Source organism: Heliomarina baculiformis (assembly GCF_019966545.1).
Taxonomy (GTDB): Bacteria; Pseudomonadota; Alphaproteobacteria; order Rhodobacterales; family Rhodobacteraceae; genus Heliomarina; species Heliomarina baculiformis.
This window is the reverse complement of sequence record NZ_JAIMIC010000010.1, coordinates 1-56,912: the sequence shown is the minus strand read 5'-3', so window position 1 is coordinate 56,912 and position 56,912 is coordinate 1. Positions and strand designations below refer to the sequence as shown.

The following is a 56,912-nucleotide window of genomic DNA, read 5'->3' as shown; positions in this document are numbered from 1 at the left end:
AGTGCCGTTCGACGGGAAACTCCTTTGTGATGCCGTTGCCGCCGTGTATCTGCACGGCCTTGCCGGCGATTTCGACAGCCATTTCCGTCGCATACCATTTCGCCATCGAGGTCTGGGTGTCGCAACGCACGCCCAGATCCAGAAGTTGCAGCCCGCGCTGGCACAACAGGCGCGCGGCATCCAAGTGTGTGGCCATATCGGCCAGATAGCCTTGAATCAACTGGTGCCCGCCGATCGGCTTGCCATGCTGTTCGCGATCCTGTGCATATTTGACGGCACATTCCAGTGCGGCCTGGGCAATGCCAATGCTGGTCAGGCCGACAAACACGCGTGCGCTTTCAAACAGCTTCAAAGTCTGGAACAGGCCCCCGCCTGCATTGCCGAGAACATGTTCGGCGGTGGTTTCGGCCCGGTCGAAAAACAATTCGCAGGTCGAAGCACCGACAAGCCCCAGCTTGCGCAATTCGCGGCTTTCGTATCCGCCGGTGTCACGGTCGACGATGACCATGGAAATACCGTCGTCCAGATTGCAGACAACGATGGCGAAATCCGACTGGGCCCCATTGGAAATCCAGAGCTTCTGGCCGGTGACTAAAATCTTGTCGCCCTCGCGGTCTGCGCGGGTTTTGACCTCGCGCACGTTCGAGCCGACCTCTGGTTCGGAAATACAGGTGGCACAGATCCGTTCGCTGCGCAGGAGCGGCTTCAGATAGGCCTCTTTCTGCGCCGGATTTCCCAGAAGGTTGACCGCAAACACGGCGTGGCCTTGGATCAGGACCGCAATTGCCAGATCTGCCCATATCCGGGCCAGTTCCTCGTAAAGGATGCCATAGGTCATGCGGTCGATTCCGGCACCGCCGTCTTTCTCGGGGATCAGGCCGCTGATCAGCCCGAATTCCTCGACCTTGGCGAACAGGGACTTCAGCGTTTTCGCATCGGGCGGGTGTCCGAGGTCTTCGTATTTCTCGGCCAGCGGAGCGAACTCTGCCTCGGCCATCTTGCGGAAGTTCTCCAGCAACATGCGTTGCTCGTCTGTATAGATTGCCTGAGCGGCGGCGATCACGTTTTCCATAATTCTTTTCCTTGTTTCAGCAGCCGAGAATGGTGACACAGGCGGCAGCTTCTTCTACCCCGTGCAAGCCCCCACCGTTTTCGGCGATGGCGTTCTGCGCCCCTTCGACTTGACGCGCGCCGGCTTCGCCGCGCAGTTGCGTGACCAGTTCAAAGACCTGCCCGATACCGGTGGCCCCGACCGGGTGGCCCTTGGATTCCAATCCGCCCGAGGGGTTCACCGGAATGCGTCCGCCGATCTTTGTGTCGCCGCGCAAGCTGGCCGGGCCGCCCTCACCGAATTCGACAAACCCGAGGTTCTCGATCTGGATCACTTCACCGACGGCCGTGGCGTCATGCACTTCGGCCACCGACATATCCTCGGGGCCGAGCCCGGCCTGTTCATATGCCTGAAGCGCGGCCAGCCGGGTCAGGTGGTTCTTGTAATCTTCCGGCGGACGGTCGGTGCCCGAGCGCAAGATCGCGGCCTTGACCTTGATCGCGCGAGCGGGATCGAGCCCCAGCCGTTTGAGGCCCTCGTCCGTACAAAGCACCGCCGCCGCGGCACCGTCCGAGATCGGGGCGCACATCGGCAGCGTTAGCGGATAGGTGATGGGCGGGGCGGCCAGAACCTGATCGACACTCATTACATCGCGGTACTGCGCCAGCGGGTTATGTGCGGAATGTGCGTGGTTCTTGGCGGCGACGGCGGCGAACTGTTCCTGCGTGGTGCCAAAGGTTTTCATGTGCAACCGCGCGAAGCCTGCGTAGACATCCATGAACACGCTGTAGGGCTTGGGCGATTTCGATCCTTCGGGTTCCTCGACTCCGGCACCCAGATCGGCCAGCCGTTGCGCGACCTCGTCGCCGTTGCTGACGTCCCAGCCGCTGTCGAAGGCCGAAAACATCAACGCGCGGTCGTCGGAATACATCTTTTCGGCGCCTACGGCGAGGCAGCAATCGCCATTGCCCGCCTTGAGAAAATCCACCGCCAGTTTGAACCCGGTCGAGGCGCTGGCACAGGCGTTTTCGACATTCACCACCGGAATACCCTGAATGCCCATCTCGCGTAGCGCGATCTCGCCCCGTATCATGTGCTGGCCTTCCATGTGGCCCTGCACCGCGTTCGAGAAGAACGCGCCGTCGATGCGATCAGCCGTAACTCCGGCGTCTGAAAGGGCGGCGGCGACGGCCTCGCCGGTCATGGCCTTGATGGTTCTGTCCCGGAATTTTCCGAACGGCGTCATCCCGACGCCAACGACGTAAATGTCCTGCATCGTTTGTCCTCCTGATCTAGTATCCGCGAAACTGCGGTTTTCGTTTTTCATTGAACGCCGACAGGCCCTCGTGCATGTCCCAGGACCGCATGTGCGCGCGCAGATTCAGCATCTCTTCGGCCAGGGCGGCGGTTTCATCCACGTCCATTGATCGGTTGGCGACCCTCTTCATGCGGCGCAAGACCGCCGGGCTTTTGTCTGCCAGTCTGTTGGTAAAGGTCTGCACCGCGTCGCGCAGGTCTTCGTCCGCGACGACCTTGTTGACCAGCCCCCAGTCCATCATGTCCCGCGCCGAAACGTTCTCGCCCGAGAACAGCAGGTATTTCGCGCGGTTCAGGCCAATCCTGCGCGGCAGGATCGCCGCACCGCCTGCTCCGGGAAAGACCCCGAAATTGGAGTGTGCGTCGCCCAACTGGGCGCTTTCGGCGGCAAAGACCAGATCGCAGGCCATCACCATTTCCAGACCGCCCGCCATGGCCAGCCCGTTCACGGCGGCGATCACGGGTTTAGGGCCATGTCGCATCAGTCCAAACGTGTGATCGACAAGATCAAGCAGATCTGGCTCGCCCGGTGCATGTTTGGCGCCAGCAACTTCTTTCAGATCGGCACCGGCGCAGAACGCTCGCCCCGAACCGGTCAGGACAATTGTGCGAACCGCATCGTCGGCCAGAGCGGCCTCCAGCGCGGCCGCGATCTCTCGCAACATCTGCGTTGACATCGCGTTGAGCTGTTCGGTGCGCTGAAAGGTAATCCATTCAGTTTTTGCTACCCGCTCAACAAATAGCGTCTGCCTTGCTTCAATCATTACAAGCTCCTGATTAATAGAGGAATTTTGGTTTTTCGCCTTGCCTTTTGCGGCCATCTGCGCTGCACTGGCGCGGACCCGCACGCGGACAAAACAAGAGCTGGAGACTGATATGAGCAATGCACCCCTGACCGGTCTGAGGATTCTCAGCCTTGCCGAACAATTTCCCGGTCCCTATGCGACAATGCTGTTGTCCGACATGGGGGCCGAGGTGATCATGATCGAACGTCCGGGCATCGGTGATCCGGCCCGGCAGTTTCCGCCGTTGTTCCGGGCTCTGAACCGGGGCAAGCGCAGCGTCGCGCTGGATCTGAAATCGGCCGAGGGGCTGGCACGGTTTCGCGAACTGGCCAAGGTTTCGGATGTTATCGTCGAAGGGTTCCGCCCTGGAAAGCTCGCAGCCTTGGGCGCCGGGTTCGAGGACTTGCGTGGCGTCAACCCGCGGCTGGTCTACGTGTCGATTTCGGGTTACGGGCAGGACGGCCCCTATCGTGACCGTGCCGGCCACGACCTGAGCTACGAAGGCGTTGGCGGCCTGCTGGCCGATCAGGCCGATGCGGGGCAACCGGGCCCTGTTCCGGCGATCCCCCTCGCGGATGTGGGCGCGGCGTTGTTCGCGGCGATCGCAATCCTGTCGGCGGTCGTATCGTGCCAGCGGACGGGACAGGGGCGTTTCGTGGACGTGTCCATGTCGGACGCTGTGGTTTCGATGTTGACGGCATTCCTTGTTCCGGCGGCCAACGGCACACCGCTGGGCGAGTTCATCGCCGAACCGGGCTACGGCGTGTTCACCTGCAAGGACGGCAAGCTCATGACCTTGTCCATCGCGCATGAGGACTGGTTCTGGCAACCGTTCTGCGATGTGATCGACAGAGCGGATCTTGCGCCGTTGACAGGCCGCGACCGTGTCGCCCGCAAGGACACGCTCCGCGAAGAGATCGCGGCGGTTCTGGTCGGCAAGACGCGCGCCGAATGGGGCGATCTTCTGGACAAGGCGGGCGTGCCTTGGGGTCCGGTCAATTCCTTGGTCGAAACGCTGGACGACCCCCATGTGCGTGCGCGACAGTTGCTGCGCACGATCGCGCATGACAGCGGCAGGACCGAGACGTTCGTTATCCAGCCTCTGAAGTTCGATGGTTTCGAGACCGCAGCCCCTGACCTGCCACCAGAGCTTGGCGCAGACAATGACAGCGTTCTTTCGGACAGCGCCAGCTAGAGGCGGCTTCCGTCCGATGTCGGCTTTAGCAGGCAAAGGAATACCCGCCATTCACCGGATAGGTCTGTCCGGTGATCCAGCTGGCGGCATCCGAGCAGAGAAACAGGATCATTCCGGCGGGATCTTCCGGCTCACCCAGACGGCGGATCACATATTGCGACAATGCCCGCTTCTCGGTCTCTGCATCCGGGATCAGGTCGGCAACAGCCGGCGTTCTCGTTCCCCCCAGGGCGACGCAATTCGCGGTGATCCCGAACCGGCCACCCGCCTTGGCGATGGCCCGCATGAAGCCTGCCGCACCGGCCTTGGCTCCGGAATAAACCGCCAGATGCGGCTCGCCGACGCGACCGGCGTCGGAAATGACGGTCACGATGCGCCCATAGTCACCTTTGACCATCAAGGGCATGGCGTGTCGGGTGCAGTTCAGAACCCCATCGAAATTGGTCGCCATCCAGCGGCGCCATTCGGTGGGATCCGACTCCCAAAACGGGACAAGATCGTCAAGACGCGATGTCGGCCCGGCGTTGCCTGCATTGTTCACCAGAATATCCACGCCGCCGAAGGCGTTCTGAGCCTCGGCAAACGCCGCGCCGACCGCGTCGAAATCCGACACATCGAACGCGAGCGGCAGCGCCTTTGCACCGGCTGCCTCCACTTCCGCGGCAACGCTTTCGGCCCGTTCGGCGTGAAAATCGTTGACGACGACGGCACCGGCCCCGTGTTCAGCCAGATAAAGCGCGACTTGCCGGCCCACGCCCTGACCCGCTCCGGTTACAAATGCGGTACGCCCCTTGATGGATAGCAGTTCACTCATTGTCGTTCCTTTCCTATCCCAGCCATCTTTTGCGGCGGCGATAATGTTTGATGTCGCGATAACTTTTGCGCTCGCCCGAGGCGGTGACACCGAGATAAAATTCCTTGATGTCCTCATTGTCAGCGAGCTTGTCTGCCGGGCCATCCATCACGATACGGCCATTTTCCATCACATAGGCGTAGTCGGCGATCGACAGTGCAGCAGCGCTGTTCTGTTCGACCAGGAAAAAGGTCGTGCCTTCTGATTTGAGTTGCTTGAGCACCTCGAAGACATCCCGGATCATCATCGGGGCCAGACCCAGGGACGGCTCGTCAATCGCGATGATCTTGGGCTTGGCCATCATGGCCCGGCCAATCAGCAGCAGTTGTTGTTCCCCACCGGACATGAAACCGGACGTGCGGTTGCGCAGGTCCGCAAGCCGCGGCATCAGAGTATAGACATGATCCAGACGGTTTTTTAGCTCGGCGGAGTTGGGCACCATGTGTCCGCCGACGATCAGGTTTTGCTCTGACGTCAGATGCCGCAACACGCGCCGGCCTTCCATCACGTGGATCAGGCCATTCTTCACGACTTCCGAGGCTTCCATGTTCTGAACGGGGGTTCCGTCCAGAACGATGGACCCTGCCGAAACGGTTCCATCCTCGGATTTGAGCGTTCCCGAGATGGCCTTGAGTGTCGTGCTTTTGCCCGCCCCATTGCCACCGAGCAGAGCAATACATTGACCTTCACTGACTGTCATAGACACGCCTTTAAGCGCCAGGATGACGTCGGAATAGGTCACTTCTACATTGTTGAGTTCCAGCATGGTCATATTGCCCGGGCTAAAGATCAGGACGGGCGCCGCGACTGCGGCGCCCGGATTATTTCACCACTTCTGAACGTCAGGAACGTCTACGCCGATCGCTTCGATGGTGATCTTGCCATCTTTGACAGTACCCACATTCACCTTGAGACCTTCCAAAGGGAAAGGCGCTTCGGGAGTGAACGTGAGGGATGGAAGAAAGCCGTGGGTTTCTTCGGTGGTGATCGGCCCGGCAAAAAGCGCCTCGCGTACCATCTCTCCGGTCAGGCCCTCGGCACCGTTCGCCTCGATCGCGTGATCGATCACGGTCGCGACAAAGAGGCCCTGAGACACGCCCATTGCGGTCACGACGTTCCAGGGCGCCTTGAGCCCATGATCCGCAACCAGTGTTTCATAGAACTGCCGCGCGGGAGTGTCCTCATCGGCTGCGATCGCCATGCCGTAGGCTTCAAAGTCGCCCTCCAGTTGATCAAGCCCGCCAAGCGCGCCGCCCGAGGCCGGAAGCCCGTTATGCGAACTCATCATGATCGGGATGTTCGAACCGTTGGCCTGCAGTCCACGTTTCGCCGCAACCACGATAGAAGTGTTCGTCTGGATGATCAGCGCCTCGGCCCCGGCTCGCACGACGCGGCGCATTTGCCCCGTCAGGTCGGTCGGTTGCACTTCGGTATAGATGACCTCGACGAGATTGATCTCTTCAGGATTCTCTTCGGCATAGAGTTCGAGGCCCTTTGCCATATCGACATAGGCAGGCGAGGCCTCAGAGGCGAGGATCGCGACCTTAAGCGGACCGTCTCCGCCTCGCTGTTCACGCATCCAGTTCAGAAAGCCGGCACTCTCGTGCGAATAGGTCGGACGCGGGTTGAAAATCCAGGAATCCGGTTTCCAGGCAAAACCGTAGCTGGCCGTGGCCATGAACATCGGAATCTTGTCTTCCGGCAGGCGTTCGGAAAGTGCGGCAACGTCAGGCCCGCCAAGGCCGACGACCGCAATCGGATCCAGTTCCGATTTGATCCCGGGCCAGAGGCTTGCCACCTGTGCCGCGTCATAGCGGGTTTCGTAGTTCTTGTAGTTCAGCTTGACGCCGAGTTCCTTGCCTCGGGTTTCATTCCACCAGGTAAACACAGCCTCGCGTCCGCCCGCCAGAACGGGCATGATGTCAGCATAGGGGCCGGAAAAGTCCGACAGCAGGGCGAGATTATAGGTTGTCTCTGCCTGCGCTTTCAAAGGCATAGATGCCGCAACAGCAATGGCACACGCCGCCAGCAAGCCGCGAAGACCTCGTTTCGTTTGGTAAGTCATATTCTTCCTCCCAGGTTAAGAGCCGCTCTATTTTTTCAGTAGGGAAACGGCCAGATACGATAAGATGATTTCATTATGTTCCAGCGGTGCATCAGCCCCTTGGGTTCGAGGATCATGAACAATGCGATCACGCCGCCAAGAACGACATTCATGCCGGCGAACACGATGTCACCGCCAAGAAATGATACAGATTCGGCGATATTGGGGCCGACAGTCGCGATGATTTCCTGGATGATGCGGATAATGAAGACACCGACCAGGGCTCCGACGATTGATCCCATCCCGCCGACGATGATCATCGCGACAAAGAAGATCGAGTGAAACAAGGTGAACTGGTCCACCCCCACGAAGCGGATCAGATAGGCCCACAGCGCCCCGCCGACACCAGCATAGAAAGCGCCGATCAGGAAGGCATTCGCCTTGGTGGCCGCGACATTGATCCCCATGATACCTGCGGCCACGTCATCATCCCTGACTGCCACGAAGGCACGGCCAAAGCGTGATCGCACGATCCCGAACGCACCCGCGACCATGATCGCGGTGACCGCAAAATTCATGTAGAACTGCGCAGTTTCGCCAACGAAGCGCAGCCCGAAAAGTTCTGCGGGCGGCACGGTGATGCCGTTTGATCCACCCATCCAGGTTGACGGCAGGTTTAATACGGCAAAGTGGAACAGGAACTGTGCCGCAATCGTGGTCAGAGCCAGATAAAACCCCTTGATCCGCGCCGCGGTCAAACCAAAGAGAAAGCCGAATAGCGCAGCCGAGAGGCCGGCCAGAGGAATCGTCAACAAGAATGTAAGGCCGGTCTTCGAGGCCAGTATCGAGGCCGTATAGGCCCCGACCCCCATGAAAGCCGCCTGACCCAGGTTGATCTGGCCCGCATAGCCGGTGCAGATCTGAAGCCCTACGGCAATGACGGCGCTGATCATCATCATGTTCAGGATAGCGATGATACGCCCGCTTACCAGATAAGGCGCTAACAACAGTAAAGCCATGAACAAGACGAGGGCAAGCACCTGCCAGCGCGTTCGGATAATACGTCTATCACTGCGATAGCTTGTCGGGAAAATACCGGAGGGATCCATGGATTACACCCGCTCGATTGTGCGCCAGCCGAACAGGCCGGTCGGCCGGATCAGCAGAATGGCAAGCATGATGATGTATGGCACGACACTGCCGAGCGAGCCACCGATCAACGGATCAAGGTAGTTGGTGGTCAGGCTCTGGGCGATTCCGATGATTATTCCTGCCAGAATAAGCCCGCCGATGGACTCAAGCCCGGCAAACAGCGCCACCGGCAGGGCCGCGAACCCGATATCCGAGGCCAGGAAGGTCAGCGATTTGCCGCTGAGAAAGATCATTGCACCGATCGTGGACAGGATTGCCCCAAGCACCCAGGCAAAGGCAATCGAGCCCTTCACTGAAATCCCCATCGAAGATGCCACGACGTGATCTTCTGCCACTGCGGTCATCCGCAGGCCCGACCGGGTCCGGTTGAAGAACCACGACAGCCCGACGGCGGCGACAATGGTGATGATCCCGCCCATAAGGAGGTTCATCGGGATCAACATATCACCGAGGAACAACGGTTTCAGCGGGAAAATGATCGGGAAGGGCCGCACGGCGGGACCGAACACAAGCAGCACCAGCCCGCGCAACAGGATCAGCAGGCCGACAGTGACCATGACCATCGAAAAAACCGATTCACCGATCAGCTTTGTCAGAAAAATCCGTTCGATTGCGTAGCCGACCAAGCCAGCCAGAACCAGCGAAAGCGGTATCGACAACCAAAGGCTAAGCCCCGCTTGCATCGTCGTGAACCAGACGATGAACCCGCCGATGATCACAAGTTCGCCCTGCGCGAAGTTGAATACCTTGCTGGCGCGGTAAATCACGACAAAGCCCATGGCCACCAGCGAATACAGTAGGCCGATCAAAGCCCCGGTTATGATGTCATTGATGAAATAAACCATTTTCGCCGACCTCCTTTAGGTTTTGGACTGCCGCTTGGCAGCCTTCGATGCGTTTTCGACATCTGATACGCGAACCGTGGCCTTGAGAACGCCTTGACGGCCATCCTGATAGGTCACGGCGATTTCAAGATCGGTCTTGTCATCGCCGCCATAGATCGCTTCGACAAGCTTTGCATATCGTTCCTCCAGAAAGGCCCGCCGGAGTTTCCGGCTGCGGGTCAACTCGCCTTCATCCGGGTCGAGCTCTTTAGGGAAATTCGCAAACCGCGCGATGCGCGAGCCTTGGGGTAGAAGGCCATTGATGCGCGCCACTTCGCCTTTGATAAGCTCCAGAATTTCGGGTTTCTGCGACAGATCGGTGTATGTCGAGAAGCTGATCTTGTTCTCTTCCGCCCAACGACCCAGAACTTCCATATCGATATTGATAAGCGCGCTGACGAAGTCACGGCTTTCGTCGCCCAGGGTCATGAGATCCTTGATGAAGGGGCTGTAGCGCAACCGCGTTTCGATGAACTGCGGCGGATAGCTGTGCCCGTTTGCCAGGCGGCGCATGTCCTTGACACGATCAAAGAACAAAAGCTCGCCGTCGTCGGTCATGGACACCGCGTCACCGGTCTTGTACCAACCGTCTTCGGTCAGCTCCTCTGCGGTCTTTTCGGGCTTGCCGTGATAGCCGCCGAAGCCCGATCCGCCCCGCACCTGAAGCTCGCTTTCGTCCGAGACTCTGTAGTCCAGCGGTTCGCCGTAGTTCGTGTTGCTTTGCATCCAGCTGCCGCTGGTTTCCAGCTGATAGCTTTCGCCGACATGCGCAGTCAGAAGGCCGATTTCGGTCGCGCCATAGACGTTGCGCAGTTTGACGCCCATTGCGTGGAACATGCGAAAGACGTCAGGTGCCATCAGGGCGCCGCCGCTCATTGCGTTTTTGGCCTTACCAAGGCCAAGATTGTCGCGCAGGTGATGCAGCACCAGCGCCTCGGCAAAGGGAAGCTGCAGGCGTGCGGCAAGGCTGGGGCTGCGCCCTTCCAGCAGCTCGACATAAACGTTGCGACCGACTTTCATACCCCAATTGTACATCGCATTGCGGAACTTGCCCGCACCCAACATCCGGGCCTGGACGATAGAAGCGAGGTTCTCCCACTGGCGCGGGCTGAACACCAGCGCGTCAACCGCCAGTTCGCGAATGTTGGTCAGCACGTCTTCGGGGCCTTCGGGGAAATTTACGACCATGGGCGCGATCAAACCGATCGACAGACCGAAAATCTGTTCCGTGACCCAGGCGGGGGAAATGTAGGTCAGGTATTCCGTGCCTGGCGCGATTTCGATTGCCCCCATCACCCGCGAGCAGTTGTCGAACAGGTAGCGATGGCTGATGACAACGCCCTTGGGTTTTCCTGTGGTCCCGGAGGTATAGGACAGCAAGACGGTATCGTCCGCCCGCCCGCGTTTGACGTGTTCTTCAAATCTGGCAGGCTCCTTGGCGTGGATCTGACATCCTGCCACGCTCACACTTTCAAAGGAATGCAACAGAGGATGATCATAGCCCCAGAGGCCGGAATCATCCCAGTAAACGATCGCCAGGGCCCCTGAATACTTGCCCGCGATCTCGATGCATTTATCGACCTGCTCCTGATCCTGCGCCAGAAAAATCCGCGTTTGCGAATCTTCGGCCAGATACAGAATCTCTTCGGCGTTCTGATCCGGATAGACGGACAGGACTTTGCCGCCCAATGACTGGACGGCGTATTCAGCCCAGAAATGTTCGGGTTCGTTTTCGCCGATCATCATGACGGATTCGCCCGCCGACAGGCCCAGGTTCTCCAACCCAAGCGCCAGGGCGCGGACCCTGTCAAGCACATCGGCCCAGGTGAATTCACGCCAGATGCCAAGGCGCTTGTGGCGTTCGGCGAGGTCGTTCGGCGAGGAGGTTGCACGCGCGAGCAACACCTGTGGCAAGGTTTCGCTATGTGTCACTGCCGGATCTGAATAGACCATTGCTGTTCTTTGTTTGACCATCCCGCTACCCTAGATATGCCTTGATCACAGCCGGGTCCTTCTGGATTTCTTCCGGGGTGCCTTCGGCGATCACCCGCCCGAAATCCAACACCACAATCCGGTCGGCAAGGTCCATAACCACGCCCATGTCGTGCTCGACCAGAACCACTGGGATCTTGCGCGCTTCGCGCACATCGAGAATGAAGCGCGCGAGGTCTTCTTTCTCTTCCGAGTTCATGCCTGCCATCGGTTCATCCATCAGCAGGATCGACGGTTCCTGCGCCAATGCACGGCCCAGATCGACACGCTTTCGCAGTCCGTACCCCAACGTGCCCACGGGCCGATTGCGGATTGCCTCGATCTCCAGAAAGTCGATGATCTCTTCGGCGGCTTCGCGATGTTCCGATTCCTCGCGCATCACGGGACCGAATTGGAAAAAAGCCTGGATCACATTCGATTTCATCAGCATGTGACGGCCGATCATGATGTTTTCCACCACGGTCTGCCCGGCAAAAAGATGGGTGCCCTGAAACGTCCGCGCCAAACCGCGCCGGGCGATCTGGTCAACACGCAGGCCGGTTACGTCCTGACCAGACAATTCGACACGGCCTTTCTGTGGACGGTAGAAGCCCGCAGTAACGTTCAGAAGTGATGTTTTTCCGGCACCGTTCGGGCCGATGATCGCAAGCAATTCATCGTCGTTTACAGAGATGCTCACATCGTCGAGCGCCGTCACACCGCCAAATTTCAAAGTTGCACCACGCACCGCAAGCGGCGATGAGACGATCCCGCCATTCGTAGTCATGATGCAGCCCGTGCCTTTTCCCGACACGTCATGGAGTCGCGCACAGCCTGACCGTACGGTTGTCCGTTGAGAACGAGTTTTCCTCGCATCGTTTCTCCACCCACCTCTTTATTCAAAGGTTTGCCTGGTCTATCTACCAAATCTCCCCACACAATCTAACATATGTTAGAAAACTATATCAACACCGGAATCCATTTCCCCTACAGAACTATTCAGATCTCGGAATACTTGGCAGAAAAACTGCGTAGACCGTTTTGATCCTGACACCAGACTGTCCCGGAGGTTTCGGTCCCTTCATTGTGCAATTGCAATTCGCAGGGCAGGGTCAGCGGTGCGAGTCCGCGGAAAGAAAACCGGTGGGGGGACGTATTCAACGCATCCGCCGCCAGGTTCAGAAGCAGCGTTGCCTGTAAAGGGCCATGCACAACGAGCCCGGGATAGGCTTCGGTTTCGGTCGTGTAGATGTGGTCATAGTGAATGCGATGGGCGTTGAACGTCAGCGCGGAATAGCGAAACAGCAGCACCGGATCCGGTGTAAGGCTCGATCTGAGCGTGGCGGGGTCGGCCGCTGCGAGTGCCCTCTTCACCGGGCGCGGCGCGGCGATCTCACGAAAGACAATCGACTGCTGTTCCCGGATACAAAGCCGGTTGCCGCTGAAATACTCGTGTTCGACGGTCACAAAGACCAACGCTCCGCTGCGGCCCTGCTTGGCCGATATATCCCCGATCACTGAGCGGCGGGTGAAGGTTTCACCGATCGTCAGCGGCGCAACATGCGTAACATCGCCACCAGCCCACATGCGGGCCGGTAGGGGAACAGGCGGAAGAAACCCGCCCCTTGCGGCATGGCCATCTTCTGACAGAGAGGTCTTCGGCGCGGTATCAAGCGTCAAGCACCAGTGGATGCCCAGCGGCACATCGCCCGCTCCCTCCCAAAGATGTGGGCCAAACGTGGCACGGAATTTGTTGATCAGCCCCTGCGTCAGAACATCTTTCCTGGTTTCGGTGCGTCCCAGCCAGGGCGCCAGCGCGTCTAGGTCGATCTCTCTCATGGTCGCGGCCTCAGAAGGATCGCGGCATACCCAGGATATGCTCACCGACATAGGACAGGATCAGGTTGGTCGAGATCGGAGCGACCTGATACAGTCGGGCCTCGCGGAACTTGCGCTCGACATCGTATTCCCGCGCGAAACCGAAGCCGCCATGGGTCTGGATGCAGGCATTGGCCGCTTCCCAGCTGGCTTCCGAAGCCAGCAGCTTGGCCATATTCGCCTGCGCCCCACAATCCAGCCCGGCATCGAAACGTCTGCAGGCCTCAAAGCGCATCAGATTGGCGGCCTCGATGTTCACATAGGACCTGGCAATGGGGAATTGCACGCCCTGGTTCTGGCCGATGGGACGGTCGAAGACCACGCGGTCGCCGGCATAGGCGCGGGCCTTGTCAACGAACCAGTATCCATCACCGATACATTCCGCTGCAATCAGGGTCCGTTCGGCGTTCAGCCCGTCAAGAATATGGTAAAACCCGCGCCCTTCGGTCCCGATCAGGTTTTCAGCGGGGATTTCCAGGTTGTCGAAAAACACTTCATTGGTTTCGTGGCCGGGCATATTGGCGATGGGGCGGACCTCCATGCCGTTGCCGATTGCCTCTTTCAGATCGACCATAAAGATCGACAGGCCCTGCGACTTTTTCTTGACCTCGTTCAGAGGCGTGGTGCGTGCCAGAAGGATCATCAGGTCAGAATGCTGGATGCGGCTGATCCAGACCTTCTGGCCATTGATCTCATACTGGTCACCCTTCTTGACCGCGGTGGTCTTCAGTTTGGTGGTGTCAGTTCCGGTTGTCGGTTCGGTCACGGCCATGGATTGTAGGCGCAACTCGCCGCTGGCAATACTGGGCAGGTATTTCTGCTTTTGCTCATCCGAACCGTGCCGCAGCAGCGTGCCCATATTATACATCTGCCCGTGGCAATGACCCGCGTTGCCACCGCAGCGGTTCACCTCTTCCATGATGATCGAGGCTTCCGTCAACCCCAGTCCCGAGCCACCGTATTCCTCGGGGATCATCGCCGCGAGCCAGCCCTCGCGGGTCAGCGCATCGACGAATTCCTCGGGGTAGGTTTCGTTTTCGCCGAACTTGCGATGATATTCTGGCGGAAACTGCGCGCAAAGTGCGCGCAAGGCGTCGCGCAGATCGGTGTGAGTGTCTGGGGCTGACGTCTGCATTGGCTACTTCGCTCCTGGTCCCGACGTTTCAAGAATTTCCTGTTCGGCGCGCTGCCACAGCTCATAGGAAATCGGGTTTTCGCTCTCTTCGAGGATATGACCGACCAGACCGATGGCACGCGCCATGACGCCAAAGCCGCGCACGATCTTCCAGGGGAAGCCGAATTCACAGCAGATTGCACCGATCGCCCCGGTGGCGTTGATCGGCAGCATCTTGCCCGATTTTTCTTCGGCGACGGCCTGAATTTTCTGGATCAACGCGATGTATTCACCGGATTTTCCGTTTTCGGCGGCGATCTGGAACAGGCGCGGCGTGCGCGGATCGACAGGCTTGTGCACCGGATGGCCAAGCCCCGGCACGATGGCCTTGCGGGCGCGGAATTTTTCAACTGTTTCGACGGCAAGCGCATCCAGATCGACGCCGGTGCCGAGTTTTTCCTGCGGCAGCGCCTCGTAAAGCAATTTCGAGGCACCCTCCATCGAACCGACAAAGACGGTGCCAAGCCCACACAGCCCGGCCGCAACGGCCGCCTGAAGCGATTCCGGCGCACCCATGTAAGTCATCCGCGCCGCCAGAGCCGAAGGCGTGATGCCATGTTCGACAAGGGTAATGACGATGGCGTTGAACACCCGGCTTTCCTCGGGCGTGGCTTTCCGTCCCGTCAACTGCAGGAACGCCAGATCGCCGAGGTTCATGTGCCCGAGGATCTCGTTCGGCAGGTCGAGGCCACGCACGCTGATCTTGTCAGAGGTGCTCCAGGCAATATCGGAGCTTATTTTTTCTTTGCGTTTTCCCATTAGACCGGATCCCACGAAAAGACATCCGCCGAAACCTCGAGCGGCGTGAACTGTGATTTGAGCGCGGGAATGGCGCGCTCGGCGATTTCATCGGCGGTCCAGCCATCACCGGAATGGACCGACCGCACGGGGCGGGGCTGGTTGAACAGGAAGATCTCGTTTTTGCGAACCGCAAAGATTTGACCGGACACGTCAGCCGCGCGGTCGCTCATCAGAAAACAGGCCATTGGCGCGACCTTGGCCGGTGTCATTTCCTTGATCTTCTCGACACGCGCCACCTGTTCCGGGGTGTCTGTCTTGATAGACGAGATCATCCGGCTCCAGGCGAAGGGCGCGATGCAGTTCGAACGCACGTTCCAGCGCTTGAGATCCAGCGCGACCGATTTCGAAAAGGCAGCGATGCCCAGCTTGGCGGCGGAGTAATTCGCTTGGGCAAAGTTGCCGATCAGCCCCGAGGTCGAAGTCATGTGCACCAGCGCGCCGCCCTCCTGTTCTCGGAAATAGTCGGCAGCCGCGCGGCTGGTATTGAAGGCGCCGTACAGGTGGACCTTCACCACCGCGTCGAAATCCTCGTATGTCATCTTGTGGAAGAACCCGTCACGCAGGATGCCGGCGTTGTTCACCACCGCGTCGATACGGCCGAATTCCTTGACACCGGTCTCGATCATGGCGCGCGCGGCGTCGGGATCGGTGACGTTGCCGCCATCAGCGATCGCGTTGCCCCCTGCGGCCTTGATTTCTTCGACGACCTTCTGCGCTGCGGTTTCTGTCTGGCCTTTGCCTTTCAGAGATGCGCCCAGATCATTGACCACAACGGCAGCGCCTTCGGAGGCTGCCATCAAGGCGATATCACGCCCGATCCCACCGCCGGCCCCGGTGACCAGAACCACCTTTCCATCAAGTGCCTTTGTCATCTTCATTCTCCCTCAGCTTGCCTTGCGATACTTGTCCAGGCCGCCGGTATGCATGACCCGGCCCATGAGCGGTACGCCGATGATCTCTTCCGCCTTACCCGCCGCCGCAATCAGCTTGTCCAGATCAATGCCGGTTTCGATGCCGAGCTCGTGACACAGGAACACCGCATCCTCGGTGCAGACATTGCCTGCGGCGCGGGCGTGGCCGTGGCCCGCGAAAGGACAGCCGCCAAGACCGGCGACCGAGCTTTCGAACATGTCCACGCCCATCGACAGGGCGGCATGCAGATTGGCGATCCCAAGCCCCCGCGTGTCGTGGATGTGCATGCCGATGCGCGCCTCGGGCGACATTTCGCGCAGTGCGCCGACCATTCGTTTGACCGCCTCGGGATTCCCCCAGCCCATGGTGTCGGCGATCACAAGGATTGGCACAGGGATGTCCTCTTCTTCGCAAAGCTGAAGAATGAAGCGGAAATCGTCCAGAATGCGTTCTTGCGGGATGGGGCCTTCGAGGTTGCAGCCAAAGGCCGTCATCACATAGGCGGCGTCGACCGTATATCCCTCTTCCGTGTAAAGACGAACCCAGTCGCGTTGTTTTTCCCGCATGTCTGCGGACGAACAATTGTTGTTCGATTGGGCAAATGCCTCGGATGGATAGAACAGCAGACGCGGGTCGATATCGACCTCATGCGCCGTCAGGGCCTTGCGAAACCCTTTGTCGTTCAGCCACAGCGACGTGTAATTCACGCCCGGCTTGCGCTTGATACGCTGGAACAACTCCCCGGTGTCTGCCATCTGCGGCACATATTTCGGGCTGACAAAGCTACCGACCTGAATGCGCTTCAGACCGGTTTCGCTGAGCATGTCGATCAGTTCGATCCGTTCTTCGATCGGATAGATCTTTTTTTCGATCTGAAATCCCTCACGCGGGCCTTCTTCACGAAATTCGACAAATTTGGGAAAGTCGTTCATTTCATCACTCCTCGGATGGTAGAATCTCGGCGATGACCCGGCCGCGATCGACCATGTCCCCATTCGAGACGGATATGTTGCTGGCGATCCCCGCTGCGGTGGCGCGGATCGAGATTTCAAGTTTCATGGATTCCATGACCGCGAGCACATCGCCTTCGGCCACGGTCTGCCCGTCTGCAACCTTGACCTCGACAATCATGCCGGTCAGCGGCGAGGCCACAGACCGATCTGCCGCCGCATCGCCGCCCGCAAAGTCAAGCGGGGCTGCTGGACGGAAAACAAGGCGGCCTTCGGGCGTGTCCATTTCGATCACGCCAGCGTGGCGGCGCGCGGCGAGCACAAAGATGGACTCACCTTCCGCGACGCGCCAGCTACCGGGCGAAATTTCACGCACGGCGAGGATGATCCTGGTGCCGTCTTCTGCGATCACGGCGTATCGGTCCCCGGATTTTACAGGGCCGACGCGCAGTTCTTCGGATGCACCGGTCGTGTCGGTCAATGTTACGCGCTGTCCCGCTTCAAGCGGGTCACCGCCCAGGCCAAGCCGCCAGCCAGTGAACGTGGAAAGATTGGTCCAAGGGTCCGCGCATGGGTCACGCCGGTCGGACGCCACGAAGAGAACGGCAGCGGCCGCTTTCCACAACTCGGGGCGCGCAAGGGCGGGGGGGGACGTCAGTGCGTCAAGCCTGCCGTCGATCCAGCGCGTATGAACCTGCATCTGTTCGAATTCGGGATTGCGCGCCAGTGCTTTCAAAAAGGCGCGGTTGGTTTGCACACCCTCAACTGCGACGTGATCCAAGGCTGTCGCCAGCCGCGCCAAGGCGGTTTCCCGGTCCGGCGCATGCACAATCAGTTTGGCGATCATCGGATCATAGAAGGGCGTCACTGCGTCGCCTTCTTCGACACCGCTGTCGATGCGCAAACCTTCCGGCAGGCTGAGCGTGGTCAAGGTGCCGGTTGAGGGGGCGAACTGCATCGCCGGGTCTTCGGCGTAAAGCCGCGCCTCGACCGCGTGGCCATTGATCTTGAGGTCATCTTGCATCAGGCCAAGGCCCGCGCCTTCTGCAATGCGCAGGTGAAGCGCAACAAGGTCCAGCCCGGTGATCGCCTCGGTGACGGGGTGCTCCACCTGAATGCGGGGGTTCACCTCGAGAAAGAAATACTCGTCCCCTGCAACCAGAAACTCCACCGTGCCGAGGCCGCGATAGTCAAGCGTTTCACCCAGGCGCACCGCGTCATGCGCGATGTCGTCCAGAAGCGTGCGCGGCAGTCCCCAAGCCGGAGCTTCTTCGATGACCTTCTGGTGACGGCGCTGAAGCGTGCAATCACGTTCGAACAGGTGCACCACGTGCCCCTTGCCATCACCCGCGATCTGCACTTCGACATGGCGCGCTTCTGGCAGGAAACGTTCCAGCAACAGCCCTTCGGAGCCAAAGGTGGATTTCGCCTCGCGAAGGGCGCCTTCGATGTCTTCCACAAGCGTGGCCTCATCGGTGACAAGCCGCTGGCCGCGCCCGCCACCGCCGCCGACGGCCTTGAGCAGAACGGGCAGGCCCATTGCGCGGACTTCATCGGCGATCTCTTGGGGATCGGACCGCGCGCCTTCAGCGCCCGAAATAACCGGAACGCTGGCGGTCACGGCGGCCTCCTTGGCGCTGGCCTTGTCGCCGAAACGGTCAAGCGTGTCCGGCGTTGGCCCCATGAAGATCATGCCGGCGGCCTCGACCGCACGGGCAAAATCGGAGTTCTCGGCCAGAAAGCCATAACCGGGGTGGATCGCATCCGCGCCGACCGATTTCGCGGCGGCAACCACCGCGTCGATCTTCAGATAGCTCTCGGACGCCGGTCCGGCGCCGATGCAGACTGATTGCCCGATCTCGCGGACGTGCAGGGCATTGGCGTCGGCTTCGGAATGCACGCCAACAGGGGTGATACCGCTGCCCCGCGCGGTACGCGCGATCCGGCAGGCAATTTCGCCGCGATTGGCGATCAGAAGCGTCTTGATTTTCATGATACGCTCCTCACATCCTGAACACGCCGAAATTGGTTTCGGCCTTGGGTCTGCGCGAGGTCACATCCAGCATGAGCGCCATGACATCGCGGGTTTCACAAGGCTCGATCACGCTGTCGATCCAGAGGTTAGAGGCAAAATTGTAAGCACCTTGAAAATCCTCGTATTCCTTGCGGATGGGCGCCTTGAAGGCTTCCTCCTCTTCGGGGGTCCAGCTTTTGCCTTCGCGTTCGTTGATCTGTGCGCGGACCTGCGCGAGCACGCTGGCGGCCTGTTCCGGCCCCATGATTGCGGACCGTCCTGTTGGCCAGGCGAACATTGCGTCCGGCTGGAATGGGCGGCCCAGCATTGCCAGGTATCCCGCCCCGTAAGAGCCGCCGGTGATGATGGTAAACTTTGGCACCCGGGCCGAAGACATGGCCGTGATCATCTTGGCACCCGCCTTGGCGATGCCCATCTGTTCGACCTCGCGGCCAACCATGAAGCCGTTCACATCCGCCAGAAACAGCAGCGGAATATCGCGCTGGACGCAGAGGTTGATGAAATGCGTCGCCTTCAACGCGGCCTCGACGAACAGCACGCCGGTATTGGCGAGAATGCCCACTTCGTGGCCGTGGATGCGGCCCCAGCCGGTCATGATCGTGTCGCCGTAAAGCGGCTTGAACTCGTGGAAATCGCTGTCATCCACAAGCCGTGCGACAATCTCGCGGTTGTCGGTTGGCACCTTGGGGTCGCGGCTGACGATGCCGTAGATTTCCTCGACCGGATAGGCGGGCGCGCGCGGCGTCTTGGGCGTCTTGCGGGGCAGGGGTTTTTCGCCCAGATGGCTGACGATCTCGCGGGTGATGGCCAGCGCGTGGGCGTCATCCTCGGCAAGATGGTCGGTCACACCCGACACGGACGAGTGCATCTTGCCGCCGCCCAGTTCTTCGGCATCCACCTTTTCGCCGGTGGCAGCAAAGGTCAGTTCCGGCCCGCCAAGATACATGAAGCCCTGGCCACGCACGATCACCACCTCATCGCAGAGCGCCGGGATATAGGCACCGCCAGCGGTGCAAGGCCCCATGACGACAGCGATCTGCGGCACCCCGTCACCGGACATGCCGATCTGCTGGTGAAAGATCGATCCGAACTGCCCCTCATCGGGGAAAATGTTTTCCTGATCCGGCAGGAAGGCACCGCCGGAATCCACCAGCGTGATAACCGGAAGACGGTTCTTCCAGGCAATCTTCTGGGCGCGCACGTGCTTGCGCGAGGTCATGCCGAAATAGGTGCCGCCCTTAACGGTAGCGTCATTGGCGATGATCATGCACTGGCGGCCCTCGATCACACCGATGCCGGTGATGATGCCGCCACCCGGTGGCACGCCATCATATTTGTTCAGCCCGGCAAGCTCCCCGACTTCCAGAAAGGGGGTGCCCGGGTCGATCAGCCGCTCGATCCGTTCCCGCGGCAGGATCTTGCCCTTCTTCACGTGTCGGTCCCGTGCCTTTTCGGGACCGCCAATGCGTTGCAGAAGCCGAAGGGTATGCAGCTCGCCGACTTTGTCGCGATACTGTGTATCGTTTTGCCGGAAGTCATCGGACCCGGTATCGAGTAGGGATTTCATTTTTGTCATGGCAGCTCGGGGTATTCTCTCAGAACAAAGGCAACCTTGGCGGCGCCGGGTTTTTCAAAAGTGTCAGCCGCCACCAGATGGACGTCGGCCTTGAAGACGAGCGCGTCGCGCAGCCGCTGTTCGATTTTCTTCTTGAGGGCGTCGTCATCCGCAGCGTCGCGACCGGGACCGCGCTCGACGATCACCGTCAGCGCGCCCTGCGTGGTATGGCCTTTGAAATCGGCCACGATGCGCATGACGCCGTTGGTGTCCGGCACCATTTCGGTGATGACGCTGTTGATGGCCGACGGGAAAACATTGGCACCGCGCACGATCAGCATGTCGTCGGTCCGGCCTGTGCACCGGATCTTGGGGCCGGTCCGCCCGCAGGAGCATTCGGTGTCGATGACCTCAATATAATCACCTGACCGGAACCGCACCACCGGGCTAGCCTGACGGCCGAGCGCGGTATAGATCATCTCGCCTTCGGCGCCTTTTTCCCAAGGGATGATTTCTCCGCTTTCGGGATCCAGCAGCTCGGTGATGATATAGTCCATGTTGACCATATGCATCCCCGACTGGGCGTCGCATTCGGCCCAGTAGGTCACACCCAGATCGGTGCCGCCCAGCATTTCAGTGCATTTTGCACCCCAGGCCGCTTCGATCTTGGCGCGAATTGCCGGGATGCCACCACCGGGCTCTCCGCCGACGATCACCTGTTCCACGCCCAGCTCACTGGCCTTGCATCCCAGCACCTCTGGCGCTTTTTCAGCCAGGTGCAGAACGAAATTCGGTGCGCCGACGATGCAGCGCGGACGCGTGTCGGCGCAAGCGCGCAGCAGCCGTTCCGCACCGCCATCCGCGCCCACCGGCACATCGATCGTGCCCATGTATTGCAATCCCTGCATCACGGGGATGCCGCCGACAAAGCCCTTGGCCAGCGAAAACGCGTGCAGCACCATGTCGCCGGGACGCACGCCATTGGCAAAGAAGCATCGCGCTGTCATCTCGTGCCACATTTCGGTATCCGCTTCGGTCAGCGCCACATAGGACGGACTGCCGGTTGTCCCCGATGAGGCTTGCATCTGAATGATGTCCGCCATCGGCGCGGCGCGGTGTTTGCCGAACGGCGGCTCGGCGGACAGGCTTTCGCGGATCTCGGTCTTGTAGGTATAGGGCAGCTTCTGTAGGTCTTCGATGGTGCGAATATCGTCGAACTCCACGCCGGCCTCGGCGAACTTCTCCTGATAGAAGGTGGAGTTCGTCTTGAGATAGGCCATCTGCGCACGCAGTCGCTCTTCCTGAATGCGGCGCACCTCTTCGAGCGCCGTGCCCTCGATTTCGTGCCAGAAACGATCGTTTACCTTGTCGGCGGCATCCTCCCGCCGGAAGCGCATTCCAAATTGCATGTCGTCCTCCCTGTCGGCCAGCGCGATCAATAAGACCGCGGCAGACCCATGACCTTTTCGCCGATGAAGCTGAGGCACAGTTCGCGATTCACGGGTGCCGTGCGCAGCAGGCGTACAAGCGGATACATCTCGTATAGTCCCGTATCCTCGGTAAAGCCCGATCCGCCATGCGCCTGCAGCGCGGCATCCACGGCCTCGATCCCGGCTTCGGCGGCGGCATACTTGGCCATATTCGACGAGGCCCCCGCGGGCAGCTTGTTGTCGAATTCCCAGGCCGCGCGTCGGGTCATCAGGCTGGCCATCTCGACCGCTGTGTGCGCCTTGGCCATCGGGTGCTGCACGCCCTGATGCGCGCCGATGGGCTGATCGAAGACATTGCGCTCGGAGGCATAGGCCACCCCCTTGTTCAGCGCGAAGCGGCCGATGCCGCAGCACAAAGCGGCCAGGATGATGCGTTCGGGGTTGAGACTGTCGAACAGAATCGAGAACCCTTCGTCAACCTCGCCGACAACGTCCTCGGGGCCCAGATCGACCTCGTCAAAGAACAGGGTCCACTGTTCTTCGGGCAGGGGGATCGAGATCTTCACCCGCTGCTTGTCGACACCCTTTTTCTTCAGGTCCACCGCAAAGAGCGTGAAGCCGTCGGTCTTGCGGCTGACTTCGGTGTGGGGCTTGGTGCGTGCTACCACCAGACAATAGTCCGATACCTCGGCGCCGGTGATAAAGGTCTTTTCGCCCGACAGGCTGAACCGGTTGCCCCGGCGCTTGGCCAGCGTGGTGGCCTTCATCGTGTTGGATCCGGCCCCCGGTTCGGTGATCGCGAAACAGAACTGGATATCACCACGGCAGGCGGCCGGCAGCAGTTCCTTCTTGTGGAATTCGCTCCCGTGGCTGGCGATGTGGGCCAGCGACATGGTCGGCCCGACCACCATCATCAGAAGCGGAATGCCGTGATTGGCGGTGCCTTCCATGAACAGGGCCATTTCGGTCATGCCAAGGCCGGCGCCGCCGTATTCCTCGGGCACCATGATGCCCAGAAAGCCGTCATCAGCAATCTGTTTGAACATCTCCTGCGGGAATTCATGCTTGCGGGCGTGGTCCAGCCAATATGCATTGTCGTATTTCTGCGCCAACTGGCCGCCGTATTCGTAAATCTGGCGCTGTTCGTCGTTCAAAGTGAATTCCATGTTTCGTCCTCAAGCCTTGAATTCAGGGGTGCGCCGGTTCTCGAACGCGTCGAGCCCTTCGGTGACGTCATCACCGGGCAACGCGCGTACGGCGGCATCCAGCTCAAGCCGCATCTGCTGGTCGATGCCCAGGTCCGCGCCTTCCCGCGCAAGTCGCTTCATCTCGGCGATACCCGGACGCGAGCGGGTGGCGATTTTCTGACAGTATTCCAACGCGGTCTGATGCAACTCCGCATCCGGCACGATATAGTTGACCAGACCGGCATCTTTGGCCTCTCCTGCCGCAAGCCAGCGGGCTGAGAACATCAGGTCGAGCGCCCGGCGCTGCCCCATCAACCGCGTTAGCCGTTGTGAGCCGCCCCAACCGGGAATCAGTCCGAATTGCGCATGCTGATCGCCGAACTGAGCGGTTTCGGCGGCGAAACACACATCGCATGCCAACATCAGTTCGATCCCGCCGGCCAGACACAACCCCTGCACTGCCACCACGACAGGGAGGGAGGAGGTTTCGAGCGCACGCAGGTTGTCCATGCCAAAGGCGATGAAGTGATCCAGCGCGGCGGGATCGTTCAATTTACCTTTCACTTCCACCAGATCGGCGCCTGTGCAAAAGTGCTTGCCCCGCGCCCGGATGAGGATCGCCCGGATATCCGGGTTCGCCTCGAATTCCGAACGCGCGGCAGATATGCGCTCATGCACGTCAAGTGATAGGCAATTGAATTTCTCGGGGCGGGCCAGCTCGATGATGCCGGTGTTGCCCTCGGTCGTGACGATGATGGGATCGTTCATTTCTGTGCTCCCGTCGCCTTCTTGTCATACTGCAGCGCCATCCGTCCGACCTTCTCGCGGGCAATCACCAGCTTCTGGATTTGCGCTGTGCCGTCACCGATCTGCAGGCCGAGCACATCGTTGTAGCGCTGGTGGTGAGGCAGGTCGGTCGTATAGCCGTAATGCCCGTGCAGGATCAGGCACTGGTGCAGGATCTCGCAGGCGGTTTTGGGCAGGTACCACTTGCACATCGCCGCCTCGGACGTATGCGGCAGGCCGCGGTCACGCAGGTCCAGCGTGTAATAGCAAAGCTGGCGCATCATGGTCAGTTGGGTCTCAGCTTCGGCCAGCGGGAAACTGACGCCCTGATACTGCACGATCGGGGCCCCGAAGGCTTCGCGTTCCTGAACGTAGGCCCAGGTTTCATTCACAGACGCTTGCGCGGCACCCAGGCACTCCAGCCCGATCAGTGCGCGCGAATAATCAAACCCGGCCATGATCGTTCCGAAGGCGCGATCCTGTTCGGCCATCATGTTTTCGGCCGGCACGAAGACGTCGTCAAAGAACACCGACCCACGCCCGACGGGCTTGGTGCCGATGTCGTCAAAATGCGTGCGCTTGATGCCGTCCTGGTTCAGATCGACAAAAAAGGCGCTGACCCCGCGTGAGCCACCGTTAGGATCGCCGGTGCGGGCAAAGACGACCGCCGCATCGGCCTGACTGGCAAAACTCATGGATGTCTTTTCACCGTTCAGCCGCCAACCGTTTCCGGATTTCTCGGCCTTGAGGATCAGGTTCGCCGCGTCCGATCCGCCGCGCGGCTCTGTCAGACCCAGACCAATGACGGCATCACCCGAAACAACCTTGGGCACCCATTCCGACGCGATGTCGCGGGAGGCGTGTTTGGCCACCATTCCGCCCATGAGAGAGCCCAGAAGCTGCACGTAACTTGCATTGAAATCGGCATAGGCGATCTCTTCGACGATCATCCCTGACGTGACAGAGCTTTCACCCAGTCCGCCGAATTCTTCGGGCAGATCGGCCCCAATCAGGCCCAGTGCGCCCATCTCCCTGATTAGCGCACGATCGAAGGTATGGCCGCTTGCGCGCTCCTGATATGTGGGCGCAAGCTTTTCAGTTGCGAAGCGGTTCGCGGTTTCGCGAAACGCTTTTTGTTCGTCTGTAGGCTGGAATTGCATCGGTGCTCCTCCCCATGAGCGAAAATCTTCTTTCCAAAAATCTAACAAATGTTAGAATACAGATCAAGTATAGTTTTGAGGAGGATGCCCACAATGGAAAATATGCCAACGGAGAGCTTCGGGACCATGCTCTCGCCGATCCGCGCAGGCCAGCATACATTGCGAAACCGTGTCATCATGGGGTCGATGCACACGCGGTTGGAAACCGAGCCTGACGGCATAGCCAAACAGATCGCTTTTTACTCTGAGCGGGCGCGGGGGGAGGCGGCGATTCTGGTGACCGGCGGGTTTTCCCCCAATGCCGAGGGCATATTCGATCCCGAAGGTCCGCGAATCGACGACCCGGAAGAGGCGCGCAGCCTGCGCCCGATCTGCGAGGCGGTGCAGGCCGAAGGCAGCCTGATCTGCGCGCAACTCCTCCACGCCGGGCGCTATGCAAAAATCGAAGGTTGTGTGGCCCCTTCGCCGATCCGTGCTCCGATCAACCGTTTCGTTCCGCGTCAAATGACCGAAGCCGATATTCTCCGTACCATCGAGGATTTTGCTGCGGCCGCCGCCAATGCGCAGGCTGCGGGCTTCGATGGCGTCGAAATCATGGGGTCCGAGGGATACCTGATTAACGAATTTACCGTGACCCATACCAACAAACGTGAAGACGACTGGGGCGGAAGCGCCGAGAACCGACACCGTTTTCCGGTCGAGATTGTGCGCGCGGTGCGTGAACGCTGCGGGCCGGAGTTCCTTGTCATCTATCGGATTTCGGCGGCCGATCTGGTCGAAGGCGGCGCGCCAGCCGATGAAATTGCCGCACTGGCCTGCAAGATCGAGACCGCAGGCGCGGATATTCTGAACACCGGCATCGGTTGGCACGAGGCCCGCGTGCCGACGATTGCCTATCCGGTGCCGCGCGGTGCTTGGCGCAAGGCAGCGGCCAACGTGAAAGCGGCGGTATCGATTCCGGTGGTCGCCTCGAACCGAATCAACACACCCGAGCTTGCCGAAGACATCCTTGCCTCTGGCGATGCAGACATGATCTCGATGGCGCGCCCGTTTCTGGCCGATTCGCATTTCGTGAAAAAGGCGCGCGAGGGCCGCGCTGACGAAATCAACACCTGCATCGCCTGCAACCAGGCCTGTCTGGATTTCATCTTTTCGGACCGGCCTGTCGGATGCCTGGTTAATCCAAGGGCTGGGCGTGAAACGGAATTCCGGGACACGCTAACCGACGCGCCAAAGAAAGTGGCTGTCGTCGGCGGTGGCGCGGCAGGCCTGGCCACGGCGGCCGAGGCCGCGCGGCTGGGCCACGATGTCACGCTGTTCGAAGCGCAAGGCAAGCTGGGCGGTCAGCTGAATCTGGCCCGCGCGGCGCCGGGCAAGGACGAATTCGACGAAACCCTGCGGTATTATGCCGGTCTGCTGAAGAAGCACGGGGTCAAACAGCGGCTGGGGCAGCGGGCAGACATGAGCGATCTTGACGGCTTCGACCATGTGGTCATCGCCACGGGGGTCACGCCCCGCGTTCCCGACCTGCCGGGTATCGACCATCCCAGTGTCGCGACTTATGCGGAAATCCTGTCCGGTGACCGCGAGGCGGGCGACCGTGTCGTGGTGATGGGGGCAGGGGGCATTGGCCATGATGTGGCCGAGTTCCTGGTGACCGAACCCGCCGAGGCCGCCAACACAGACGCCTTTTGCGAAACATGGGGCGTGGACCCCGAGTTTGCCACCCCGGGCGCCCTGGCTGGCGATCCATTGGCACCGAAACCGTCGCGACGCAAAGTCGTTATGCTTCAGCGCAAGGCAGCAAAACCCGGCGCGGGGCTTGGAGTTTCAACAGGGTGGATCCTGCGCAACGCGCTGCGCAAACACGGGGTCGAGGCGATGGGCGGGGTGACCTATGACCGCATCGACGACGCGGGGCTGCATATCCTCACGGACGAAAGCCCAATGATCATCTCGGCCGATACGATTGTGCTATGCACCGGCCAGGAGCCGGAACGCGCCCTGGCAGAAGAGCTTGCCGCGCGCGGCGTCACGGTTACGATGATCGGCGGGGCAAAGGAGGCCGCCGAACTTGATGCTCTGCGCGCCATTGATGAAGGGGTGCGTCTGGCGCAAAGTCTCTGAACCGAAACCCTGGCAAGTGAGGATACCATGCTGACCGACGTCGTCCGTGCAGGGCGCGCTGATCTGTATTCGATCTTTCGAACCCGCGCACAGGACTGCGCGGGTGATCTGGCCATCGAGGACGGCAGCAAGAGACTGACCTACGGCGAATTGCTGGGGCGGGTCGATCGTCTGGCGGCTGTCTTTCTGGCACGAGGCGTGGCGCCCGGCGACAGGATCGCGATCCTGTCGCACAACCGCTCAGAATACCTGGAGGTCGAACTGGCAGCGGCAGGAATCGGCGCGATTGTCGCTTGCCTGAACTGGCGGCTCGCCCGCGATGAACTGCGGCACTGCATCGATCTGGTCGCGCCGGTGCTCGCGGTTGTCGAACCGGATCTTTCAGAAGCGTATCGGGCCGTCGCGGCGACACCCTGTCTGACCGTCGGGCCAGACCTGGAAACGGCCATTGCCGGGGTCCAGCCGGACCCGCGCATCGGAACCATAGTCGACGATCCAGAGGCCGGTCTGACGATTCTTTATACCTCGGGGACTACGGGCCTGCCCAAGGGGGCGCTCATCAGCCACCGCGCGCATATCGCCCGATCCATGGCATTTGCGGCACAACTGGCGCTGGATCCCGGTGACGGGTTCATCGCCTGGGCACCGATGTTCCACATGGCCTCCACCGATCATGCGCTGGCAACGATCTTGCGGGGCGGGACCGTGGTGATGGTGGACGGATTGCAGCCTGCAGTGATCAACGAAGCGTTGTCGCGCTACCGGATCGGCTGGTTCGTGATGATGCCCGGTGCGCTGGACGCCTTTATCGCAGAACGACGCGCCAACCCTTTGCCCGTGAAGGGGATCAAGGTTTGCGGCGCCATGGCCGATCTGGTGCCGCCGCATCAGATCGCGGAACTGACAGCCCTTCTGGACACGCCCTATCTGAATTCTTTCGGCGCAACTGAAACCGGCCTGCCGCCGGGGACCGCCGATCTGATTGCGCCGGGTGTTACCCCGGACCGGCTTTCCAAGCGCATCAGCGCATTTTGCGAGGTTCGGCTGGTCGATCCCGACGACCACGTAGTGCCGGATGGGACGCCGGGCGAAATGGCTGTGCGGGGTCCGACAATGTTTTCAGGGTACTGGAACGCCGACGACGCCAACGCCCGCGACTTTCGCAACGGCTTTTTCCACATGGGTGACTTGTTCCGGCGCAATGCGGACCGCACCATCGATTTTGTGGACCGGGCCAAATACTTGATTAAGACCGGCGGCGAGAACGTCTATCCTGCGGAGATCGAGCGTGTCCTTCTATCTCATCCCGGTGTGGTTGATGCCGCGGTAGTACGGGCATTCGACGTGAAATGGGGCGAAAGTCCGGTGGCCTTTGTCGCCTGCAGCAAGGACGGGCCGGATGCCGAAGCGCTGATGAATTTGTGCCGTGACAACCTTACAGGCTACAAACGGCCGCGCGAGTTTCTTTTTATCGCGTTCGAGGATTTTCCCAGATCGACCAGCGGAAAGGTCCAGCGGCATGTCCTAGAAGCCCGGCTCGCGGATTGATTTGCGCCCCAGCCCGGTCGTCAGCCCATCACGCCGGTTCGTCCCACAAGCGCCATAAGCGTTCCGGTCATCGTTGCGACCAGCTTCTCATCCTCGCCCTTCACGGCATAGGCACGCGCTTCGCAGATGGTCAGAGTCCTTCCCGGCTTCACCACGTCAGCGACGAAGCGAAACTGTTCGCCGTCCGCCGGGTTGAGCAGATTGATCTTGAATTCGGCTGTCAAAACGGCCGCGTATCCGCAGGCGCTGTCGAGCGCGGTCGAAACGATTCCGGCATGTAAAAAACCATGCTGCTGGGTCAGCGTATCCTGATGTGCCATTTCCAGAACAATGCGGCCGGGCGACAACTCGGCAATGCTGATCCCCAAAGTATGCATCACGTGCTGGCGGTTGAAACTGTCATGCACGCTTGCGTCATAGTCGGCGTTTTTCGGTTCGAATCGCGTCATGGCGGGTCTTCCTCTTCGATTTCATTCATTGATGACCACTCTTAGACGGTCTTTGAGGCGCGCATCTTGTAGCGAAAGGCCAAATCGAATCGTTGCGGACTGAGCGCGCAACGCGCCGGGCGGTTTGCCGGCAAAGGTCCGGCAAGCGGCGGACAAATGAGATTGATCGTAATATCCGGCGTCCAGCGCCAGATCGCTCAGCGGCAGGGTCTGTGACGCAAGCTGCCCGAGAGCCTGACGAAAGCGTCGCGAGGCCGCAAGCCTCCGCCGCGACACGCCGGTTTCCGCCCGCACCTTTCGACGTTCGGTCCGGTCGCTGTACGCTCCGGGTGGCGCGGCAAAGCGCAGGCCTTTCGCGAGGCCGTCAAGCACCGCGACAAGCGCAGGCAGGTCATCCTCCTCGGTCTGTACGCGGCCCAGTTCCAAGGCCAGCATGTCCAGCACTTTGCAGTCCGTCAATCGCTGCGGTCGTGACGACAGTCGCAGCCCGGCCACGACACCCTGGAATGGCCTTGGGCGGGGCGTGAAACAAGGGCGCGGTTCTGCCAGCGAAACGCGTGCCCCGTCGCTGTCGTCGCAGGTTATCGAAAGGGTAAAGAGGTCAGTTGCGAACCGCCCGCTTCCACGACGGCTAAGCACACCGGCATCGCGGAACATGAAAAGGTGATCGATCTGTGTGACCGCTTCCAGAGGCGGCACCAGCTCGAGATAGAGCGGCGGCGCCGCTAGGTCACTGCACGAATGCATCCCGGTTCTCGGCGACGAAACCAGCAAATCGACGGGCCGGGCGGCCCAACACGTCGCTGACCGTTGTCTCGATGCCGGCAAGGTAGCCCTTGGGCGCGAGGGAGGCCAGTTCGACCATGGCTCCGGCGACCTCATCCTGCATCCCACCGGCCACCATGCCCGCTTTCGCATCCTCGGCCGACAGGGGGGCACAGGTGACAGTCCGGCCTGCCACCTCGGACAGGAGGGCGGCAATATCTTCTGCGGCAAGGGCTTCGGGCCCGGTCAAACCAAGAGCCTTGCCTTCGTACCCCGGAGCGGTCAGCGCCTCGGCGGCGACATCCGCGATGTCGCGGGCGTCGATCCAGGCCACGGGGCCGCCCAGATCATCGTAGTACACCGCGTCCTTCGCAATGTTGCCGGCCTGCCACAGCAGGTTCTGCATGAAATAGGTCGGCTGAACGAAGGTCCAGTCAAGGCCGCTTTGCTTCAAGAGTTCCTGGGTTTCGGAATGCCATTTGCCGAAGGTCAGCCCCGCCTTGGGCGAGGCGCCAAGCCCGGTCGCCACGACAACATGGCGCACGCCCGCCGCCTTGGCTGCCTTGATCACGTTCGCCTTCCACTGGCGCATGTCCAGATGGGCAGGCGTGACCAGGTATATCTTTTCTGCCCCGTCACAGGCCCGCGCCAGCACGGCGGGATCGGTGAAATCCGCGGCGACCGCATCGCATCCCTTGGCCTTGAGCGCGTCGAGCTTGGAGGGGTCGCTGGTGACAGTGCGCACGGTTGCGCCCTTTGCCAAAAGCGTATCGACAAGAGGCGCGCCGGTGGTGCCCGTGGCTCCGAAAACAGTGATCATGGCTTTTCCTTTTGCAGGTCTGCGATGGGTTGAATGGTTTCCGGGTTGCTGATCGACGACAGATCGCCCGGATCTTCACCGAGAAAGGCGGCGCGCACTATCCGGCGCATGGTTTTCATGCTACGCGTCTTGGGCAGCGCCTCGACGAAGTGGATCTCGCGCGGGCGGAAGGGTTTCGAGACGATCTCTCCGACCCGATCCTTGAGCCGGTCCACGAGGTCCGCGTCCGGCGACACATCCGGTGCCGCCACACAGACGCAGACGACGGCCACACCCTTGATGTCGTCAGGTGCCGCGATGGCGGCGGCATCCACCACCTCTCCGCTCTCAGTCAGGGCCGCCTCGATCTCGGGCGGGCCGATCCGTTTACCGGCGAGGTTCAGCGTGTCGTCCGACCGGCCCAGGATAAACCATGTCCCGTCCGGATCGCAGCGCACCCAGTCACCGTGCCGCCAGAGGCCGGGGTAGGTGGACCAATAGGTCTCAAGATAGCGATCCCGGTCGCCCCAAATGGCCGGGGTCAGCCCCAGAGGCGGCTGGGTAACGACCAGTTCGCCCACTTCGCCCGGCGCGGCTTCGCTGCCGTCCTCGCGCAGCACCTTGGCCCCGACACCCAATGCCTGGGCGGAAAATCCGCCGGGCTTGATTTCATGCAGCACGGTCGAGGTCAGGATCGCGCCGAACAACTCGGTCCCGCCCGAAATGTTCAGCGGCACCGCGCGGCGGCAGCAGATGTGGTCCAGTTGCCAGAGCCAGGCGTCGTCGGTCCAGGGTTCACCGGTCGAGGCGACGATGCGCACAGGCGACAAGTCGTAGTTAGACAGAGGACCGGCCTCCTGCGTCATGAACTGCCGTACCAGGGTCGGAGCCACGCCGAGATGCGTGACCTCCATCTCGGACGCAAGACGCAAAAGTCTGAACGGATCGCCGGGCATCGAAGGTGCGCCCTCCGCGAGCACCAGCGTTGAACCCGATAGCAGCACCGACAAAAGGGTGAGCGGTCCCATGACCCATCCCATGTCGGTCATCCACAGGTGCCGGTCATCCTGTTTCATGTCTAGGCAAAGCAGGAAATCGGCCGTGGCCTTGGCCTGCACCCCCAAATGGGTATGCACGACGCCTTTTGGCCGCCCGGTGGTGCCCGATGTATAGGCGATAAGGAAGGGATCTTCGACCTTGACCGGAACGGCGGTAAACTCCGGACTGGCGGGGCCCACGGTTTCGGTCCAGTCGAGATCGCGGGCCGGATCGGCCGCCGCGCCGCCGAACCGTCGCAGGCTGACCACGGTGTGCACCGAAGGCACCTCGGTCAGGGCTTCGGCAAGCGCCGCCTCCATCCAGACCGGCTTGCCTCGCCGGGGTGTGGCATCCGCTGTCAGCACCGCCACGGCACCGGAATCGTTTAGGCGCGAGATGATGGCATGGGGCGCAAAGCCGGAAAACAGCGGTACCGCGACCGCGCCCAGTCGGGCAATACCCAAAAGCGCGGCCTCGATTTCGGGGATCATCGGCATATAGATGCCCACCGCCTGACCCGGCCGCACCCCGCGGACGGCAAGGGCAGAGGCGACGCGGGAGGCTTCGGCAGCAAGTTCGGAATAGGTCCAGCGGCGGCGACTTCCGTCTTCACCGACCCAGTCGATCGCGACCTTTTCGCCTCGGCCATCGGCAATTCGGGCATCAAGACAGGTTTCCGTAAGATTCAAAGTGCCTCCGACGGCCCATTTGATCGATTCAGGCCCGTCGGAAATATCCCGCAGCACCGTGTGCGGCTTGCTGAACCGAATACCAGCATGGTCAATGATCCGACTCCAGAACCGGTCCGGCTCCTCATTGGCGCGGCGGGCGAGATCCTTGTAGCTGTCGATACCGCAGTCCTTCAGAAAAGCGGTCAGCGTGCTCGAACGTTGAATGTCAGAGTCTGGCCGAAACATTCTTCACCTTTCTACAATGAAAAAGGGCCGCACATAAGGCGCGGCCAGTAGGGGAGGTATCTCTTGGCAGCAGCGCCCTGTGACAAGGGCTGCGACCAACGACTAGCCGTGCATCGACAAGCCGCCTGAAACCGAAATTACTTGGCCTGTGATGAACCCTGCGTCGTCGGATGAAAGAAAACAGATGATGCCGGGATAGTCGGAAGGTTGCCCCAGGCGCTTCATCGGGATCGCCCGCTTGAGACCCTCGGCAATCTTTTCGCCAGCTTCACCTTGCGCGAATTCGGCGAACAAAGGTGTGTCCGTGGGGCCGGGCGCGACAGCGTTCAACTGAACCCCCTTGCGCGCTAGTTCTCGAGCTACGGTCTTTGTAAAGGAAATGATGCCGCCCTTGCAGGCCGAATAGACGGCCTCGCCCGATGATCCGACACGACCCGCGTCGGACGCGATATTCACCACACGGCCGCCGCCGTTCTTTACCATGCCCGGCAGCACCGCGTGGTGCATGTTCAGCGGGCCATAGAGGTTGATGTCGATGACCTTCTTCCAAAGTTCGGCATCGGTGTCGAGGAACAGCCTACTTTCGTCCCAGCCGGCGTTGTTCACCAGCACGTCGATCGGACCTCCGGCCTCGAACTCGGTCACCGCCGTGTCGATCTGGGTGCGGTCGGTGATGTCTACCTTGAAGGCCTGCGCCTTTCCGCCAGCCTCGGCGATCAGTCGGACAGTTTCTTCCGCCCCATCCTTGTTCAGATCGAAAACGGCGACTTCGGCACCTTCTTCGCCGAACCGTCCACAAACCGCGCGACCGATGCCGCTGCCGCCGCCGGTCACGATGACCCGTTTCCCACTCAACCCTCGCATATGGAGGTCCTCCTCTTCCGCTATACCTTGGTAAAGAACTTGATTCGAGACGTTCTTTGGTGCATTCTAACATTTGTTAGATTTAATGCAATGGACAGCTTTGTGGCCAACGAGTATCGACATTGAATGGCAATAAGAACTGACGCAACCAACACAGTGAATGAAGATCTGAGCAAGTCAGAGAGGACACGTGAAGCCATTCTCTCGGCGGCCGCTCGACTTTTTCGGTACGAAAGCTATTACGCGACGACGATGCGCGACATCGCGCAGGAAGCAGGCGTTGAGGCCGGCAGCATATACTACCATTTTCAATCCAAGGACCAGATTCTGAGCGAGGTTCTCGAACTTGGTGTCCGTCAGCTCTACGAGGAGGTCCGAGAAATTGTTCGGGTTGCAAAGAAGAACCCGGAGGATTTCCGCAAGACCTTCGCATTGCTGATCGAAACACACCTGACCTACCTGTTGACTGAGAGCGATTTCACCTCGGCCAATATCCGGAACTATCCGATGTTGTCGGATGAAACCCGCGCGCCTCACCGTGAGTTGCGTGCCTCTTATGCAGGGGCCTGGGGCAGTTTCCTGAATGAAGCAAAACGTAACGGTCACCTTCGAAGTGACATATCCATTACTGTGATCCGCCAGTTCATCCTGAGTGCCATGAACTGGACCGTGGAATGGTACGATGTCGAAAAGTATCCGGTGCACATCCTCGCTGAACGTATGAGCAAGCTGATACTTGACGGTATGTGTTTGGATCGCAGAGCTGAAACAGAAGGTCTGAAGCTGACCCCCGCCGCTCCCGTCAATATCCTTGATACCAACGGCAAGGCCGCGAAGACCCGCGCAGAGATCCTGCGAGTGGCGGCGCGCGTTCTGAGGGACAATGGCTACAAGGCGACAACGCTGCGGAAGATCGCTGACGAAGCGGACATGAAGGCGGGTAGCGTCTACTACCATTTCAAATCCAAGGAAGCGATCGTGGACGAGGTACTCAACGAAGGGTTAAGCGATCTGCTATCCGGTGTCAGTGCAGCCGTTCAGAAGTTCGATTCCCCATGCGATCATCACACCAGAATAGCAACCGCAATCTGGACGCATCTGGATTTTCTCTTTAAGGCAAGCGAGTTCACCTCAGCGAACATCAGAAGTTATGGGATGCTGCCCAACCACTTTCGGGAAAGGCACCGAGGCATTCGCCACGACTACGGGCGACTTTGGGACATGATCCTTCGCGAAGCGCAGCAAGACGGTGCGATAAGGTCGGATATCAAGATCGTTCCTTTGCGCCAGGTGATGTTGGGTGCCTTGAACTGGACGGTAGAGTGGTTCGACCCGAACAAGGCAGGAGTGGAAGGGTATCTCTCACTGCCTGAGTTCTCCGGTATGCTCATCAAGCTTCTGCTGGAAGGAATTTGCAACCGGGAAACCGCCCCGTCTACAGGACAAGGCACGCCCTGAAAGCAGTCGCAGTGGTCAGACCAGAAGGAAGTGATACAGCCCTTCCGCAACCGCCTTTTCCCGGTCCGTCTGCCAGGTGATCACGCTGACGCTCGCCATCCGCTTGCCCTTGCGCGTCACATTGGCGCGGGCAAAAAGCGGCCCCTTCACGCCAGGTCGGAGGTAATCGACGGTCAGGTTAATCGGCTTGGCCGGGACATCCGCGAAGTCGGGCTGTACCGCGATCGCGGCCGTGGCTTCCATGAAACTCGCGATGATTCCGCCATGGTAGTACTCCATGACAGGGTTACCGATATGGCGGTCATCAAAGGTCATTTCAGCCTCGGCATGAAGGTTGTCCAAGCTTCGGATCTCAAAATTGAGAAATCGGAAGAACGGCACCCTGGATACATTGGCATTGGCAGTTTGCACATCCATCACGAGGTTTTTCCTTTAGTCATCGCATCAAACAGGTCAGTGCCGCCGCGCGTCAAAGCAAACGAGGCGGTTCCACGGGCAATTTCAGCATCCTCATGGCCCTCGAACCAGACGCTGCCGGAATTGAAGGCAATATGGCGGGTCTTCCGAAAACAATGCGCGCGAACGATGACATCCGCGCGCGAATAGGCGGGGCGCAGGTAATCAACTCTGAGGTCGAGAGTGGCCATGGTGCTGACGCCATCGATTGCCACAAAGTTTGCCAGTCCGAAGACACTGTCCAGGAGAGCCGTCAGGATACCGCCATGAAGCAGGGTCTGGTCCGCATCGACGCAAAAATCCGGATTAAACGGCATCCGAACCCGAACACCTTCGCTCGAAACCTCTTCGATCTCAAGCGCCATATGCGTAATCAGACCCTTGCCGCGCGCATTCCACATTTGCGCGATTTCCTCCATCTTCTTTTTGGTGATGTCAGACATGCGATCTTTCCTTTAACGCCCAGTGAAGTTGGGTTTTCGTTTCTCGATGAAAGCAGCAACCGCCTCGTGGTGGTCTTCGGTCTGATGCATGAGTGCCTGATAGGCCGCCGCGGAATTCAGGAAATCTGGTAGATCCATTCGTTCGGCATTGCGCATCAGACGCTTGGCGATTCGCACCGCGCGCGGTGGTTTCGCGGCGATCACGGCGGCCCGTTCGCGGGCCCGTTCCATCAATTTTTCATGGGGCACAAGTTCAAGCACCATGCCAAGCTCCAGTGCCTCTTCGGCCTCGACCATGCGCCCCGAGAAGGTCAGATCGGCGGCCTTCTGGTGGCCCAGACGACGCAACAGGAACCAGCTGCCTGCATCGCCCGGAATAATCCCGAGATTCAGAAATACCTCGCCGAACTTTGCTTTCTCCGATGCGATGCGCATGTCGCACATCATGGTCAGGTCGCACCCCGCGCCGACCGCGGGTCCGTTGACCGCGGCGATCGTCGGAACATCCAGGTTATAGAGCGCCTGTGGCAGGCGCTGCACCCCATCGACATAGCTCTGCGCCGCCGCAAGCGGCTCCTTGCGAAAGATGCTGTCGGGGTCGTTCATCTCCTTGATGTCGCCGCCGGCACAAAAGGCCGGGTCGGCGCCGGTCAGGATCATGACGCTGACCTGCGGGTCTGCCTGCACCTTGGCGAATGTGTCCAGAAGGGCGGCGATCATTTCATTACCGGTGATCGGGTTGCGACGCTCGGGATCGTTCAGCGTGACCGTGGCGATCCTGTCGCAAATGTCCAAAAGGACGGGTTGCTTACTCATTCTTTCCATCTCCGCGTTCGCGTTTTTCGAACATGTCGGGATTGATCATGTCGCGGGCATCGTGGCCCATATGCAGGGTTTCCCCACCGTCCACATAGATATCTTCGCCGGTGATGAAATTCCCCAGATCGGACGCCAGGAAGATGATTGTCCCGGCAATGTCCTCGGCCATACCCATCCGGTTCAGGACCGAGCGGTTAAGCTTCTTCCACTGTTCCGGTGAAATGGGGTAGCGGCCAAGCGCATCGGTCTTGATCGTGCCCGGCGCAACACAGTTCAGACGGATCCCGTATTCGCCCCATTCGGCGGCCAGTGTCTTCATCATGCCGGTCACGCCAGCGCGGGCGGCGACGGTGTGCGTAAAGCCGGTGAGTGCGGTGCGCGCTGAAATGGCGGTGACAAACACGACCGATCCGCCGTTGTCATACATGAAGTGATCGGCAACGGCGCGGGTCATCTGCCATGACCCGATCAGGTTGTTGCGGATCACGGCCTCGAAGCCCTTGTTGGTGATATCGCGGGCGGCAGCGATGTACTGGCCGCCCGCATTGTTCACCAGAACATCGAGCTGACCGTAATGGTCCTTGATCCGTTCCATCGCGGTTTCGATGCTGTCCTCGTCACGGGTATCGCCGGGCACGACAAACGCCTCGCCCCCCGCTGCCCGGATCATCTCGGCGGTTTCCTCCAGCGGCTCTTCCCGGCGTGCAAACAGCGCAAGTCTGGCCCCGCAGGAGGCCATTTCAAGCGCTGTCGCCCGGCCCATACCTGATCCGGATCCCGTGACCAGGGCAACCTGTCCCGCCATGAGATCCGGCGCGTAGCGCCTTGATTTTTCTTCGCTCATGTTTCGACCCCTTAGTTTTTCAGAAGTTCGCCAGAGATGATGAGCTTGCGCACCTCCTGGGTGCCCGCGCCGACCTCGAGCACGCGACCGGTACGGTAGAGCCGGTTCACTTCGGTATCGCGCATATAGCCCGAACCGCCGTGAATCTGGACGGCCTTGTCCAGCACGAAGGATGTCGCCTCGGCGGCCTTGTAGATTGCCGCAGCGGTGAGCTTGTGGATCTCGCCACGCCCGCCTTCGCCCTCTTCAAGGCCCTCACACATGGCCGCGGTACGCAAGGACAGGCTGCGCGCCGCCTCGATCTGGGTGTACATGTCGGCCAGCATCGCCTGCACCATCTGGAAACTGGCGATCGGCTTGCCGAATTGCTGCCGTGTCTTGGCGTAGTCGATGGAAATATCCAGCGCCCGCTGCGCAATGCCCATTGCGTTGAAGCAGACGATGGCACGTTCCAGATCCAGCCCGGACATCGTCACGGCAACGCCGCCATCCAGTTTGCCGACCATATTCTTGGCCGGAACGCGGCAATCTTCGAACACCAGTTCCCCGGTGGGCGAGCCACGGAAGCCCATCTTGTTGAGCTTCTGGGCAACCTTGAAACCTGGCGTGTCGGTTTCAACGATGAAGGCGGAAATTCCCTTGGCCCCTTTTTCCGGCGAGGTCTTGGCATAGACCAGGACCAGATCGGCAATCGGTCCGTTGGTGATGTAGATCTTGGAACCGTTCAGGATGTAGTCGTCTCCATCCTTTTTGGCCGTGGTCCGCATCGAACCGAGCGCGTCAGACCCCGCGCCGGGTTCGGTCAGACCCAGGGCGCCGATCAGCGTGCCGTCGCAAAGGCCCGGCAGATACTTGCGGCGCAGGTCGTCACTGGCGTTGCGATAGATGTTGTTGACGCACAAGTTGTCGTGGGCCACATGGGTTAGCCCGATGGCGGCAGAGGACCGCGAAAGCTGTTCGGTGATGATACAGGCCGAGGTAAAATCCAGCCCCGCACCGCCGAATTCAGGCGGCACGTTCAGGCCCAGATAGCCCATCTCGCCAAGCTTGGGAAAGACCGAAGGCGGCAGGTCATCAGTGTCGTCCATTTCCGCATTCAGATGGTGAAACTCGGACATGAAGAACTTGCCGGCCTGATCGGCCAGAGCCTGTTGCTCCTCCGTCATGAAATGTGTTGGCAAAGCGGTGTCGTTGCGAAGTTGCTTGTTCATGGTTTCGTCCCCCCCTCAGGCGCGCAGAAGTTCTTCGGCAATGATGATCTTGCGGACTTCGCTTGTGCCCGCGCCGATTTCCAACAACTTGTTGGCGCGGAACAACCGGTTGATCTCGGTGTCCTGCATGTAGCCAGAGCCACCATGGATATGGCAGGCTTCGGTCACCGCCTTGTTGAATGCCTCGCCGGCGTACAGACAGGCCGCCGCAGTCAGTTTGTGAATTTCGCCGCGGCCTCCGGCCCCTTTTGGCAGGCCCGTACAGGCGGCCAGCGCTCGATACCCGAAGGCGCGCGCCGTCTCGACCTCGATGTAGATCTCGGCCAGTTTCGACTGCATCATCTGGAAACTTGCGATCGGCTTGCCGAACTGTTCGCGAATTTTGGCGTATTCCAGACCCAGTTCCAGCGCGCGTTCGGCCATGCCAACGCAGACTGAGGCAACCATAGCACGCTCCAGATCCAGCCCGCTCATTACCACCGAAACGCCGGTGTTTTCCTCACCCACCATGGCGGATGCGGGCACGCGGCAATCTTCGAACACCAACTCTCCGGTCGGAGAGCCTCGGAAGCCCATTTTATCGAGCTTTTGCGCCACCTTGAAGCCGGGATTGTCGGTCTCAATGATGAAGGCGGAAATGCCCTTGGCGCCCTTCGATTTGTCGGTCTTTGCGTAAAGCAGAATCACGTCGGCAATCGGGCCGTTGGTGATGTAGATCTTCGAGCCGTTGATGACGTAGTCATCACCGTCACGGCGCGCGGTGGTCGCCATGGACCCAAGCGCATCGGATCCCGCACCCGGTTCGGTCAGACCCAGAGCACCGACAAGCTCGCCCGAGCAAAGGCCCGGTACGTATTTCTTTACCTGCTCTTCGGACCCGTTGCGCAGCAGGTTGTTCAGGCACAGGTTGTCATGCGCGCCATGCGACAACCCCACAGCCGGGTTCCATTTCGAGATCACCTCGGACACCAGCGCCTGGGTGAATTCATCTTGTCCCGATCCGCCCAGCTCCTCGGGAGCGGTGATTCCCAGCAGGCCCAGCTCACCCATTTGCTTGAACAGGTCTTCGGGCCACCATTCTTCCTCGTCCATGCGCGCCTGCAACGGGTGCAGTACCTCGCGCGACACACGATCCACGTGATCGACAATCTGGCGTTGCTCGTCGGTCAACGAATAGTTTGCCCTGATGGCTTCCAGGTCAGCCGCGATAGCCTCACTTTGAGTCGTCATATCATCCTCCCGAGAAATGTCGTTTGTGGCGTTGACCAAAATCAAACACATGTTAGAAAATAGATCAAGCCAAGCTTTTTGCGACCTGACGTTAGAAGGCACGGCGCACAAACTATTTTGGGGGAGCTTCGGAAATGGGTGAGAGCGTTGTTCAATCGCAGATGCGTGGCGACGAAGTTCGTATCACGATTCGACGTCCTGAGAATCGAAATGCCCTAAACCGTGAAGTCGCAGACGGGATCATGGCCGCCATATATGCTGCCGAGAAGGACAGCGATTGCCGTGTGATCGTTCTGACCGGCGAGGGAGATCGCGCCTTCTGCGCCGGCGGCGACATCAAGGCGGGTGCGGACGGTGGTCCGTTCGTTCAGGATCCGGCCGATCCTGATCATTTCGCCGGAAGGTTGTTCGAAACGATACAGGCCTGCCGAAAGCCGACGATCGCGCGTGTCAACGGCGTCGCGATGGGGGCAGGGGCGGGCATTATCTGTGCCTGCGATCTGGCTGTGATGGCGGACCACGCCCGCATCGGAACGCCGGAAGTGAAGGTGGGTTTGTTTCCCATGACGATCGTACCACCCATGATGCGCGTGCTCCCCCGACGCAGGTTGATGGAGATGTTCATCACCGGCGTCCCTCTGACGGCCGAGGAAGCCCTGCAATTCAATCTGGTCAACTATGTGACCGATGCCGCGGGGTTGGACGACAAAGTTGCAGAACTGGTTGCCCAGATTGCTGCGCAGTCGCCGAGCGCGATCCGGCTGGGAAAATACGCCTGTCATGCGATGGAGGACATGACCTATCCGCAGCAAATGCGGTTTGCAGAAACGCTATTGCCCCGCGTTGCACAGACAGAAGATGCGCGCGAGGGCTTTGATGCCTTCATTGCGAAACGCAAACCTGAATGGACAGGCCGCTGATCAAGCGGGGAGGAGAAGCATATGTCAGATCGAAAACTGCGCATTGGATGCGCATCGGGATTTTGGGGCGATACGCCTGAAGCGATCGGTCAACTGGTCTCTAAGGGCGAGATCAACTATCTAGTGTTCGACTATCTGGCCGAGGTGACAATGTCGCTGATGGCGCGTGCCCGCGCCAAGACACCCGAGTCGGGCTATGCGCCGGATTTCGTCAAGGCGCTGGCACCCTGGTTGCCGGACATCAAGGCCAAGGGGATCAAGGTCGTTGCCAATGCCGGGGGCGTGAACCCGCGCGGCTGCCGCGACGCGCTTGCCAAGGCCGCTGCCGAAGCCGGGATCGATTTGTCCATCGGAGTCGTGCTGGGCGATGACCTGTTGCCGAAGGCCGACGAAATTCGCAAAAGCGGTCAGACGGAAATGTTCTCGGGTGTCGAGTTTCCGGGCGACATCTGGAGCATGAACGCCTATCTGGGTGCCCGCCCCATCGCGGCCGCGCTGGATGCCGGGGCCGACATCGTAATCACGGGGCGCTGCGCCGACAGCGCGGTCGCGCTTGGCCCCCTGATGCACGAATACGGCTGGGGCGATGACGACTGGGACAAGCTGAGCCAGGGATCGCTGGCGGGTCACCTGATCGAATGCGGCCCCCAGGGAACGGGCGGCAACTTTACCGACTGGCAGGACGTGCCGGGTTGGGACAATATGGGGATGCCCATCGTCGAGGTGTCGGAAGACGGCAGTTTCGTCATGACCAAGACGCCTGACACCGGCGGGCTGGTCGTGCCCGGATCGGTCGGAGAGCAGATGCTCTATGAAATCGGTGATCCGCGCGCTTACCTGTTGCCCGACGTGATCTGCGACTGGTCCGGGGTCAACCTGGAACAGGTCGGACCCGATCGGGTGCTGGTCAAGGGCGGCAAGGGTCTCGGGCGCACCGACAGCTACAAGGTGTCGGCGACCCATGCAGATGGCTGGCGCGCGGTCTCTACCCTGACACTGGCCGCGATTGATGCACCCGCCAAGGCCGAACGCGTGGCCGAGGCGATCCTGACCCGCTGTCGCCGGATTTTCCGCGATCGCAACATGGGCGATTTCCGGCAGGTCAGCGTCGAAGTGCTGGGCGCCGAGTCCACTTATGGCGCAAATGCGCGCGCCCAGACCCGCGAAGTGGTGCTCAAGATCGGCGCGGTCCATGACGATCGCACCGCGCTGAACATCTTTGCCGGAGAAATCGCGCCCATGGCGATTTCGACCGCGCAGGGTCTGACCGGGTTCTTCGTCGGACGGCCAAAGGTACAGCCGGTGGTCCGTCTGTTCTCCTTCCTGCAGAACAAGGCCGACACCCCCGTCGCAGTCGAGGTCGACGGCAAGGATGTGCCCGTCGCCGTGGCCACCAGTCCAGTCCACCTTGATCCGCCTGCCGCGCCGCCGGCAGATAGCCGCGCGCCCGGTCCGGACGCGATCAAGGTGCGCCTCGTCGATCTGGCTTGGGGACGCTCAGGCGACAAGGGGGATATCGCCAATATCGGCATCCTTGCGCGCAAGCCGGACTACCTGCCATATATCCGCTCGGCTCTCAGCGAAGAGGTGGTGAAAGACTATTTCTCCCATGTCTGCGAAGGCAAGGTCGAGCGGTTCGACCTGCCCGGAAGCCATTCGCTGAACTTCCTGCTGCATGAATCGCTGGGCGGGGGCGGCATCGCCTCGGTCCGCATCGATCCGCAAGGCAAAGGGTTTGCGCAGATGCTGCTTGATATTGAAATTCCTGTGCCGGTCGATCTGGCCGCGCGCGACGGGCTGAACGCCTCGGACCGGAACTAAAAGGACAATACCATGACCATTTCAAAACTCCTGGTCGCCAATCGGGGTGAAATCGCGGCGCGCGTGTTACGCACCGCCAAGGCCCGCGGCCTTGCGACGGCTGTGTTGAGCCACGTCGCTGAACAAGAGGGGCCGGCCCACCTGATCGCAGACGAGATTGTGATGATCGAAGGGCCAACGCCTGTGGCCGCCTATCTCGATATTCCGCAGATTGTCGAGGCTGCAAAGAAAATCGGCGCCGACGCGGTGCATCCCGGCTATGGCTTTTTGTCCGAGAATGCGGCCTTCGTCGCGGCGCTGGAAGAGGCCGGTGTGACATTTGTCGGCCCGACGTCCGAGACCATCGACCTGATGGGCGACAAGGTCCGTGCGCGCGCCTTTGTCGAGGAGCACGGCTTCCCGGTTGCCCCCTCGGCGATCGAGGATGACGATCCGGCGAGTTTTGTCGAACGCGCCCGCGCCGTTGGCTATCCGCTGCTCATCAAACCCTCGGCCGGAGGCGGCGGGAAGGGCATGCGCGTCGTGCGCGAGGATAGCACGTTGGAGACCGAAATCGCAACCGCGCGCCGCGAAGGCCAGCGGTATTTCGGCGACGGTCGTCTGTTCGTCGAATGCTATATCGAACGTCCGCGCCATATCGAGGTGCAGGTGATGGGTGACGGGCAGGGCAACGTGGTCCATTTCTGGGAACGCGAATGTTCGATCCAGCGCCGGTTCCAGAAGATTATCGAAGAAACGCCGTCACCGGCGCTGACCCCAGAACAGCGGGACGAGATATGTGAAACCGCTGCGGGGATTGCCCGCGCCGTCAAATACCGCGGGGCAGGGACCGTCGAATTCATTTATGCGCAGGACGGGGCCTTTTACTTCCTCGAAATGAACACCCGCCTTCAGGTCGAACATCCGGTGACCGAACTGGTGACTGGCTTCGATCTGGTCGCCGAGCAACTGCGCATCGCTGCAGGCGAGGGGCTGAGCGCGACGCAGGCGAATATTCCGCAGACTGGCCATTCAATCGAACTACGCATCTGTGCCGAGGACGCGACGGCCGATTTCCGCCCCTCGATCGGGGATCTCCTGCTGCTGGATGAACCCTCCGGCCCCGGCGTGCGCGTGGACAGCGGCATTCTGGACGGCGGCAAGGTGACCACCGATTTCGACCCGATGCTGTCTAAGCTGATCGTGCATGGCCGCGACCGCGTGGAGGCCATCGCCCGTGCGCGGCAAGCGGTGCAAAACTATGTGGTTCTCGGGGTGACGACCAACACCGGATACCTAGATGCAATCCTTGCACATCCAGATTTTGCCTCGGGCGATGTTTCAACCGGCTTCCTAGCTGAACAATCCGAAACGCTGACTGCACCGGGGGAAGATATCTCTGACCTGCTGATGGCGGCGGCGGCCCTGTCAGACGAACGGCTGGTGAGCGACGTAATGCAAATACCGGAAATGCACCGCAAGATGGGCGGGTGGAGAAACTGATGCAACGGATCTTTCAGATCGACGGAGAAGAGACTGAATGTTGGTTGGGCCATGATGGCAGCCGGTTCGTACTTAATACCCCCAATGGTACTGTTGCCTGCCAATTGGACCCGACGGGCCTGCCGGGCGGTTATACGTTGCGGGCTAAGGGTGTTGTCCGCGAATTGCGACTGGCCGTGGGGCCGGAAGCAACTTTTGTGCACATGAACGGCCGCACCTACGAAGTCGGGCGGGTTGATCCCGCCGAGCGCCTGGCTGGAAGCGATGGTGGCACAAGCGATGATCGGTTGGTCGCGCCTATGCCCGGAGTCGTGGTGTCGGTCGCGGTCAAACCCGGCGATACAGTTGAAGAAGGCCAGCCGCTTTTGGTTATCGAAAGCATGAAGCTGGAAACCACACTGACGGCGCCACGCGACGGGGTCGTTGCCGAAATGCCATTCGCCGAAGGCGACAGTTTTGGGCTGAAAGATATCCTGGCCCAATTGGCCCCGGAGGAGAAGTGAGAATGCGCAGGATTGAAAGTCTGATCGATACCAACGCCGCCGACTACAAGGCAAATTATGCCGCCATGTCCGAGCGGCTGAAGGAATTTCACGCCCGCCAGCACGCGGCGCGTTTCGAACGCCCGCAACGCGACATTGACCGCCTTGAGCGGCAAAACAAGCTGGGCGTGCGCGAACGGCTAAAACTGCTGCTGGACCCCGGCACACCGTTTCTGGAATTCTCCACCCTCGCAGCCTGTCGCGAATATGACGGAACAGTGCCGGGTGCCGCCGTGGTTACGGGCATTGGCATCGTGCAGGGCCGCGAGGTCGCTATTCATGCCAATGACGCCAGCGTCAAGGGCGGTGCCTGGTATCCGCATACCGTGAAAAAGGTCGTGCGCCTTCTGGATGTCGCGCTGGAGAACCGGTTGCCGGTCGTCCATATCTGCGACAGCGCCGGCGGTTTCCTGCCGCTGCAACATGGCGTCTTTCCCGACCGCTATCTGGGCGGGCGGGTGTTTCGCAACCAGGTCAAGCTGAGTCAGGCCAATATCCCGCAGATTGCTGTGGTCGGCGGGCATTGCACCGCAGGCGGTGCCTATGTACCTACGCTGAGCGATTACAACATCATCATCGAAGGCACTGGGGCGATTTTCCTTGGCGGTCCCCCGCTGGTCAAGGCGGCCACCGGCGAAGAGGTCGGTGTTCAGGAACTTGGTGGGGCGGTTATGCATACCTCGGTTTCGGGCACCGGCGATTATCGTGCCGCGACCGAACAGCACGCCTTTTCACTGGCGCGCGAGATTGTCAGCCAATGGAAACGCACACCGAAAACGATCATCGAAACTGCTTCCTATGAAGAGCCTTACTACGAGCCGAAGGAGCTTTACGGGATCATTCCCAAGGACCGGAAAACCCAATTCGACATGCGCGAGGTTCTGGCCCGGGTCGTGGACGGTTCGCGCTTTCACGAATACCAGCCCGACTACGGCACCACGATGATTTGCGGTTATGCCCATATCTGGGGCTACAAGGTCGGCATCCTTGCCAACAACGGGGTGCTGTTCAACGACAGCTCGCTCAAGGCGGCGCATTTCATTCAGCTGTGCAACCAGAACCGTACGCCTCTGGTCTTTTTCCAGAACATCACCGGCTATATGGTGGGCCGCGAATACGAAGAACGCGGCATCGCCAAGGACGGCGCCAAGATGCTGATGGCGCAGGGCGGCTCGGTCGTGCCGAAGTTTACCGTGATCGCCAATGCCTCTTACGGGGCAGGCAATTACGGCATGTGCGGACGGGCCTGGGATGCACGCACGCTGTTCATGTGGCCGCAGGCCGAAATCGGCGTGATGGGTGCGGATCAGGCTGCCAATACCATGGCCGACGTCAAGATCCGGCAGCTTCAGCGCGAAGGCAAAGAACTGAGCGAGGAAGAAATCGCCGCGATCCGTGATCCCGTGCTGGAGAAATTCCGCCGAGATGTCGAAGCCTATACCTCGACCTCGGAATTGTGGGACGATGGCATCCTTGACCCGGCGGACACACGCAATGCGCTTGGCATGTCGATTTCCGCCTCGCTGAACGCGCCGATCGATGATCCGCACTACGGGATCTTCCGGCTGTAACTGTACGAGGGACGGCACACCGAGCTACGGAGTGCCGTACCCTATCAAGGCGTTACGATCTGGCGCTTTCGGAATCCGAAGAAATCCGTCCCGAGACCGGACAGGTCAGGACGACGTCCGCCGCGCCTCCTGAATGGAGACGACGTCAGAGGCGGCGATCTCGGGCCGGTCGGCCTCGACCACCTTCAGCGGCTCGACGGGCATCAATCCGACCAGACAGTCACGCGCGAGTTGCCGGTATTCCGCCGTGCCGCGAGTCTTCCAAGCGACTTCTTTCTCGCTGACCTCGCGGATCACCTTTGCCGGAGATCCGACCACCATCGAACGGGGCGGAATGACGGTTTCGCCTCGCACAAAAGCCTGCGCGCCAACGATTGATTCCGCCCCAAGCTCAACGCCATCCATGATGACGGCGTTCATACCGACCAGAGCATTCCGGCCCACAGTGCAACCGTGCAGGATCGCGCCGTGACCGATATGACCGTCGGTTTCCACCACTGCGTCGCGGCCGGGAAAAGAATGGATGATGCAGTTGTCCTGCACATTGGCGCCATCACCGATCACGATCCTGCCGAAATCGCCCCGCAGGCTTGCTCCGGGTCCGATGTAGCATCCATCACCCAGGATGACATTTCCGATCAGAACGGCCTGAGGATGGACATACGTATCCTCGGGAACAACAGGTATAAACCCCTTGAATTCATAACAATACGCCATTCTCTTTCCCTTTCGTAGTCTGGGTGTCGCTGGTTTCAGGAAACAAGCAACAAACGTTCATCGTCCGTCTTGCCGGAATTCAAAGGCCTAAAATGTATTGATTTCCAGAACCCGCAGTCAAGAAAAACTAACATACGTTAGAATCCAACGCAAGCACCCGACGTCACGGCGTGAAGATGTTGACAGTTCCCAAGGTTAGGATCTAAATTCTAACAAATGGTAGAAATTGGTTTGGCAGCGCGTTCAGAATAGCCGGACGAAACATGGGAGAGAGAGAAATGACAGGCAAAGCCTATGTCGTCGGCGTCGGGATGGTCCCGTTCCAGAAGCCGGGAAAATCCGAGAGCTACGATGTGATGGCAACCGCGGCGACCCGATCCGCTCTGGCCGACGCGGGTCTGGACTACGAAAAAGTCCAACAGGCCTATGTGGGCTATGTCTATGGCGACAGCACCTGTGGACAGCGCGCCTTGTACCATGTCGGAATGACCGGCATCCCAGTTGTGAATGTGAACAACAATTGCTCGACCGGGTCGTCTGCCCTGTTCCTGGCGCGTCAGGCCGTGGAAAGCGGGGCGGTGGAATGTGCTCTGGCGCTTGGGTTCGAACAAATGCAACCCGGCGCAATCGGCGCGATGTATCATGATCGGGTCAGCCCGTTTGCGGCTTTCGACGAAGAAACCGACGATCTGGTTGGCAGTTCGGAGATCCCACTGGCACTGCGGTACTTCGGCGGTGCGGGCAAGGCGCATATGGACGAGTTCGGCACGCCTCTTGAGACCTTCGCCAAGATCCGCGCCAAGGCCAGCCGCCATGCGGCCAAGAATCCGGTGGCCCTATTCCGTCAGGAAGTGACGGCGGAAGACGTCATGGCTGCGCAGGTGGTCTGGCCCGGCGTCATGACCAAGCTTATGGCCTGTCCGCCAACCTGTGGCGCAGCCGCCGCGATCATCTGTTCCAAGGAATTCGCCGACAAGCACGGACTGGACAGTTCGGTTCGGATCGCGGCGCAGGCCATGACAACGGACGGTCCGGAAACCTTCGAAGCCCATGATATGCGCGAGGTGGTCGGCTTTTCGATGGCCAAGCGCGCCGCCGATCAGGTCTACGAGGCTGCGGGCATCGGGCCCGAAGACGTGGATGTGGTCGAACTGCACGACTGTTTCGCCCACAACGAACTCATCACCTATGAGGCGCTTGGCCTTTGCGGCCGAGGTGAAGCTGCGAAGTTTGTTGATGATGGTGACAACACCTATGGCGGAAAATACGTGACCAACCCGTCGGGCGGTTTGTTGTCCAAAGGTCATCCTCTTGGGGCGACCGGCCTTGCGCAATGTACCGAGCTTGTCCAGCAGTTGCGCGGGCAGGCTGATGCGCGCCAGGTCGATGGCGCGCGCCTGGCACTTCAGCACAATCTGGGCCTCGGTGGGGCCTGTGTCACCACACTTTATGAGAAAGCCTGATAGCGCCTTTCGGGAGGAATTAATATGACTGGAAAACTCGACGGGCGTGTTGCCCTGGTCTCGGGTTCGGGCCGAGGCATTGGCCGCGAAATCGCACTCAAACTGGCCTCGGAAGGGGCCCGGGTAGTGGTCAACGATCTGGACGCCGACCCGGCCAATGAAGCCGCTGAAGCTATCCGCGCCGCTGGCGGCGAAGCGGTGGTCTGCGCCGGCAGCGTGACCGAAGACGGTTTTGCCGAACGGTTCATCAAGACGGGCGTCGACAGCTTCGGAGGACTCGACATCATCGTGAACAACGCCGGCTACACCTGGGACAGCGTCGTTCAGAAGATGACCGACGAGCAGTGGCAGGCGATCATCGACGTTCACATGACCGCGCCCTTCAAGATCCTGCGCGCCGCCCAGCCGGTAATCAGCGCCAAGGCCAAGGAAGAGGCCGCCGCCGGAAAGGAAGTGTTCCGCAAAGTGGTGAACATTTCGTCTATCGCCGGCACTGGCGGTAACGCGGGGCAGATCAACTATTCCGCCGCCAAGGCCGGCATACTGGGTGTCACCCGGACGATGGCCAAGGAATGGGGCCGCTACAAGGTCAACGTCAATGCCGTGGCCTTCGGCCCGATCCGCACCCGTCTGACGGAGGGCAGCGCGGACGGTGACAGCACGATCAAGGTCGAGGAAAAAGAGATCAAGGTCGGCGTCAACCCTGATCTTCTGTCCCAGATGGAGCGCATGATCCCGCTGGGTCGGGTCGGTACTCCAGAAGAGGCTGCTGGTGCTGTCTATCTGTTCTGCTCACCCGAATCGAACTTCATCTCGGGCCAGCACATCATCTGCGGTGGCGGCTTCGTGATCTAAGGCATTTGCCCGGACCCGATGACGGGGTCCAGGCAAGCACATTAATGTCTGGGCGGCCTCATGGCGGTCGCCCATGCGGAATTTCACGCAAACTCTAATCTGGCACGATCACGACGATTGACTCACTTGCGTTATTCACCTAACGGTCGTTAGTTAGACGTTGGGGCGAAACGAAGATCTATGGCACAAAACACGGCAAGCAAAGTCAACGAGACATCGCGCAGCGCAGTCGGACGGGACGGGGTGCTCGACATTGCCGCGCGGCTTTTCCGCGAACAAGGCTACGGGTCCGTTTCGCTCCGAAAAATTGCCGAGGCCGCCGGGATCAAGGCGGGTAGCATATACTATCATTTCGGTTCCAAGGACGAGATCGTCGTGGCCGTTCTTGATGCAGGGATTCGAGTCGTTCACGCGAGCATGAGAGACGCCATCACCGATCTGCCAGCCGATACCGACGGCGAAACGGTACTGCGCGCCGCGATCCGGGCGCATCTGCGCGCGCTTCTTGATGTGAGCGATTATACGTCGGCGAATGTGCGTATTTTCGGGCAGGTGCCGCAATCCGTGCGGGATGCCAACTTGCCCACGCGACGGGCCTATGAGGCCGAGTGGGACAGTCTTCTGTCCCAGCTTAAGAAAGACGGCACGCTGAAGCAAGACGTCGATATCCGCCGCCTGCGCCTGATGCTGATCGGTACATTGAACGCCACGCTCGATTGGTTCGACCCGGACCGCGGTAGCGCCGATGCGTTGTCACACACCTATGCCGATGTGTTCCTCAACGGGATACTCCAAAGACAGGATACCTGACTTCATGGCACGTCTTGAAACAGCGGTGCTGACCGCATCAGAGACCTACACCCTCAACCACGCCGCACAAAGCGAGCGCGTCGAAACGCTGCGCGCGCGGATCGCCGAAGCAACGGCTGGCGGCCGTCCCGACATGGTCGCGCGGCATCGCAAGCGCAGCAAGCTGTTGGTTCGCGAACGGATCAACCTGCTGGTGGATCCGGGCACTGCGTTTCTTGAGCTGTCGTCGCTTGCCGCCTACGGTCAATACGGAGGCGAGGTGCCCGGTGCGGGGATCGTGACCGGTATTGGGATCGTCCACGGGCTGCCCTGCGTTGTGATCGCCAACGATCCGACAGTGAAGGGTGGTTCTTTCTATCACGAAACCGTGCAGAAACACATTCGCGCCCAGGAAATCGCGGCGGAAAACCGGTTGCCCTGCCTCTATCTGGTGGACTGCGGCGGGGCCTATCTGCCTGAACAGGACAGGGTCTTCCCCGATGCTCGCCATTTCGGCAATTCCTTCTATCGCCAGACCAACATGTCGGCCAGCGGTCTTCCGCAGATCTCGGCCGTGTTCGGCGGCTGCACGGCGGGCGGGGCCTATATTCCCGCCCTGTCGGACGAGGTCATCATGGTGCGCGGCAACGCGCGCATCCATCTGGGCGGGCCGTCGATTGTCAAGGTGGCGATCAACGAAGAGGTCGATGGCGAAACGCTGGGCGGGGCCGAGATGCATTCGCGTGTCTCCGGCGTATCCGACCACCTGGCCGAGGACGAGCACCACGCGCTCGCACTGATGCGCGACATTGTGGCCGAGCTTGGTCAGTCGCGCCCGATTCAGGCAGACGAGGTGCCCCAGCCGCCTGCGCGTGATCCGTCCGAGCTGCTTGGCGTCATCAGCGCCGACCGCAAGGAGCCCTACGACATGCGCGAGGTTCTGCTGCGCATGATCGACGCCGGCGAATTCCGCGAGTTCAAGCCCGGATGGGGTGAAACATTGGTTTGCGGCACGGCACGGATCCACGGCTATCGCGTGGGTATTCTGGCCAACAACGGGGCGCTTCTGTCCGAAAGCTCGCTCAAGGGCGCGCAATTCGTATCCATGTGCGATCAGCGGAACATCCCGCTTGTTTTCCTGCACAACATTTCCGGTTTCATGGTCGGCACCGACGCCGAACGCGGTGGTATCGCCAAAGACAGTGCCAAGCTGGTCTATGCCATGTCGGTGGCCAAGGTGCCGCGCCTGTCGGTTTTGCTGGGGGGCTCATACGGGGCGGGAAATTACGGCATGTGTGGACGGGGTTTCGCTCCGAATTTTCTCTTTGCCTGGCCAACGGCAGAATTGGCTACCATGTCCGCCGACATCGCCACCAATGTGATGCTGGAACTGCGCCGCCAGAAGGGGGGTGACCCAGACAAAATGGAGGCCGACATGAAGCTGATCGAAGAGCAGGTGCGCGCCCAGTATGGTGAACAATCCGATCCCTATTATGCCACCTCGCGGCTTTGGGATGACGGGCTGATCGAACCCGCGCAAACCCGCGATATCCTTGGCCTGTGTCTGGCCATTGTGACGTCGGTGCCCGAAGTCGGTCGTCATACGCCTGTTTTCAGAATGTGAGGCCGACGCCATGTCGACCACTTATCAAACCATCCTTGTCGAAACCGATGCGCGAGGAGTTGCCACTGTCGCGCTCAACCGCCCGGACAAGCACAACGCGCTGAACGGCACGCTGATCGCCGAGCTTTACGACGCGGCCCAGAAGTTGGCCGCGGATGAAAGTGTGCGGATCGTGGTCCTGACCGGCATAGGAAAAAGCTTCTGTGCAGGCGGCGATTTCAACTGGTTCGCTTCGAATGTCGAGAAAAGCCGCGCCGAGCGGGTCGAACAAAGCGCTACCTTGGCACGGCTTTTGCGCCGTCTTGACACGCTGCCCAAGCCCTTGATCGGGCGGATCAACGGCCCAGCCTATGGTGGCGGTGTCGGTATGATCTCCGTCTGCGACTACACCGTCGGTGCCGAAGGCGCGCGCTTCGGTCTAACCGAGGTCAAACTGGGCCTGCTGCCCGCGAATATATCGCCTTACGTGGTGGCCCGCATCGGCAAGGTGCATTCGCGTGAAACCATGCTGTCGGGCGCGTTGTTCGACACGGCCCGCGCCGAGAGGATTGGACTATTGACGGAAGTTGTCGCGCCCGACGGTCTGGACGCCGTGGTGGACCGTGTGGTGCACGATCACCTTCAGGCTGCGCCGGGTGCAGTGGCCGATACCAAGGCGCTGATCGCCTATGTCGCATCGCACGATCTGGAGACCAATATGATCTACACCGCCGACCGGCTAGCCGATGCGTGGGAGACTGAGGAAGGTATCGAGGGCATCAATAGCTTCATTGACAAGGACATTCCGTCATGGCGGGTGAAATGAGCTTCGCCCGCGTTCTGATCGCCAACCGGGGCGAGATTGCCCGGCGCATCCAGCGCGGGTGCCGCAAGCTGGGATTGGAAAGCGTGGCAGTGTTTTCGGATGCAGACCGCGAAGCGCCCTTCGTGGCGGAGGCCGATCACGCCGTCTGTATCGGCGGGGCCGCGCCTGCGGACAGCTACCTGAACGTCGAGGCCATTCTGGACGCCGCGCGCGCGACCGGCTCAGGGGCAGTGCATCCGGGCTATGGCTTCTTGTCGGAAAATTCCGGTTTCGCCGCAGCGGTCGAGGCGGCGGGCCTTGTGTTCATCGGGCCTTCTGCCGCTGCAATCGCACGGATGGGAAGCAAGATCGAAGCCAAGGCCGCCGCCGAGGATGCGGGAGTTCCTGTGCTGCCCGGCTATCGCGGCGAAGATCAGTCCGACGCACGATTGCTGGAAGAGGCGCGCATGCTTGGCACCCCGTTTCTGGTTAAGGCCAGCGCCGGTGGGGGCGGGCGCGGCATGCGGCTTGTTTCTGATCTGAGCGGCGCGTCTGAAGCAATCGCATCTGCCCGGGCCGAAGCGCAAGGTGCCTTCGGCGATCCCGCAGTGTTCCTTGAGCGCTACGCGCCTCGTGCGCGGCATGTCGAAGTGCAAGTGTTCGGCGACAGCCATGGCAATGTCCTGCACCTCGGTGACCGCGACTGTTCGCTTCAACGCAATCATCAGAAGCTGATCGAAGAAGCCCCTGCTGCCGATCTTCCCGAGGCCCTTCGCGACGAAATGCGCGCAGCATCTGTGCGACTGGCGCAGGCGATAGGTTATCGGTCCGCTGGGACGGTTGAGTATCTTTATGACTCCGAGCGCTGCGAGTATTACTTCCTTGAGATGAACACCCGCCTTCAGGTGGAACATCCGGTGACCGAGGCCATCACCGGCATTGATCTGGTCGAATGGCAGTTGCGTATCGCGCGGGGCGAGACCCTGACATTGGCGCAATCGGATGTGCAGTTTAACGGCCACGCCATCGAAGTGCGCATCGCCGCCGAGAACCCCGCCGAGAATTTCCGCCCCGAAACCGGCAAGATCACCCTTTGGGCGCCGCCTGCTGGCATGCGGCTCGATAGCGGCGTCGCGGCTGGGTCAATCGTCAGCCACCATTACGATTCGATGTTGGCCAAATTGATCACCCATGCGCCGGACAGGGCGGGGGCAATCCGTCAGGCCATTGCTGCGATTGATGCCTTTGTGGTGGGCGGCGTCGGGTTGAACCTGTCTTATCAGCGGGCGCTGTTGAACCATCCTGATTTTCATGCCTTCCAGCATCATACCTCGGGCCTTGCCGAGTTGTTCCCGGATGGCTGGGCAGAACCGACGCCCAAAGCCGAGGACGCGGGCCTCGCCGCCATGGCGCTGCATCTGCACCTCACTCCGGCAGGCGCATCGCCTTGGGACAGCCTTGGATCTTGGCGGCTCACGGCCCCTGCGGGACTGCCCGGCGCTGCGTTCTATTGGAGCGCATCCGAGGAAGATCCGATCCGCGTGACCCAAGCCGGAGCGGGGCTAACCGCCAAATTGCCAGACGGCCAGAACATCACAACCGAAACAGTCACCTTGACCGGAGACCGTCTGAGCGGACGCATCGACGGCGTTCCGTTTTCGCGCATCGCCCATGTCGTGCGCGCGCCGGGTCACTGGCGGGTGCACCTGCAAACCCCTGCCGGAATGACTGCGACAGACCTGCGTACGCTGGAAGATCAGCATCTGCAACGTGCCACCGGCGGATCTGGCGGCGCTGACATGTTGTCGGCGCCCATGCCCGGCGCCGTTGCCGAGGTACGTGTCGCGCTCGGCGACCGCGTCGAAGCCGGTGACACGCTGGTGGTGCTGGAGGCCATGAAGCTCTTGCAAAGCCTGCCCGCGCCGGTCGCGGGCGTGGTGACAGAAATCTATTGTGCACCAGGCGATACGGTCGCCGGGCACGCCCCACTTATCAAACTCGACCCGGAGGAAAACACATGACCAGACAAGACACCATCACCGCGGCCACCGGCCCGTTCAACGAAGACCTCAACATGATCCGCGACCAGCTGCGCCGGTTCATTGAAACCGAAGTGACCGCTAAGGCGGAGCCCTGGGAAGAGGAGGGCATGGTGCCCCGTGACGTGCTGCGCCGGATGGGCGATCTCGGCGTGCTGGGGATGCGCTATGACAAACAATATGGGGGTGCGGGGCTGGACGTGGTGTCCAGCGTGGTACTGGCCGAAGAGGTTGGGCGGTCTACCTTCGGCGGGTTCTCGGCCACGGTACTGGTCCATACCGATATGGCCTCGCCGCATCTGGAAAATGCCGGCACGCCGGAACAGAAGGCGCGCTGGATGCCATCGATCGTATCGGGCGAAAAGATCACCGCCGTGGCCGTGACTGAACCGGGCGCAGGATCGGACGTGGCTGGCATGCGTACCCGCGCGGTGCAGGACGGGTCGGACTGGGTGCTGAACGGCACCAAGATGTTCATCACAAACGGCGTGCATGGCGACCTCTACTTTGTCGGTGCCAAGACCGATCCCGATGCAAAGGGTTCCCGCGGGATCACCATGTTCGCGATCGAAAAGGGTACGCCGGGCTTTTCGGTCGGTCGGGCGCTGAACAAGACCGGCTGGCTGTGCTCGGACACTGCCGAGCTGATCTTCGAAGATGTCCGCATCCCGGCCGAAAACGTTTTGGGCGAGGTCAACCGCGGCTTCTATTCGGTGATGAAGAACTTCCAGAACGAACGCATCGTGCTGGGTGCGATGGCCTGTGCCGAAGCGCAATCCGCGCTGGACATGACAGTGGAATACGTCAAGCAGCGCAAGGCCTTTGGCGGTGTTCTATGGGAAAAGCAGGTGGTGCGCCAGCGGCTGGCAGACTGCCAGACGAGGATCGCGGCGGGACGGCAGCTGGTCTATCATGCCGCAGGTCTGGACGCGGCGGGCCACGATTGCGTGAAGGAGGTCTCGATGGTCAAGGCCTATTGCGGCGAACTGGTAAACCGCGTGCTCTACGACTGCGTCCAGTTTCACGGCGGCATGGGCTATATGCGCGAAACCCCGGTTGAACGCATGTCGCGCGATGCCCGTGTACAGGCCATCGGCGGCGGGGCGAGCGAGGTCATGTTGGAAGAAGTCGCCAAGCGCATGTGAGCTTACCCATCCGGCAAATCGACGATCTACAGAAACAAGGACGAAACAGATGAATTTGGAAGCCACTCAACGCCAACCATTCGCAAGACTGACCCGAGAGATCTCAATAATACTCATCGGCACAATACTTCTGACACTATCCGCCAAAATCGCGGTGCCGTTCTACCCGGTACCGATGTCAACACAAACCCTGGTGGTGTTGGGTCTCGGCCTTTTCCTGGGGCCGGTGCGCAGTAGTCTAGTTGTTGTTGCATACCTTCTGGAAGGTCTGTTTGGCCTGCCGGTTTTTGCTGGCACGCCTCCCGCACCGGCGGGTCTGGCCTATTTTGCGGGTCCCACTGGCGGATTCTTGATTGGGTTTGCGCTCGCGGCGGCGGCTGCAGGATGGATGGTTCAAAAGCTGGCAGGGCTTCCGCCTTCAATCAGAGCATCTGTAGCGGTCCTCTCCGGTTCGATACTTATGTATTGCGCAGGGCTATTCTGGTTGGGTGGCTTTGTCGGCTATGGCGAAAAATTGCTGAACGCCGGGCTTTACCCGTTCCTGCTTGGAGACCTGACGAAGGCAGCAATTGCTGTAGTGCTGTATACAGGTTTCCATAATCGGGGTCACGCTTGACTGCTGGGCTTTGTTGCCTTGTTCCAGCGCCGGTTCTGACCGGCGCTGGACGCCAGCCCGAGGCTTCCAAAGCTATGCAAAAGCAAACGGCGGCTTTGCAAGTCCCAGACTTTTCACTGTCAGAAAGTGGTCGTATTCAATGACAAAACGCAGCATGTTTCACACAGAGCCGGAACCGTGTCGCGCGCGTGCAGAACAGGTGGCCGAGGGAATCCTGAGGATCGTTGCGAGCAATCCAGGGAAGATGACCTATCACGGGACGAACAGCGACATCATTGATACACCTGACGGTCGGTTCATTCTCGATCCGGGTGCAGCAGAAGACAGTGCACATTTCGAAGCAATTGTCGAGAATCTGGGAGGCAACCCGGCCGGAATTCTAAAGCGTTTCTAAATTAACTTGAGGCATACCCGGCAGCCTTGAAGTAGTTCCAGCATTCGGTTGGATCATAGAGT

51 protein-coding genes (1 of these 51 running past the window's edge) are annotated in these 56,912 nt (G+C 60.3%); 18 read left to right on the top strand and 33 right to left on the bottom strand.

The genetic code is table 11. The features are described 5' to 3' along the window. The 3 genes in view from MF268_RS20400 to MF268_RS20390 are tightly spaced (at most 16 nt apart) and all read right to left on the bottom strand, a layout consistent with a single transcriptional unit that may run on beyond the window. Positions 1-1,072, bottom strand: the 5' portion of a protein-coding gene (locus tag MF268_RS20400; protein ID WP_238372707.1) for an acyl-CoA dehydrogenase family protein. It extends 95 nt beyond the left edge of the window; the window shows 1,072 of its 1,167 coding nt (coding positions 1-1,072); its start codon is at positions 1,070-1,072; its stop codon lies beyond the left edge, outside the window. 16 nt (positions 1,073-1,088) lie between these two features. After that, a complete protein-coding gene (locus MF268_RS20395; protein ID WP_238372706.1) occupies positions 1,089-2,327 on the bottom strand; it encodes a thiolase family protein in 1,239 nt (412 codons plus the stop codon). A gap of 16 nt (positions 2,328-2,343) precedes the next feature. Further along, a complete protein-coding gene (locus tag MF268_RS20390; protein ID WP_238372705.1) occupies positions 2,344-3,132 on the bottom strand; it encodes an enoyl-CoA hydratase/isomerase family protein in 789 nt (262 codons plus the stop codon). 112 nt (positions 3,133-3,244) lie between these two features. Between MF268_RS20390 and MF268_RS20385 the strand changes: the two genes are divergently transcribed. After that, complete coding sequence (locus MF268_RS20385) at positions 3,245-4,348, top strand: CaiB/BaiF CoA transferase family protein (RefSeq protein WP_238372704.1); 1,104 nt, start codon at positions 3,245-3,247, stop codon at positions 4,346-4,348. 25 nt (positions 4,349-4,373) lie between these two features. Here the strand turns inward: MF268_RS20385 and MF268_RS20380 are convergent, their stop codons facing one another. The 18 genes from MF268_RS20380 to MF268_RS20295 form a co-directional block, all read right to left on the bottom strand. Next, positions 4,374-5,162, bottom strand: coding sequence for an SDR family NAD(P)-dependent oxidoreductase (locus MF268_RS20380; protein ID WP_238372703.1), 789 nt, complete (start codon positions 5,160-5,162; stop codon positions 4,374-4,376). Positions 5,163-5,175: 13 nt separating this feature from the next. Further along, a complete protein-coding gene (locus MF268_RS20375; protein WP_238372702.1) occupies positions 5,176-5,967 on the bottom strand; it encodes an ABC transporter ATP-binding protein in 792 nt (263 codons plus the stop codon). Positions 5,968-6,027: 60 nt separating this feature from the next. Further along, positions 6,028-7,266, bottom strand: a complete 1,239-nt coding sequence (locus tag MF268_RS20370) for an ABC transporter substrate-binding protein (protein WP_238372701.1) — start codon at positions 7,264-7,266, stop codon at positions 6,028-6,030. A 35-nt stretch (positions 7,267-7,301) separates the two neighbouring features. Then, on the bottom strand, positions 7,302-8,354 hold the full coding sequence (locus tag MF268_RS20365) for a branched-chain amino acid ABC transporter permease (protein WP_238372700.1): 1,053 nt from the start codon (positions 8,352-8,354) through the stop codon (positions 7,302-7,304). A gap of 3 nt (positions 8,355-8,357) precedes the next feature. Then, positions 8,358-9,242 carry a branched-chain amino acid ABC transporter permease gene (locus MF268_RS20360; protein ID WP_027238748.1) on the bottom strand — a complete coding sequence of 295 codons (885 nt, stop codon included), beginning with the start codon at positions 9,240-9,242 and terminating at the stop codon, positions 8,358-8,360. Positions 9,243-9,257: 15 nt separating this feature from the next. After that, positions 9,258-11,234, bottom strand: a complete 1,977-nt coding sequence (locus MF268_RS20355; protein WP_238372699.1) for an AMP-binding protein — start codon at positions 11,232-11,234, stop codon at positions 9,258-9,260. Positions 11,235-11,259: 25 nt separating this feature from the next. Next, positions 11,260-12,039, bottom strand: coding sequence for an ABC transporter ATP-binding protein (locus MF268_RS20350; RefSeq protein WP_238372698.1), 780 nt, complete (start codon positions 12,037-12,039; stop codon positions 11,260-11,262). A 212-nt stretch (positions 12,040-12,251) separates the two neighbouring features. Beyond that, complete coding sequence (locus MF268_RS20345) at positions 12,252-13,091, bottom strand: HTD2 family dehydratase (protein ID WP_238372697.1); 840 nt, start codon at positions 13,089-13,091, stop codon at positions 12,252-12,254. A 10-nt stretch (positions 13,092-13,101) separates the two neighbouring features. Further along, positions 13,102-14,265, bottom strand: coding sequence for an acyl-CoA dehydrogenase family protein (locus MF268_RS20340; protein WP_238372696.1), 1,164 nt, complete (start codon positions 14,263-14,265; stop codon positions 13,102-13,104). A gap of 3 nt (positions 14,266-14,268) precedes the next feature. Continuing rightward, on the bottom strand, positions 14,269-15,063 hold the full coding sequence (locus tag MF268_RS20335; RefSeq protein WP_101657250.1) for a citryl-CoA lyase: 795 nt from the start codon (positions 15,061-15,063) through the stop codon (positions 14,269-14,271). After that, positions 15,063-15,977 carry an SDR family NAD(P)-dependent oxidoreductase gene (locus MF268_RS20330; RefSeq protein WP_238372695.1) on the bottom strand — a complete coding sequence of 305 codons (915 nt, stop codon included), beginning with the start codon at positions 15,975-15,977 and terminating at the stop codon, positions 15,063-15,065. Before MF268_RS20330 ends, MF268_RS20335 begins: the two co-directional genes overlap by 1 nt. Positions 15,978-15,989: 12 nt before the next feature. Then, positions 15,990-16,949 carry a hydroxymethylglutaryl-CoA lyase gene (locus MF268_RS20325; RefSeq protein WP_238372694.1) on the bottom strand — a complete coding sequence of 320 codons (960 nt, stop codon included), beginning with the start codon at positions 16,947-16,949 and terminating at the stop codon, positions 15,990-15,992. Positions 16,950-16,953: 4 nt separating this feature from the next. Beyond that, on the bottom strand, positions 16,954-18,960 hold the full coding sequence (locus tag MF268_RS20320) for an acetyl/propionyl/methylcrotonyl-CoA carboxylase subunit alpha (protein ID WP_238372693.1): 2,007 nt from the start codon (positions 18,958-18,960) through the stop codon (positions 16,954-16,956). Between the two features lie 10 nt (positions 18,961-18,970). Further along, a complete protein-coding gene (locus MF268_RS20315; RefSeq protein WP_238372692.1) occupies positions 18,971-20,578 on the bottom strand; it encodes an acyl-CoA carboxylase subunit beta in 1,608 nt (535 codons plus the stop codon). Next, on the bottom strand, positions 20,575-21,966 hold the full coding sequence (locus MF268_RS20310) for a phenylacetate--CoA ligase family protein (RefSeq protein WP_238372691.1): 1,392 nt from the start codon (positions 21,964-21,966) through the stop codon (positions 20,575-20,577). Before MF268_RS20310 ends, MF268_RS20315 begins: the two co-directional genes overlap by 4 nt. A 26-nt stretch (positions 21,967-21,992) precedes the next feature. After that, complete coding sequence (locus MF268_RS20305) at positions 21,993-23,153, bottom strand: acyl-CoA dehydrogenase family protein (RefSeq protein ID WP_238372690.1); 1,161 nt, start codon at positions 23,151-23,153, stop codon at positions 21,993-21,995. Positions 23,154-23,162: 9 nt separating this feature from the next. Further along, positions 23,163-23,942, bottom strand: a complete 780-nt coding sequence (locus MF268_RS20300) for an enoyl-CoA hydratase/isomerase family protein (protein ID WP_238372689.1) — start codon at positions 23,940-23,942, stop codon at positions 23,163-23,165. Continuing rightward, positions 23,939-25,120 carry an acyl-CoA dehydrogenase family protein gene (locus MF268_RS20295; protein ID WP_238372688.1) on the bottom strand — a complete coding sequence of 394 codons (1,182 nt, stop codon included), beginning with the start codon at positions 25,118-25,120 and terminating at the stop codon, positions 23,939-23,941. Before MF268_RS20295 ends, MF268_RS20300 begins: the two co-directional genes overlap by 4 nt. A 93-nt stretch (positions 25,121-25,213) precedes the next feature. Between MF268_RS20295 and MF268_RS20290 the strand changes: the two genes are divergently transcribed. Next, positions 25,214-27,247 (top strand): FAD-dependent oxidoreductase, encoded by a 2,034-nt coding sequence (locus MF268_RS20290; protein ID WP_238372687.1) that lies wholly within the window; start codon positions 25,214-25,216, stop codon positions 27,245-27,247. 27 nt (positions 27,248-27,274) lie between these two features. Beyond that, a complete protein-coding gene (locus tag MF268_RS20285; protein WP_238372686.1) occupies positions 27,275-28,795 on the top strand; it encodes a class I adenylate-forming enzyme family protein in 1,521 nt (506 codons plus the stop codon). Positions 28,796-28,815: 20 nt separating this feature from the next. Here the strand turns inward: MF268_RS20285 and MF268_RS20280 are convergent, their stop codons facing one another. The 5 genes from MF268_RS20280 to MF268_RS20260 form a co-directional block, all read right to left on the bottom strand. Further along, positions 28,816-29,244 (bottom strand): PaaI family thioesterase, encoded by a 429-nt coding sequence (locus tag MF268_RS20280; protein ID WP_238372685.1) that lies wholly within the window; start codon positions 29,242-29,244, stop codon positions 28,816-28,818. Between the two features lie 21 nt (positions 29,245-29,265). Then, positions 29,266-29,991 carry a helix-turn-helix domain-containing protein gene (locus MF268_RS20275; protein ID WP_238372684.1) on the bottom strand — a complete coding sequence of 242 codons (726 nt, stop codon included), beginning with the start codon at positions 29,989-29,991 and terminating at the stop codon, positions 29,266-29,268. Further along, the gene (locus MF268_RS20270; RefSeq protein ID WP_238372683.1) at positions 29,975-30,829 is read right to left on the bottom strand and encodes an SDR family oxidoreductase; all 855 of its coding nucleotides are present in this window, start codon (positions 30,827-30,829) and stop codon (positions 29,975-29,977) included. The genes MF268_RS20275 and MF268_RS20270 overlap by 17 nt, the downstream gene beginning before the upstream one ends. Next, complete coding sequence (locus MF268_RS20265; protein WP_238372682.1) at positions 30,826-32,763, bottom strand: AMP-binding protein; 1,938 nt, start codon at positions 32,761-32,763, stop codon at positions 30,826-30,828. The genes MF268_RS20270 and MF268_RS20265 overlap by 4 nt, the downstream gene beginning before the upstream one ends. A 102-nt stretch (positions 32,764-32,865) precedes the next feature. Then, a complete protein-coding gene (locus tag MF268_RS20260; RefSeq protein WP_111368607.1) occupies positions 32,866-33,627 on the bottom strand; it encodes a glucose 1-dehydrogenase in 762 nt (253 codons plus the stop codon). A 126-nt stretch (positions 33,628-33,753) separates the two neighbouring features. Between MF268_RS20260 and MF268_RS20255 the strand changes: the two genes are divergently transcribed. Beyond that, complete coding sequence (locus MF268_RS20255) at positions 33,754-35,085, top strand: TetR/AcrR family transcriptional regulator (RefSeq protein WP_273545119.1); 1,332 nt, start codon at positions 33,754-33,756, stop codon at positions 35,083-35,085. Positions 35,086-35,100: 15 nt separating this feature from the next. On the opposite strand, the gene MF268_RS20250 is transcribed toward MF268_RS20255, so the two are convergent. Genes MF268_RS20250 through MF268_RS20225 form a run of 6 tightly spaced genes read right to left on the bottom strand, consistent with a single transcriptional unit; the run spans position 35,101 to position 40,088 of the window. Continuing rightward, the gene (locus MF268_RS20250; RefSeq protein ID WP_027238768.1) at positions 35,101-35,502 is read right to left on the bottom strand and encodes a PaaI family thioesterase; all 402 of its coding nucleotides are present in this window, start codon (positions 35,500-35,502) and stop codon (positions 35,101-35,103) included. After that, entirely contained in the window at positions 35,502-35,984 is a 483-nt protein-coding gene (locus MF268_RS20245; protein WP_238372680.1) for a PaaI family thioesterase, read from the bottom strand. The genes MF268_RS20250 and MF268_RS20245 overlap by 1 nt, the downstream gene beginning before the upstream one ends. A 12-nt stretch (positions 35,985-35,996) precedes the next feature. Next, positions 35,997-36,800 carry an enoyl-CoA hydratase-related protein gene (locus MF268_RS20240; protein WP_238372679.1) on the bottom strand — a complete coding sequence of 268 codons (804 nt, stop codon included), beginning with the start codon at positions 36,798-36,800 and terminating at the stop codon, positions 35,997-35,999. Continuing rightward, a complete protein-coding gene (locus tag MF268_RS20235) occupies positions 36,793-37,647 on the bottom strand; it encodes an SDR family NAD(P)-dependent oxidoreductase (protein WP_238372678.1) in 855 nt (284 codons plus the stop codon). Before MF268_RS20235 ends, MF268_RS20240 begins: the two co-directional genes overlap by 8 nt. A gap of 11 nt (positions 37,648-37,658) precedes the next feature. Then, entirely contained in the window at positions 37,659-38,858 is a 1,200-nt protein-coding gene (locus MF268_RS20230; protein ID WP_027238772.1) for an acyl-CoA dehydrogenase family protein, read from the bottom strand. A 15-nt stretch (positions 38,859-38,873) separates the two neighbouring features. Further along, entirely contained in the window at positions 38,874-40,088 is a 1,215-nt protein-coding gene (locus tag MF268_RS20225) for an acyl-CoA dehydrogenase family protein (RefSeq protein ID WP_051360508.1), read from the bottom strand. Positions 40,089-40,222: 134 nt separating this feature from the next. On the opposite strand from MF268_RS20225, the gene MF268_RS20220 reads away from it, so the two are divergent. From MF268_RS20220 to MF268_RS20200, 5 genes are read left to right on the top strand one after another with little or no spacing between them, the layout of a single operon-like run. Continuing rightward, positions 40,223-41,008 (top strand): enoyl-CoA hydratase-related protein, encoded by a 786-nt coding sequence (locus MF268_RS20220; RefSeq protein WP_027238774.1) that lies wholly within the window; start codon positions 40,223-40,225, stop codon positions 41,006-41,008. 21 nt (positions 41,009-41,029) lie between these two features. Continuing rightward, a complete protein-coding gene (locus MF268_RS20215; protein WP_238372677.1) occupies positions 41,030-42,829 on the top strand; it encodes an acyclic terpene utilization AtuA family protein in 1,800 nt (599 codons plus the stop codon). A 12-nt stretch (positions 42,830-42,841) separates the two neighbouring features. Continuing rightward, the gene (locus MF268_RS20210; RefSeq protein ID WP_238372676.1) at positions 42,842-44,311 is read left to right on the top strand and encodes an acetyl-CoA carboxylase biotin carboxylase subunit; all 1,470 of its coding nucleotides are present in this window, start codon (positions 42,842-42,844) and stop codon (positions 44,309-44,311) included. Beyond that, positions 44,299-44,814: an acyl-CoA carboxylase biotin carboxyl carrier protein subunit gene (locus MF268_RS20205; protein ID WP_238372675.1), complete on the top strand. Its 516-nt coding sequence runs from the start codon at positions 44,299-44,301 to the stop codon at positions 44,812-44,814. The genes MF268_RS20210 and MF268_RS20205 overlap by 13 nt, the downstream gene beginning before the upstream one ends. Positions 44,815-44,816: 2 nt before the next feature. Beyond that, positions 44,817-46,424, top strand: a complete 1,608-nt coding sequence (locus MF268_RS20200; protein ID WP_238372674.1) for an acyl-CoA carboxylase subunit beta — start codon at positions 44,817-44,819, stop codon at positions 46,422-46,424. A gap of 105 nt (positions 46,425-46,529) precedes the next feature. On the opposite strand, the gene MF268_RS20195 is transcribed toward MF268_RS20200, so the two are convergent. Then, positions 46,530-47,141 carry an acyltransferase gene (locus MF268_RS20195; RefSeq protein WP_238372673.1) on the bottom strand — a complete coding sequence of 204 codons (612 nt, stop codon included), beginning with the start codon at positions 47,139-47,141 and terminating at the stop codon, positions 46,530-46,532. Between the two features lie 278 nt (positions 47,142-47,419). Between MF268_RS20195 and MF268_RS20190 the strand changes: the two genes are divergently transcribed. The 9 genes from MF268_RS20190 (at position 47,420) to MF268_RS20150 (ending at position 56,850) form a co-directional block, all read left to right on the top strand. Beyond that, positions 47,420-48,604, top strand: a complete 1,185-nt coding sequence (locus MF268_RS20190; protein WP_238372672.1) for a lipid-transfer protein — start codon at positions 47,420-47,422, stop codon at positions 48,602-48,604. A gap of 24 nt (positions 48,605-48,628) precedes the next feature. Further along, positions 48,629-49,459, top strand: a complete 831-nt coding sequence (locus MF268_RS20185) for an SDR family NAD(P)-dependent oxidoreductase (protein ID WP_111368597.1) — start codon at positions 48,629-48,631, stop codon at positions 49,457-49,459. Positions 49,460-49,639: 180 nt separating this feature from the next. Then, entirely contained in the window at positions 49,640-50,269 is a 630-nt protein-coding gene (locus MF268_RS20180) for a TetR/AcrR family transcriptional regulator (protein WP_238372671.1), read from the top strand. A gap of 4 nt (positions 50,270-50,273) precedes the next feature. Continuing rightward, positions 50,274-51,872 (top strand): acyl-CoA carboxylase subunit beta, encoded by a 1,599-nt coding sequence (locus MF268_RS20175; protein WP_238372670.1) that lies wholly within the window; start codon positions 50,274-50,276, stop codon positions 51,870-51,872. 10 nt (positions 51,873-51,882) lie between these two features. Beyond that, positions 51,883-52,677 (top strand): crotonase/enoyl-CoA hydratase family protein, encoded by a 795-nt coding sequence (locus MF268_RS20170; protein ID WP_238372669.1) that lies wholly within the window; start codon positions 51,883-51,885, stop codon positions 52,675-52,677. Beyond that, a complete protein-coding gene (locus MF268_RS20165; protein ID WP_238372668.1) occupies positions 52,662-54,677 on the top strand; it encodes an ATP-binding protein in 2,016 nt (671 codons plus the stop codon). Before MF268_RS20170 ends, MF268_RS20165 begins: the two co-directional genes overlap by 16 nt. After that, a complete protein-coding gene (locus MF268_RS20160) occupies positions 54,674-55,840 on the top strand; it encodes an acyl-CoA dehydrogenase family protein (RefSeq protein ID WP_238372667.1) in 1,167 nt (388 codons plus the stop codon). The genes MF268_RS20165 and MF268_RS20160 overlap by 4 nt, the downstream gene beginning before the upstream one ends. 49 nt (positions 55,841-55,889) lie before the next feature. Further along, a complete protein-coding gene (locus MF268_RS20155; protein ID WP_067626865.1) occupies positions 55,890-56,456 on the top strand; it encodes a biotin transporter BioY in 567 nt (188 codons plus the stop codon). Between the two features lie 139 nt (positions 56,457-56,595). Beyond that, positions 56,596-56,850: an MBL fold metallo-hydrolase gene (locus MF268_RS20150; protein ID WP_238372666.1), complete on the top strand. Its 255-nt coding sequence runs from the start codon at positions 56,596-56,598 to the stop codon at positions 56,848-56,850. Positions 56,851-56,912 lie beyond the last annotated feature (62 nt).

Excerpts from the sequence above, each read along its gene's own strand:
- MF268_RS20395 (WP_238372706.1), bottom strand. The coding sequence starts at position 2,327 with ATGCAGGACATTTACGTCGTTGGCGTCGGGATGACGCCGTTCGGAAAA.
- MF268_RS20390 (WP_238372705.1), bottom strand. The coding sequence starts at position 3,132 with ATGATTGAAGCAAGGCAGACGCTATTTGTTGAGCGGGTAGCAAAAACT.
- MF268_RS20385 (WP_238372704.1), top strand. The coding sequence starts at position 3,245 with ATGAGCAATGCACCCCTGACCGGTCTGAGGATTCTCAGCCTTGCCGAA.
- MF268_RS20380 (WP_238372703.1), bottom strand. The coding sequence starts at position 5,162 with ATGAGTGAACTGCTATCCATCAAGGGGCGTACCGCATTTGTAACCGGA.
- MF268_RS20375 (WP_238372702.1), bottom strand. The coding sequence starts at position 5,967 with ATGCTGGAACTCAACAATGTAGAAGTGACCTATTCCGACGTCATCCTG.
- MF268_RS20370 (WP_238372701.1), bottom strand. The coding sequence starts at position 7,266 with ATGACTTACCAAACGAAACGAGGTCTTCGCGGCTTGCTGGCGGCGTGT.
- MF268_RS20365 (WP_238372700.1), bottom strand. The coding sequence starts at position 8,354 with ATGGATCCCTCCGGTATTTTCCCGACAAGCTATCGCAGTGATAGACGT.
- MF268_RS20360 (WP_027238748.1), bottom strand. The coding sequence starts at position 9,242 with ATGGTTTATTTCATCAATGACATCATAACCGGGGCTTTGATCGGCCTA.
- MF268_RS20355 (WP_238372699.1), bottom strand. The coding sequence starts at position 11,234 with ATGGTCTATTCAGATCCGGCAGTGACACATAGCGAAACCTTGCCACAG.
- MF268_RS20350 (WP_238372698.1), bottom strand. The coding sequence starts at position 12,039 with ATGACTACGAATGGCGGGATCGTCTCATCGCCGCTTGCGGTGCGTGGT.
- MF268_RS20345 (WP_238372697.1), bottom strand. The coding sequence starts at position 13,091 with ATGAGAGAGATCGACCTAGACGCGCTGGCGCCCTGGCTGGGACGCACC.
- MF268_RS20340 (WP_238372696.1), bottom strand. The coding sequence starts at position 14,265 with ATGCAGACGTCAGCCCCAGACACTCACACCGATCTGCGCGACGCCTTG.
- MF268_RS20335 (WP_101657250.1), bottom strand. The coding sequence starts at position 15,063 with ATGGGAAAACGCAAAGAAAAAATAAGCTCCGATATTGCCTGGAGCACC.
- MF268_RS20330 (WP_238372695.1), bottom strand. The coding sequence starts at position 15,977 with ATGACAAAGGCACTTGATGGAAAGGTGGTTCTGGTCACCGGGGCCGGC.
- MF268_RS20325 (WP_238372694.1), bottom strand. The coding sequence starts at position 16,949 with ATGAACGACTTTCCCAAATTTGTCGAATTTCGTGAAGAAGGCCCGCGT.
- MF268_RS20320 (WP_238372693.1), bottom strand. The coding sequence starts at position 18,960 with ATGAAAATCAAGACGCTTCTGATCGCCAATCGCGGCGAAATTGCCTGC.
- MF268_RS20315 (WP_238372692.1), bottom strand. The coding sequence starts at position 20,578 with ATGACAAAAATGAAATCCCTACTCGATACCGGGTCCGATGACTTCCGG.
- MF268_RS20310 (WP_238372691.1), bottom strand. The coding sequence starts at position 21,966 with ATGCAATTTGGAATGCGCTTCCGGCGGGAGGATGCCGCCGACAAGGTA.
- MF268_RS20305 (WP_238372690.1), bottom strand. The coding sequence starts at position 23,153 with ATGGAATTCACTTTGAACGACGAACAGCGCCAGATTTACGAATACGGC.
- MF268_RS20300 (WP_238372689.1), bottom strand. The coding sequence starts at position 23,942 with ATGAACGATCCCATCATCGTCACGACCGAGGGCAACACCGGCATCATC.
- MF268_RS20295 (WP_238372688.1), bottom strand. The coding sequence starts at position 25,120 with ATGCAATTCCAGCCTACAGACGAACAAAAAGCGTTTCGCGAAACCGCG.
- MF268_RS20290 (WP_238372687.1), top strand. The coding sequence starts at position 25,214 with ATGGAAAATATGCCAACGGAGAGCTTCGGGACCATGCTCTCGCCGATC.
- MF268_RS20285 (WP_238372686.1), top strand. The coding sequence starts at position 27,275 with ATGCTGACCGACGTCGTCCGTGCAGGGCGCGCTGATCTGTATTCGATC.
- MF268_RS20280 (WP_238372685.1), bottom strand. The coding sequence starts at position 29,244 with ATGACGCGATTCGAACCGAAAAACGCCGACTATGACGCAAGCGTGCAT.
- MF268_RS20275 (WP_238372684.1), bottom strand. The coding sequence starts at position 29,991 with ATGCATTCGTGCAGTGACCTAGCGGCGCCGCCGCTCTATCTCGAGCTG.
- MF268_RS20270 (WP_238372683.1), bottom strand. The coding sequence starts at position 30,829 with ATGATCACTGTTTTCGGAGCCACGGGCACCACCGGCGCGCCTCTTGTC.
- MF268_RS20265 (WP_238372682.1), bottom strand. The coding sequence starts at position 32,763 with ATGTTTCGGCCAGACTCTGACATTCAACGTTCGAGCACGCTGACCGCT.
- MF268_RS20260 (WP_111368607.1), bottom strand. The coding sequence starts at position 33,627 with ATGCGAGGGTTGAGTGGGAAACGGGTCATCGTGACCGGCGGCGGCAGC.
- MF268_RS20255 (WP_273545119.1), top strand. The coding sequence starts at position 33,754 with ATGGCAATAAGAACTGACGCAACCAACACAGTGAATGAAGATCTGAGC.
- MF268_RS20250 (WP_027238768.1), bottom strand. The coding sequence starts at position 35,502 with ATGGATGTGCAAACTGCCAATGCCAATGTATCCAGGGTGCCGTTCTTC.
- MF268_RS20245 (WP_238372680.1), bottom strand. The coding sequence starts at position 35,984 with ATGTCTGACATCACCAAAAAGAAGATGGAGGAAATCGCGCAAATGTGG.
- MF268_RS20240 (WP_238372679.1), bottom strand. The coding sequence starts at position 36,800 with ATGAGTAAGCAACCCGTCCTTTTGGACATTTGCGACAGGATCGCCACG.
- MF268_RS20235 (WP_238372678.1), bottom strand. The coding sequence starts at position 37,647 with ATGAGCGAAGAAAAATCAAGGCGCTACGCGCCGGATCTCATGGCGGGA.
- MF268_RS20230 (WP_027238772.1), bottom strand. The coding sequence starts at position 38,858 with ATGAACAAGCAACTTCGCAACGACACCGCTTTGCCAACACATTTCATG.
- MF268_RS20225 (WP_051360508.1), bottom strand. The coding sequence starts at position 40,088 with ATGACGACTCAAAGTGAGGCTATCGCGGCTGACCTGGAAGCCATCAGG.
- MF268_RS20220 (WP_027238774.1), top strand. The coding sequence starts at position 40,223 with ATGGGTGAGAGCGTTGTTCAATCGCAGATGCGTGGCGACGAAGTTCGT.
- MF268_RS20215 (WP_238372677.1), top strand. The coding sequence starts at position 41,030 with ATGTCAGATCGAAAACTGCGCATTGGATGCGCATCGGGATTTTGGGGC.
- MF268_RS20210 (WP_238372676.1), top strand. The coding sequence starts at position 42,842 with ATGACCATTTCAAAACTCCTGGTCGCCAATCGGGGTGAAATCGCGGCG.
- MF268_RS20200 (WP_238372674.1), top strand. The coding sequence starts at position 44,817 with ATGCGCAGGATTGAAAGTCTGATCGATACCAACGCCGCCGACTACAAG.
- MF268_RS20195 (WP_238372673.1), bottom strand. The coding sequence starts at position 47,141 with ATGGCGTATTGTTATGAATTCAAGGGGTTTATACCTGTTGTTCCCGAG.
- MF268_RS20190 (WP_238372672.1), top strand. The coding sequence starts at position 47,420 with ATGACAGGCAAAGCCTATGTCGTCGGCGTCGGGATGGTCCCGTTCCAG.
- MF268_RS20185 (WP_111368597.1), top strand. The coding sequence starts at position 48,629 with ATGACTGGAAAACTCGACGGGCGTGTTGCCCTGGTCTCGGGTTCGGGC.
- MF268_RS20180 (WP_238372671.1), top strand. The coding sequence starts at position 49,640 with ATGGCACAAAACACGGCAAGCAAAGTCAACGAGACATCGCGCAGCGCA.
- MF268_RS20175 (WP_238372670.1), top strand. The coding sequence starts at position 50,274 with ATGGCACGTCTTGAAACAGCGGTGCTGACCGCATCAGAGACCTACACC.
- MF268_RS20170 (WP_238372669.1), top strand. The coding sequence starts at position 51,883 with ATGTCGACCACTTATCAAACCATCCTTGTCGAAACCGATGCGCGAGGA.
- MF268_RS20165 (WP_238372668.1), top strand. The coding sequence starts at position 52,662 with ATGGCGGGTGAAATGAGCTTCGCCCGCGTTCTGATCGCCAACCGGGGC.
- MF268_RS20160 (WP_238372667.1), top strand. The coding sequence starts at position 54,674 with ATGACCAGACAAGACACCATCACCGCGGCCACCGGCCCGTTCAACGAA.
- MF268_RS20155 (WP_067626865.1), top strand. The coding sequence starts at position 55,890 with ATGAATTTGGAAGCCACTCAACGCCAACCATTCGCAAGACTGACCCGA.
- MF268_RS20150 (WP_238372666.1), top strand. The coding sequence starts at position 56,596 with ATGACAAAACGCAGCATGTTTCACACAGAGCCGGAACCGTGTCGCGCG.